The organism is Streptomyces sp. NPDC060031, assembly GCF_042736805.1.
Classification (GTDB): Bacteria; Actinomycetota; Actinomycetes; order Streptomycetales; family Streptomycetaceae; genus Streptomyces.
Genome location: NZ_JBHWVM010000057.1, coordinates 1 through 49,151, shown reverse-complemented (window position 1 = coordinate 49,151; position 49,151 = coordinate 1). Strand labels below are relative to the sequence as shown.

Below are 49,151 nucleotides of genomic sequence, written 5' to 3'. Positions count from 1 at the left end.
TCCATCGAAAGCATGGACAGCCTCTATCCGGACACCAACGCCAACCTGCCTGGCACCATCCAGTGATCAGCTACACCACCACAAGGGACATGACCCAGGCGGCGTCGTTCGGGCTGGGACACGAGTGCGGTGGTGCTGAAATCGTGGCGGTGGGCAGGGCGCCTCGCCGCGCGTGTGCTGGATGTGCTGGCTGACCCGGCCGAAGAGCGTCGAGAGTGGTACGTTATCAGGTACCACTTGAGGGAAGGGGTCGGGTCATGTCCATCACCGCGAGCGAAGCCCGCAAGGAACTCTTTCCGCTGATCAAGAAGGTCAACGAGAACCACGAGGCCATCGAGATCGTCTCCAAGCACGGCAATGCCGTGCTGGTCTCGGCCGAGGACTACGCGGCGCTGCGCGAGGGCTCGTATCTGCTGCGCTCTCCGGCGAACGCCCGGCGGCTGCTCAAGGCGTACGAGAACGCTCTGTCCCGTATCAATGTGTCGGAGCGCGAGCTGATCGATCCCGACGCGGCGGACGCGGGTGTGGGTGCCGCGTGAGGCTCCTCTTCGAGGATCAGGGCTGGGAGGACTACACGTCCTGGCTCAAGAACGACCGCAAGATGCTCGCCAGGATCAACAAGCTCATCGAGGACGTCAGGCGTGACCCCTTCTCGGGGATCGGCAAGCCCGAACCTTTGAAGTACCACTTGCCCGGGGCGTGGTCGCGGCGGATCGACGACGAGCACCGCCTCGTCTACCTGGTGACGGATGAAGAGACCGTCATCCTCGCGGCCCGGTATCACTACTGACCACCCGTGTGGTGAGGGCGGTGCTGGGACGTTGCCCCGGAAGATCCCGGCGGGCGCGCAGGCGCCGGTGGGTTCGTCGAGCTCGTGGACGTGGACGACGGGTGACCCGTCCCCGTCCTCGATGCACCAGTGGTGCGGGATGCCGGCCTCCGCGAACCAGCCTTCCGCGCGCGGCACCGTGGGGCAGGTGCGGATGCGGATGCCGATGCTGATGCCGATGCTGCCGGTGTTGGAGTGCAGGCAGAGGGGCGCTCGATGGGTGTGTGGGCGGGGGTGGGGCGTCGATACGATCGGGCGATGAACCAGGACCCGGTCGAGTCGACCGCCGGGCGTGTCCGCGCCTTTCACCGCGCCTTCGGACTCGACTGCCCCTCCGTGCCCACGCCGCCCTCGCCCGAACTCGCCCGGCACCGCCAGGACTTGCTCCACGAGGAGGTGGCCGAGCTCGCCGAGGCGACGGCCGAAGGCGAACTCGCGCACATCGCGCACGAGTTGGCCGACGTGGTGTACATCGCCTACGGCACGGCGGCGGCGTACGGCATCGACCTCGACGCGGTGATCGCCGAGGTCCACCGCGCGAACATGAGCAAGCTCGGTCCGGGCGGCCGCCCCGCCTTCCGCGCCGACGGCAAGGTGCTCAAGGGCGACGCGTACGTCCCGCCGGACGTCGCCTCGGTGCTGCGGGGCTCCTAGCCTCAGAAGCCGCGGACCGAGGCGACCGTGAAGGCGGTGGGGGTCCCGGTGCCGGGGGGCATCGGGCCGCCCGTCTTGTCGAACTGGGAGCGGACCACCAGGGTGCGGCCCGGGGTGTGGACCAGGGTGGTCGGGATCTGGAGCGACGGGTCCGTGACCGTACGGGTGAGCCGGGCGCGGGTGCCGTCCGCGGAGAGCCGCCAGCTCGCCAGGGTGTTGACCGTGTTCAGGGCCACGCGCAGGGTGCCGTCGGGGGCCAGGTCGAGGCCGTCGGCGTGGACGAGCCTGCCGCCGGGGCCGTCGCCGGGGCCGCCCGCGCGGCCGGCGTCGAGGGCGACGCGGGAGATCGCGCCCGTGCCGAGGTCGATGCGGAACAGGTCGCCCGCCGTCATGTCCACCGTCAGCAGGTACCGCCCGGCCCGGTCCGTGGTGATGCCGTTGAGGCTGAAGCCGCCCGCCGGGGCCGGGGTGAGGTGCCCGCTCAGGTCGTACGCGGGACGCAGCGGCCCGGAGCCGGCCGCGAGCTCGTCCGGGGTCACGCGGTAGACCACGGCGCGGACGCTGTCGGTCAGGTACGCCGTGCCGTCCGGGGTGACGGCCAGGTCGTTGACGAAGAACGGCTTCGCCGGATCGGCCACCTCGAAGTGGGCCAGCCGCGCGCCGGTCGCCTGGTCGTAGACCGAGACGCCCGCGGTGGAGTCGATCACCCACAGCCGGCCGCGCGCGTCGACCCGCAGGCCGTTCGCCGTGTGGCGGCCGTCGGTGCCCGCGGGCAGGAAGACCTCGGCGGTGGTCCGGCCGGGGCGGGCCCGGTAGATCGTGCCGTCCGTGTACGAGCCGACGTACACGGTGTGGGTGCGGGGGTCGGCGGCTATGCCCTCCGGGAAGACCTTCGCGCCGGGGAGGGTGAAGGCCGTGGAGACGCGGCCGTCCGAGGCCCGGGCGGCGGGCGCCGCGCCGAGGGCGACGGTCGCGGCCAGGGTCAGGAGGGTGGCGGGCAGTGCGGCGGACATGAGCTTCACGTCAGACGTCCTCTTTCGTGTAGGTGAGAGCGAATGTATGTTAGAGCTCTAACTCATGCAAGGGGCCCGTAGGATGTCGCAATGACCTCCATGCCCGTCGAGGAGCGCATCGGCTCCCACATCAAGCGCGCTGAACAGGCGCTCCTCGCGGCCAAGAACGCGGCCTTGAAGTCGGCCGCAGTAACGGTTCCGCAGTACGCCGCCCTGCTCTGGATCTCCGAGAAGCCCGGCATCTCCGCGGCCGGCCTCGCCCGCCTGTGCGGGGTGACGCCGCCGACGATGAACACCGTGCTGAAGAACCTCCAGGAGCGCGGGTTCATCGAGCGGACCCCGCACGAGTGGCACGGCAACGTGCTGGAGACCCGGCTCACGGACGAGGGGCGCGCGGTGATGGTGCTGGCTGACGCGGCCGCCGTGGCGGTGGAGCGGGCGCTCGCGCAGGAGTTCACGGGGGAGGAGCGGGAGCTGCTCATCCGGCTGCTGGGCCGGTGCGCGCAGCGGCTCGACGACCAGAGGTGACGACCAGGGGTGAGGTCCGGCCGCGCCGGCCCCCATCCATCTGTCCGGCCGGCGAGACCCCGTCCGCCTCTTCGCCGGGGTTTGGAACTGTCCGGGGGATTCGTACATCCCGACCATCGGGAGCCCAGCCGCGCTGCCCCCGGGGGCAGTCAAGACCGTTCGGAGCGAAGTTCGTGCACCAGTACCCGCAGCAGGAGCGCCAGGACCAGCCGCAGGAGCGCCAAGACCCGCAGCAGGAGCGCCAGGACCAGCCGCACCCCGCGCACCCGCCGTGCGGCGAGCAGCCCGCGGCCCCGCCCAGGCGCTCCCGGCGCGGGGTGTGGGCCAGCGCCGTGGTGGCGCTCGCGCTCCTCATATCCGGCGGCTTCGCCGCCTGGAAGCTGGACTGGTTCTCCGGCAACGGCGAAGCCGTGAGCTTCGGCAAGACCCCGCCGCCCGCGGCGGCCCCGTCGGCCCCCGACACCGAGAAGAAGTCCCCCGGCGCCGCGCAGCCCCCCGCCAAGCCGAGCGGCGACCCCGACGTGCTCATGCCGTCCGGACCGAAGTCCGACTTCAAGCAGACCACCAAGCTCGACGACGGCACGATCATCGCCAAGACCCGCCTCGCGGGCGCAAAGTCCGGCTTCGAGGGTGACGTCTGGGTCTGGGCGCCCAAGGAGTACGACGACCCGAAGTACGCCAAGAGCGCCTTCCCGGTGCTCATCGCGCTCCCCGGCGGCAACGGATTCCCGGCCAACTACTGGTCCGACCGCAGCCTCGGCCTCCAGAAGGCCATCAGCGAGGGGGTCCAGGCCGGCACGAGCCTGCCCTTCGTCGTGATCATGCCGGTGCTCAACCCCGACAACAAGTACTACTACGACGGCTCGGACATACCCGGTCAGCAGAAGATGGGCACCTGGATCGCCGAGGACGTCCCGGACTTCACCCGGGCGAATTTCCGTACGTACAAGTCCCGCGACGGCTGGGCCTTCATGGGCTCCTCCTCCGGTGCCTTCGTCGGCATGAAGACGCTCCTCCAGCACCCGGACAAGTTCAAGGCCGTGATCGCCAGCGGCGGCGAGATCGTCCCGGACTCCCCGCTCTGGAAGGGCCACCAGGCGGAGATGGACGAGAACAACCCGGAGAAGCTGGCCAAGAAGCTGATCGACGGCAATGGCCCGGAGGTCTTCATCAACTTCCAGGTCGGCACCAAGGAGTCCGGCAAGGAGCGGATGCTGAAGTTCCAGCAGCAGTACGGCACGGGCCCCGTCAAGACGACCATCCACGACATCCAGAACGGCGAGCACAACGGCTGGCACTACGTGCGCGGCATGAAGGAGAGCTCGCTGGAGTGGATCAGCAAGGTGCTCAAGGGCCCGAAGCCCGAAGCCGGCTGATCGGCGAGCGGCCCGGCCGCCGGGCATTCGCGTGGTTCGTGCCACGTCCCGCCCGTCCCAGGCAACCCATCCGGTCGTTCACTCCTCTGTTAAGGATGTAAGGGGGACCAATCGGTCCGGCCCGCGCTCCTCTGACGAGCGCCGGAGAAGGAACGGGACACATTCCGTGCAGCATGACCAGCAGGGCGACGGCAGGGCCCCGACCAAGGCCCGCCGTCGACCCAAGCACCTGCGCCTGATTCTGATCAGCGGTGGACTCGCGTTCACCCTGGCCGCCGGGGGAGCGGCCGCGTACAAGTACAAACTCTTCACCGACATAGGGGATCCGGTTTCCTTCGGGAAGGTCCCGCACGAGACCGCCGCCGCGGCCTCCGACACCACTCGTTCGGGGGTACTCATGCCCACCGGGCCGGCGGCCGCGTTCACCCGCACCTACCGGCTGCCGGACGGCACGCAGATCGGCCGGACCACGCTCACCGGCAAGAAGTCGGGCTTCACGGGTGACGTGTGGGTGTGGGTGCCGAAGCAGTACGACGACCCGAAGTACGCCAAGAGCGCCTTCCCGGTCCTGATCTCGCTGCCCGGCGGCCGCGGCTATCCCACGAACTACTGGGGGACCGGCCCGGGCCTGGGCCTGGAGAAGGCCGTGAGCGACGGGGCGAAGGCCGGCACCAGCCTGCCCTTCATCCTGGTCATGCCGGTGCACAACGCCGACACCAAGCACCACTTCGACGCCTCCGACATCCCGGGCGAGCCGAAGATGGGCACCTGGATGGTCGAAGACATCCCGGATTTCACGAAGGCCAATTTCCGGACCTTCACCTCCCGCGACGGCTGGGCCTTCATGGGCTCCTCCGCAGGCGGATTCGGTGCCTTCAAGCACGTCCTGAAGTACCCCGACCGGTTCAAGGCCGCCATCGCGAGCGGGGTCGACATCGTCCCCGATTCCCCTTTGTGGAAGGGGAACACGCAGGCCATGGACGAGAACAACCCGGAGAAGCTCGCCGAGAAGCTGATCAAGGAGGGCGGTCCGGACGTCTACATCAACTTCCAGATCGGCACCAAGGAGAGCGGCCGCGAGAAGGCCGAGAAGTTCATGAACGAGTACGGCAAGGGCCCCGTGCACACCTTGCTGCAGGTGATCCAGGATGGTGAGCACAACGGAAAGTCCTACGTGCGAGGCATGAGGGAGGGCTCGCTGGAGTGGATCAGCAAGGTGATGTCGGCGCCGACCCCCGACCCCGACGTGCGATGAGCCCCGCGGTGAAGGGGGTCGCCTCCGCGGCCGTCGCCGGGGTCGCCGCGGTGCTCGCCGTGGTGTTCCTCGAGGCCTCGGCCTCGGGCGACAAGCAGGCGCTCCCCTTCCCCACCGTCGGCGTGCTCATGGCCAACGGTGAGCACTGGTGCACCGCGAGCGTCGTCGACAGCCCCAAGGGCAACGTCGTCGCGACCGCGGCGCACTGCGTGGCCCCCGCGGGCGAGGACGGCCGGCCGGGCGAGGTCGCCCACGACGGCCTGGCCATCGGCGAGCTCGCCTTCGCCCCCGCCTTCTCGGGCGAGGGCTCCGGGCACCAGCCGCTGGGGGTGTGGAAGGTGCGTTCGATCCAGGTGGACGAGCGCTGGACGAAGTGGGGCGAGGACACCGCCGACTTCGCCTTCCTCACCGTCGAGCCGGACGGGGACGGGCGCAGCGTGCAGGACGCGGTAGGCCGGGGCGAGGCCCCCCAGCCCGACTGGACCTCCGGGTACGAGCGCGACGTGACGGTGGTGGGCTACCCCGAGTCGCAGCACAACCCGCAGAACAAGCCCGTGGCCTGCACCACCCAGTCCCGGCACGACGAGAACGACCCCGACATGCTCTACATCAGCTGCGCGGGATTCTGGACCGGCACCAGCGGCAGCCCCTGGATCGCCGACCGCGGCGGCGCGGACCAGCCGGGCCGGCTGATCGGGGTGCTGAGCGGCGGGGACACGGACGTGGACTCGACGGCGGCGCTCTTCGACGAGAAGGCGAAGGCGCTGTACGAGCGGGCCGCGAAGGGCTGAGCCTGCGGCCCCCCGGGGCCTCGGCCCGGCTCAGCTCCTGCGCTCGGTGCTCACGATCACGCACACCGCCGCCACGACGATCGCCCCGCCGAGCAGGATCGGCCAGGTCAGGGCCTCGTCGAGGATGAGCCAGCCCAGTGCTACGGCCACGACCGGATTGACGTACGCGTAAGTGGAGACCAGCGAGAGCGGCGCCGACCGCAGCAGCCACACGTACGAGGTGAAACCGACGAGCGAGCCGAAGACGACCAGGTAGCCCAGCGCCAGCCAGGACGCGGTGGAGAAGGAGCCCGGGTCGAGGCCGTGCTGCTCGCCGCGGCACAGGCCCACGACGATGCCGCCGACCCCGCCCGCGAGCATCTGGTACGCGCTGCCGGTGAAGGGGTTGCCCGGCAGGGTCAGCCGCGCCGCGGAGAACGAGCCGAGCGACCACAGGGCCGAGCCGGCCACCACCAGCAGTACCCCGCCGAGCCGGATCTCGCCGCTGATCCCGGGGACGGTCAGCACGGCCAGCCCGGCGAGGCCGAGCAGCACCCCGCCGAGCGTCCGCAGCGGCGGCCGGTCCCCGGTGCCCGCCCGCAGCAGCACCAGCCACATCGGCACGGCCGCCACCAGCAGCGCGGCCAGGCCCGAGGGCACCGAAGTCTCGGCGAGCACGATCAGGCCGTTGCCGCCGAGGATCAGCAGCAGCCCGACCGCGACAGCCGAGCCGACCTGCCGGCGGGTGGCCCGGAGCGCCGCCGGGCCGTCGCGCCAGGCGACGAGCCCCGCCAGCAGGACGCCCGCGGTGATGAAGCGGGCACCCGCCGACAGGAACGGCGGCATGGTCTGGACGACGATCCGGATGCCGAGGTAGGTCGAGCCCCAGACGACGTAGACGAGGGCGAGGGCGATCCAGACGCGAGCGGAAGCGGAAGCGGGCGCGGATGAGCGGGGCATGGTCCGAGCCTAGGTCGTTGACGTCTACACCTTTGCTGTCCGCGGCTGCGTCTCAGCCCTTGAGCAGGCCGTTGAGCTCGCCGTACGGGAGGGAGCCCGCGAGGGAGCCGTACGTACCGCCGGAGATCAGCTCCTCGGCGGCGCGCCGGACCACGGCGTACGCGGCTTCGGCGACCCAGGAGCCGAGGCTGACGCGGGCCACGCCGAGGGCGCCGAGCTCGGCGACGGTGGGGGCGCCGGGGCCGACGAGGACGTTGAGCGGGGCGTCGATGCCCTTGGCGAGCTCGGTGACGGTGGCCGGGTCGGTGACGCCGGGGACGAAGATGCCGGTGGCGCCGGCCTCCAGGTAGGCGGCGGCGCGGGCCAGGGTCTCGTCGAGGCGCGTCTCCTTCGCCCCGAGGCCGAAGAGGTAGGTGTCGATGCGGGCGTTGATGTAGAGCGGGATCCCGGCGGCCTCGGCGGCGGCGCGGGCCGCGGCCAGGCGCTCCGCGTGGTCGGCGGGGGCGCGGGTGCCGTCCTCGATGTTGATGCCGACCGCGCCGGCGGCGAGCACCCCGGCGACGGTCTCGCCGACCCCGGCGGGGTCGGCGCCGAAGCCGCCCTCGATGTCGGCGGTGACGGGCACGGAGACGGCGCCGGCCACCCGGCCGACGAGGTCGAGGGCGCGGTCCCGCGCGAGGGCGTCGCCGTCGGGGGAGCCGAGCGACCAGGCGACTCCGGCGCTGGTGGTGGCGACGGCGGGCGCCCCGGCGGCCTCGACGAGCCGGGCGCTGGCCACGTCCCAGGCATTGGCGAGGGCCAGCGGCGCGGCCGGGGTGTGCAGTGCGGTGAACTGGCGGGCGCGTTCAAGATGACTGGTCATGGGGCCAGTCCACCAGACGGCCGCGCCACCCGGCTGCCGATTTCCCGCCGCCCTTGCGCCGCGCGGCTGTCCAGGTGCGGCGGGCCCCCGGCCGGCCCGGGCCCCGACGGCCCTCGGCGGAGCCAGGCAGGCCTCGACCCGCCCGGCAGGGCACGGCTCCGCGGGCCTCGACCAGCCTCGCCCTCCGGCCCTTTCCGGCCTCGGCCGTGGGGTGCCCTGCGGGGCGGGCGGCGAGCGGCGCTCCGGCCCCTTCCGGCCCCGGCCGTTACGGGGCCAGGCCCGTTTTGGCGCCTGCGCCGCACAGGGGGAGGACCGCCGTGCGGCCCTTGAGGGGGTCTTCAGGGGCGGTGGGGCCCACCGCCGCCCAGCAGGCGGCGGCCGTCGGCTCGACGAACAGGCCCCGGCGGGCCAGGTCGTGCTGGGCCGCGCGGAGCCGGTCGTCCGGGACGGTCAGGAAGGTGCCGCCCGACGCGCGGACCGCGGCCAGGATCTGCCGGGCGCGCGGCGGGGCCGGGATCGCGATGCCCTCCGCCAGGGTCGGCAGCTGGGGCACCGGCTCGGCGTCCTCGGCGCCCGCCGCGAAGGCCGAGGCCAGCGGGGCCACCGCCGCGGCCTGCACCGCGATCAGCGCGGGGGGCTTCACCCCGCGCCGGGCCAGCTCCTCCACCGCCAGCGCGGCCCCGAGCAGCAGGGTGCCGTTGCCCGCCGGGACGACCAGTACCTCGGGGAGGTGGCCGCCGAGCGCCTCCCAGATCTCGTACACGTACGTCTTCGTGCCGTGCAGGAAGTACGGGTTGAACACGTGGCTCGCGTAGAACACCCCGGGCAGGTCCGCCGCGGTACGGGCGGCCCGCGCCGCCGCCTCCCGGCCGCCCGGGACGACCCGGACCGCCGCGCCGTGCGCCCGCATCTGCTCGGTCTTCTTCTCCGACGTGCCCTCGGGCACGAAAACTTCACAATCGAGCCCGGCGCGCGCGCAGTACGCCGCCACCGAGGTCCCCGCGTTGCCGCTGCTGTCCGCCACGACCCGCTCCGGGCCCACCCGCCGGGCCAGCTCCGCGAGCATCACCGCGCCCCGGTCCTTGAACGACAGCGTCGGCATCAGGAAGTCGAGCTTGGCGTGAACGCGCTCCGCCAGCGGCACCAGCGGAGTGTTGCCCTCCGCCAGCGATACGGCGAACGCCCCCGGCAGCGGCAGCGCGGCCGCGTACCGCCACAGCGAGTTGGGTCCCGCCGCCGGTTCCAGGGCGGTGGCCGGATCGGGTGTGAAGTCGAGGTCCCACGGGCCGCCGCAGACCGGGCAGCACCACGGCGCGGTCCGGGCGTCCGCGCCGGTGCCGTCATGGGGGCAGACGTAACCGGGGAGTGCGTGCGTCATGTGCGGAGCGCCTTTGCTCGTTCATGGCCGTTATATGGCATGGATGTTACGCATCCGTTGTCCTCTTGTGGGGAGCCGACGGGGTGGGTCAACCTTGCGGAGGCGACGGTCCGTTGGGCCGAATGACTTGTCATGAGCATGGCCAGAACTGTACCCGTGTGCCGTGTGCCGTGTGCCGTGCGTCGCCGTTCACCCGCCCCGCAGCGCCCCACCGATCCGAAGGACCCCCACATGTCCGTGATGCGTCACACCCGCCGGAAGCTCGCCGGCATGAGCGCGACCGCCGTCGTGGCCCTCGCGCTCGGCGCCGCCGCCGCGTTACCCGCCTCCGCGGCCGCCGCCCCGCAGGGCGTCATCGAGAACGCGGGCGCCGCCGGCGCCGTCTCAGGCAGCTACATCGTGACCCTGAACGACTCCGCCGCCCGCTCCACCGCGGACAGCGGCAAGGCCGTCGCCCAGCGGTACGGCGCGAAGATCGACCGGACCTACAGCGCCGCCCTCAACGGCTACTCCGTCGAGGTCTCCGAGGCGCAGGCCAAGAAGCTCGCCGCCGACCCCGCCGTCAAGTCGGTCGTGCAGAACCGCGTCTTCACCGTCGACGCCACCCAGCCCAACCCGCCGTCGTGGGGCCTGGACCGCATCGACCAGCGCGCGCTCCCGCTGAACCAGAGCTACGCCTACCCGGACCAGGCCGGCGAGGGCGTCACCGCGTACATCATCGACACCGGCGTCCGCATCACGCACCAGGACCTCGCCGGGCGCGCCTCCTACGGCTACGACGCCATCGACAACGACAACACCGCCCAGGACGGCCACGGCCACGGCACGCACGTCGCCGGCACCGTCGCGGGCTCCTCGTACGGCGTGGCCAAGAAGGCGAAGATCGTCGGCGTCCGCGTGCTCGACAACAACGGCTCCGGTACGACCGCCCAGGTCGTCGCGGGCATCGACTGGGTGACCCAGCACGCCGTCAAGCCGGCCGTGGCCAACATGTCGCTCGGCGGCGGCGCGGACTCCGCGCTCGACACCGCCGTACGCAACTCCATCGCCAGCGGCATCACGTACGGCGTCGCGGCGGGCAACGAGTCCACCGACGCCTCCACCAAGTCCCCGGCCCGCGTGGCCGAGGCCATCACCGTCGGCGCCACCACCAACACCGACGCCAAGGCGAGCTACTCCAACTACGGCTCCATCCTGGACATCTTCGCGCCGGGCTCCTCCATCACCTCCTCGTGGGGCACCGGGGACACCGCCACCAACACCATCTCCGGCACGTCGATGGCCACGCCGCACGTCGTGGGCGCGGCCGCGCTCTACCTCTCGCAGAACCCGGCGAGCACCCCGGCGCAGGTCCGGGACGGCCTGGTCGCCGCGGCCACCCCGAACGTGGTGACCGGCCCCGGCACCGGCTCCCCCAACCGCCTGCTGAACGTGGGTTCCTCGACCACGCCGCCGAACCCGGGCACCCGCTTCGAGAACGCCGCGGACTACGCCGTCAACGACAACTCCACCGTCGAGTCGCCGATCACCGTCAGCGGGATCTCCGGCAACGCACCGGCCGCGCTGAGCGTCCCGGTCGACATCAAGCACACCTACATCGGTGACCTCAAGGTCGACCTGGTCGCCCCCGACGGCACGGTCTACAACCTGCACAACCGCTCCGGCGGCAGCGCGGACAACATCGTCAAGACCTACACGGTCAACGCGTCCGCCGAGGTGGCCAACGGGGTGTGGAAGCTGCGCGTCAGCGACAACGCGAACATCGACACCGGCAAGATCGACTCCTGGGCACTGCAGTTCTGACCGCCTCGGGTGAAGGCGCGATGAGCTGATCCACGAGCTGATCCACGAGCTGATCCACGAACTGATCCACGAACTGCGGGGGCGACCGACTGGGCGGTCGCCCCCGCTGCGTACTATTTCGCGCATTCGTTCGCGCCGTTCGTCGCCGCCACGTCCTCGATGGAGCACCTCACCCCGTGAGCACCCCGCCGCCTCCCTTCTGGCCCGTCCCGCCCCAGCAGCCGCAGGCGTACCGGCAGCCCCCGCTCAACGGATTCGCGCTCGCCTCGCTGCTCGTCGGGGTGCTCTGCCTGCCGCCGCTGGGTGTGGTGTTCGCCGTCGTGGCACTCGTACAGATCGCGAAGAGGCGGGAGCGGGGCCGGCCGCTCGCGATCGTCGGCTTGGTGGTGTCGCTCGTGATGAGCGCGGGCCTGGTCCTCGTGACGGACCGGTTCGCGGAGTCGTTCTTCGAACGGGTCAGCGCGCTGGAGCAGTTCGAGAACGTCGAGGGCGACCTGACCGACATCGAGGAGCTGCGGGCGGGCGAGTGCTTCAACGTCCCCGGCGGGGACCTCCTCGACGAGGACCCCTTCGTGTACCGGATCGCCTGTACGGAGGCGCACCACGCGGAGGTCACCTCCTCGAGGCTGCTGACGCAGGCGGGCTATCCGGGCGCGGAGCAGCTGCGGAAGTCCGCCGCGGACGAGTGCTGGAAGGCGCAGGACGCGTACGCGATGGATTCGTGGGCCCTGCCGGACTACGCGGAGATGTTCTACTTCTCGCCCTCGCGCGAGTCGTGGCGCGACGGCGACCGGCAGCTGCTGTGCGTGATCGGCACGACCGGGGAGGAACAGCGCGGGAGCCTGCGCAAGGACGCCGGGACGCTGAAGCCGGAGCAAGTGGCGTACCTGCGCGCGGCGAACGGCGTCGACCTCGCGCTGGGCCACTCGCCCGAGGCCGACCTCGAGGACGGCGGCACCCAGGAGTACCGCGCCTGGGCGCGGGAGGTCGACCAGGCGCTGGCGGTCCAGGCGCGGATGCTGGAGGAGGCGAAGCAGCGCCCCGAGGTGGGCGCGCAGGCGGGTGCCCGGCTCCGGGAGGTCGAGGCGGCGCGCAAGGAGTGGCAGCAGGCCGCCCGGGAGGTGACGTCCGCGGGCTTCGACCGGGCGTGGGGGCGCGCGCTGGCCGCGATGTCGGTGGAGACGGAGAAGGCGCTGCGCGGTGCGTACGGGCTGTCGACGACGGTTCCGGAGTGGATGGAGGAGTCCCCCGAGGCCCCGGGCGGCTCGGGCGGCGGCTCGGGTGGCAGGTCGGGCGAGGGGCCGTCGACCGGCGCGGCGTGAACCGCCCGCTGTAACGCGCGGTAACGGGTTTGAGGACCTGGCTTCATCACTTCGGGTGAAACTCTGGCCCTTGCTTGCGGTGCACAACCGTGGGTTGCCAGGGTGTAGCTGTCTGTCAACCTGATGGGAGTGGCCAGTGACTTTCGGTGAGCAGCCGGCCTATCTGCGCGTCGCCGGGGATCTGCGACGGAAGATCGTCGATGGGTCCCTGCCCCCGCATGCCCGGCTCCCCTCGCAGGCCCGGATCCGCGAGGAGTACGGGGTCTCCGACACCGTGGCGCTGGAGGCGCGCAAGGTCCTCATGGCGGAGGGGCTGGTCGAGGGCCGGTCCGGCTCCGGCACCTATGTGCGCGAGCAGCCCGTGCCCCGGCGGGTCGCCCGCTCCGGGTACCGCACGGGCGGCGCCTCGACCCCCTTCCGTCAGGAGCAGGCGGACGCGGGAGCGCGCGGCACGTGGGAGTCGAGCAGCGAGCAGGCACCGGCGCCCGCGGAGATCGCGGAGCGGCTCGGCATCGAGCCGGGCGAGCGGGTGATGCGGACGCGGTACGTCTTCCGCGACGCGGGGGAGGCGATGATGCTGTCGACCTCCTGGGAGCCGCTCGCCGTGACCGGCCGGACCCCGGTGATGCTGCCCGAGGAAGGCCCGCTCGGCGGTTCGGGGGTCGTGGACCGGATGGCCGCGATCGACGTGGTCGTGGACAACGTCGTCGAGGAGGTCGGCGCGCGGCCGGGCCTGGCGGAGGAGATCAGCCTGCTGGGCGGTGTCCCGGGCCATGTGGTCCTGGTGATCGGCCGCACGTACTTCGCCTCGGGCCGCGCGGTGGAAACCGCCGACGTGGTCGTCCCGGCCGACCGCTACCGCCTCGCGTACCACCTCCCGGTCCGCTGACCCCCGCGGCCCCGCCGATGTCGACGGTGCGCCGGGTCTGAACCGGCGCGCACGGCCCACTCGTACGCATGGCCGGATGCGTACGCCTGGGAGGTATCTCTTCGTGAAAAACCGTATCCGCTCAGTAAAGGTCGGGCGTAAGCTCCGGCATATGCGCAATGCGGTTTCCCGGGCAGGTACGTCGGCGGAGGGTGAAACGCGATGAACGACAGCGGTGCCCTGCTCCCGTGGCTGGTCATACGGCAGGACGACAACGGCAACCGCTACCGGGTGGGCCGGTATCCCACCCGGGCCGAGGCCCAGAAGGTCGTCGAGAAGCTCGACGACCGAGGACACAAGCAGCTCTACTGGGTCGAGCGGGTCGGTCAGACCGCCACTACGAACTGAGCGTCGCAGCGCTCGCAGCGCTGCCATAGGCTCCGTCCATGACTGTACGAGTGGTCGTGGGCGGAGCCCTTTGTCATGAGGGGCGCCTGCTGGCCGCCCGCCGCAGCGCACCCCCGGAGCTGGCCGGCCGCTGGGAGCTGCCCGGCGGCAAGGCCGAGCCCGGCGAGACCGCACCCGAGGCGCTGGTGCGCGAACTGCGCGAGGAGCTCGGGGTGGAGGCGGAGGCACTGGAGCGGATCCCGGGCGAGTGGCCGCTCAAGCCCGGTCTCGTCCTGCACGTGTGGACCGCCCGGCTGCTGTCCGGGGAGCCGGCGCCGCTGGAGGACCACGACGAGCTGCGCTGGCTCGGGCCGCACGAGCTGGACTCCGTGGACTGGCTCGACCAGGACCGCCCGGCGGTCGCGGAGGCCGGGCGCCGGCTGGGCGGCTGAGGCCCGGGGATCCGCCCCGGACCTGCCGGGGATCCGCCCCGGAACCTGCCCGGACCCTGCCCGGGGCCGCACGATCCGGCGCACGGGGGCGCGTGACGCTCGCGTTGTAGGCCGGATGCGCCACAGTGCGCCGGTGCGTGAGAGAGCGAGTGGTACGACGTCGCGAATATCGGGTATGTCGCTATTGCTCCCTATCTCGCCCCCTCTCGCCTCCGGCGAGCCGGACAGGGGTCGCTGCTGGCCCGGGAAGTGATCGGCGTGATCGACACAGACGGTGAATGCGCCGAATGGGCCTTCCCCGCCGAACCGGGCGCGGTCCGCACCGCCCGTCACGCCGTGCGCGGCAAACTCCGCTCCTGGGGCCTCGACTCCGTCGGTGACGTCACCGTCCTGCTGGTCAGCGAGCTGGTCACCAATTCCCTGCGCTACGCCTCCGGCCCCATCGGGGTCCGCCTGGTACGGCGCGATCCGGCCTCCGGGGGCCCGCCCGGGGGTCCGGCACTTCTCGTGGAGGTTTCGGATCCGCTTCCGGATCCGCCCCGCGAACGCGTCGCGAGGCCCGACGACGAAGGCGGCCGGGGGCTGCACCTCGTCGCCGTCTCGGCACAGCGCTGGGGGACCCGGCACGGGAAGTCGGGCAAGACGGTGTGGTTCGAGTTGGCTCTTCCTGGTGAGTAACAAGGGGAAGGGGTGCCGCCGATCACACGGCATGGCCGGAAACTAACGGGACCTTTTCGTGATCGTGAGCGCCGTGCCGTCCGGGGCCGTGGTGCTGAATACTTCGGTCATGGCCGGTCCGGTTGCGGTGAGCTGGAGGGGACGGTCGCGTTGAGCGAGATACCTGCGCAGGCACATCAGGCCCGTGTGCCCGGGGAGACATGGCACGACTCCCTGTGGCACAGCAGCCCGCCTGGCTCGATATATGACTACATAAAGGTCGCTTCGTTTTCGATCGGCCCCGACGGGCTCATCGACCAGTGGAGTCTGCGCGCGGAGGAGCTGTTCGGACTGACCCCCGCGCAGGCCGTCGGCCGCGACCCGGTCGACGCCTTCATGCCGCCCGAACTGCACGCCGACGGACACCGCCGGGTCGCCGAGATCCTCGACGGCAAGGAATGGACGGGCCTGATCCCCTTCCGGTTGCCCGGAGGCGAGGGCGCCCACGGCGTGGCCGAGATCTATGTGATGCCCACCCAGACCGAGACCGCCGAGCGGGCCGCCCTGTGCGTCGTCGTCGACGTACGCGCCCTACGGCGGATCGAATCCGATCTCGCTGCATCGCAGGCCATATTCGGTCAATCTCCCTTCGGCTTCCTGCTCTTCGGTACGGACCTCACCGTGCAGCGCGCCAACCGCCGCTTCGCGACCGTCTTCGGCGGCGCCGTGGAGGAGCACCGCGGCCGCACCGTCCACGACTACCTCCCGGCAGACGAGGCCGACCGGATGGCCGACGCCCTGCGCCGGGTCCTGGAGACCGGCGAGTCCGTCACCGATCTCCGGATCACCGGAGCCGCCCCCGGCAGCCGGGAGCGCCGCCACTGGTCCATCAACCTCTACCGCGTGCACGGCGGCACCGGCCGGCCCATCGGCGTGGCCGGACTCGGCACCGACGTCACCCGCCGCCACCTCGCCGCCCGCGAGGCCGCCGGGGTCCGGCGCAATCTCGCCCTGCTCAACGAGGCCGGCCACCGGATCGGGAACTCCCTCGACCTGGAGACCACCGCGCGCGAACTGCTCGACGTCACCGTCCCCGGCTTCTGCGACCTGGCCGCCGTCGACCTCTACCAGGGGCTGCTGCTCGGCGACGACGACCGGCCCGCGCGGCCGCAGGGGCCCGGCGTACCCTCCCTGCCACCCGGCCTGGACGCCGGGCGGGCGCCGTCCGCGGCGCTGCGGCGGGTCGCCTTCGCCTCGGCGGTGTCGGACGCCCCGCTGTCGGGTCCGGGCGCGCTGGTCTCCGTAGGGGAGGTCCACCGGTATCCGGCGGCCTCGCCGGGCGCGCTGGCGCTGCGGACGGCGCGGCCGCGGCTGATCGAGGGCGGCGGGCCCGAGGACCTCGTGCAGTCCACGCTCGTCGTACCGATGGTGGCCCATGACACCGTCGTCGGACTCGCCCAGTTCTCCCGCACCAAGGGCAGCGAGCCCTTCGGCGAACGCGACCGGGCGGTGGCGGTGGAGCTCGCCGCACGGGCCGCCGTCTGCATCGACAACGCGCGGCTCTACCGCCGCGAGCACGAGCGGGCTCTGATACTCCAGCGCAGCCTGCTGCCTCCCGGCGACCCCGAGGCGGCCGGTCTCGACATCGCCTGCCGCTACCTGCCCGGCAACGCGGCGACCGAGGTGGGCGGCGACTGGTTCGACGTCATCGAGCTGCCCGGCCACCGCACGGCTCTGGTCGTCGGCGACGTGATGGGCCGGGGACTGCGGGCGGCCGTGGCCATGGGCGAACTGCGCACCGCCGTACGGACCCTGGCGCTGCTGGACCTCGAACCGGCGGAGGTGCTGACCGCCCTGGACGAGATCGCCCGCGGGCTGGGCGCGCCCGGCGGCTCCCAGCAGGCCTCGCGGGCCGCACTGCACTCGCGCGACGCCGACCGGTCGGAGGTGTACCTCGCCACCTGCGTGTACGCCGTCTACGACCCGGTGACCCGGCGCTGCACCATCGCCAACGCGGGCCACATGCCGCCCGTACTGGTGGAACCGCCCGACGAGGGCGGTGAGCCGAGGCCCGCCCTGCTGCTGGAAATACCGACGGGGATGCCGCTCGGGGTGGGCGGGGAGCCCTTCGAAGAGGTCGAGGTCGACCTCCCCGAGGGCGCGCTGCTCGCGCTGTACACCGATGGGCTCGTCGAATCGCGCGACCACCCGTTGGAGGAGGGGCTGCGCGGGCTGCGGGAGGCGCTGGCCGATCCGGTGCGGCCGCTGGAGGACGTGTGCGACCACGTCCTGAACACCCTCGACACCCGCCACGGCGAGGACGACATCGCGCTGCTGATGGCCCGCGTCCAGGGCCTGCCGGTGGACGCGGTGGGGGACTGGCAGCTGCCGCGCGAGGCCCGTTCGGTGGGCCGGGCCCGGGAGCTGGCCCGGGCGAAGCTGCCCGCGTGGGGCCTGGAGGGCCTGCTGGACACCACGGAGCTGCTGGTGAGCGAGCTCGTCACCAACGCCCTGCGGTACGGGGAGGGGGAGATCCGGCTCCGCCTGCTGCTGGACCGGACCCTGGTCTGCGAGGTGTGGGACGCCAACCTCGTCCAGCCGCGGCGTCGTCGCGCCCGCGACACCGACGAGGGCGGGCGCGGGCTGCAGCTCGTCGGCCTGCTCTCGGCGGGCTGGGGCACGCGGCGCACCCACCGGGGCAAGACCGTCTGGTTCGAGCTCCCGCTGCCGGGTGCGGCGGCGGAGGCCGTGGCCGAGCTGTCGGCGGAGCAGCTGTTGAGCATGTACGGCTGACCCCCGCCCCCCGCCCCCCGCCCTCCTGCCTCCTCTGCCTCCTGCCCCTTCTGCCCTCTGCCCCGCCGGCGCCGGCCGGCTAGGCAGTGGCCTTGAGCGCGGCGAGCCTCGCCTCGATCTCCGAGGTCTTGCCGAGGTCGTCCAGGGACTCGAACTGCGCGTCCAGGGAGGACGCCGCCAGTTCCTGCTTGCCCATCGCCATGGCCTCCTCCCTGCGCACCTTCTCCTCGAAGCGGTTCAGGTCGCTGGTCGGGTCCATGACGTCGATGTTCTTCACCGCGTCCATCATCGTGTTCTGCGCCCGGGCCGTCTTGGCGCGGGCCACCAGCTCGTCGCGTTTGGCCTGGAGCTCCGTCAGCTTGTTCTTCATCGAGTCCAGCCCCGACTTGAGCTTGTCGACCACCTCGGTCTGCGCGGCGATCGTCGGCTCCGCCGTCGCCGCCTCCTTCTCCGACTGCATCTGGCGGCCCAGCGCGATCTTCGCCAGGTTGTCGAACTTGTCCGCGTCCGCCGTGGCACCGGACGCGCGCAGCTCGTCGGCCTTCCTGCTCGCCGCGAGGGCCTTGCCGCCCCACTCCCCGCCCGCCTCCACGTCCTCCTCGTGGTCCGCCTCCAGCATCCGCAGGTTGCCGATGGTGGTGGCCACGGCCTGCTCCGCCTCCGAGATGTTGTTCGTGTAGTCCCGGATCAGCTGGTCCAGCATCTTCTGCGGGTCCTCCGCCTGGTCCAGCAGCGCGTTGATGTTGGCCTTGGCGAGCTGGGTGACGCGGCCGAGGATGGTCTGCTTGCTCATGGTCGATCTCCCTGGGGTGAAGTGGGGTGAGGGGGTCAGAAGCGGCCGCCGCCGCCCATGCGGCCGCGGGTGCCCCCGCCGCCGAAGCTGCCGGGGCCGCGACCCCCGCCGCTCCCGCCCCCGCCGAAGCCCCCGCCGAAGCCGCCGCCCCCGCCCCGGAGGATCTCGCCGAGGATGATCCCGCCGAGTACGGCGCCGCCCCGGCCGCCGCCGGAGCGCCTGCCGCCGTACGGGTCCTGGTACGCCCGTACGTCATGCTCCGCGAGCTGCTGCGCCTGCCGGGCCAGCGAGTCCGCCTGCTGCGCCTCCGAGAGCGCGCCCGGCGGGTCCGTCGCCGCCAGGGCCGTCGACCGCTCCAGGTGGCGCTGCGCCTCCGCCAGCCGGGTGCGGGCCTGGCTGCCGACCGCGCCCCGGGTGGTGGTGATGTAGTCCGTGGCCGCGCCGATCGCGCTGCGGGCCGAGAGCACGGCCTGGTCGAGGAAGGCCGTCGCACGCTGCCGGCCCGTCTCGCGCTCGCGCGCCCCGGAGAGGGCCTCGTCCAGCGCCGCGTCGGCCTCCTCGACCCGGCGCAGGGCGTCGATCGGGTCGTACCGGCCGGCCGCCTGCTCCTGGCGTACGTCGGCCAGGACCGACTCGGCCCGGCTGATCCGGCCGCGCAGATCCGCCGTCGAGGAGCCCGCCGCGGTGCCGGTCAGCAGCCCGCGGGCGTCCGCGAGGTCCGTGTCCGTCTCGTGCAGTGCGCCGGTCAGCTTCCCGGCCGCCTCCGCGAGCTCCTGCGCCCGCCGCTCCACCGCGTCGACCAGGGTCGCGGCCTGGTCCACCGCGCCCTCGGCGGCCCGGACGTGCACGGCCGCCCTGCCCATCTCCCCGCCGCTGATGGCGGTCCGGGCCTCGCCGAGGTTGGCCGTCACGAACAGCAGCCGGTCCTTGGCCTGTTCGGGGTTGGAGGCCACGGGCGCCGACGCCGAGTCCGCGTACCGCCCGGTCAGCTCGGTCAGTGTCGCCTCCGCCGTCGTCGTACGGCCCGTCAGCGCCCGGAAGTGCTTCTCCACCGTGGCCAGGGCCTGCGGTGCGTTCTTCTCCAGGTCCCGCAGCCGGTCGAAGGCGGCCGACTCGGCATCGAGCCGCCGGTTCGCCTCGGTGCAGCGGGCCACGATCTCGTCCAGCATCCGCCGCCGCGTGGCGTCGTCCTCCGGGTACGCGTCGTCCAGCTGCTGGCGCAGCCGGAACGCGGCCGTCAGCTCGTCCTTCGCGTACGCCACCGCCGTCGTGAAGGTACCGATCGCCTCGTCGCCGAACTGGGCGGAGGCGAAGCCGAGTTCCTCGGTGCTGGTGCGGATCGCGTCGTCGCTCTCCACCAGCAGCGCCTTGGCCTTGGCGTCCAGTTCGGGCAGCGGCAGCGGGGCCGGCGCCCCGCGCGGCTCGCCCCAGCCGGTGGTGCCCGTCGCACGGCCCCCGGCGCCGCCCTTGCGCTTGCGGCGGGTGTACGCGTACGCCCCGAGCGCGCCGGCCGCGCCGACCGCGACCACCGGGAGGACGAAGTCCCCGGCGCCGCTCTCCCCGCTCGCCCCGCCTCCGGGGTCGGCCGGGCCGGGGGTGATGGCGGGCACGGGGATCGGGTCACCGCCGAGCACGGCGCCGTACCCGCCCGCCGCGCCGATGGCCGCGCCCGCCCAGTCGTTCTGCTTCAGGGCCGGCTCGATGGCGCTCTGCGCGACGTCCGCGAGCTGGGCGCTGGTGAAACCGGAGTCGACATCGGCCGAATAGGCGTACTGCCGGGCCCCGGTCCCGACGGCCAGCAGGACGTCGTTCTGGCCGAGGCCGTTCTTCTGCGCGGTCGCGTCGGCCCAGCTCTGCGCGGAGCGCCCGGAGAAATCGCGTACGTACGCCACGAACAGCTGGATCTTGTGGTCGGCGTACAGCTTGTCCAGCGCGGCGGTCACGGACGCCTTGCGGTCGCCCAGCGCCCCCACGCGGTCGGTGATCTGGCCCTGCCGGGACAGCGTCACGGGATCGTCGGCCCGGGCGGGCGGCGCCCCGGCCGGACCCCAGCCGCCGAACGCCAGCAGCGCGGCGGCCAGGACGAGCCCGGCCCGTGCGGATATCCCGGCGGTCGTGAGTCTCTTCGGCCTGCTCCTCGACGGAATCACATGGGGGAGCGTATGGGCGGTTTCCGGCCCCCGCACCCGGAGATCACCCCTGCCAGGGGGCCTACGGCACCGTGACGGCCGTGAGTTCCGGGCCGGGGAAGATCACGTGCTCCCCGATCAGGACCGCGTCCCCCTCCCCGAAGGCCGCGTCGTACGACCGCCAGCGGCGTTTGCCCGTCGCCGGGTCCAGGACCGCGACGTACGGCGGTGCGGCGCCCAGGAAGCTGCGCCGGCCCGGGCGTGTGGCCCGCACGTACAGTCCGCCCGGCCGGACCCCGAGCAGTTCGACGGCGCAGGCCGTCGCGTCGCGCCGGATCAGCGGCTGCCGCCAGCGTTCCGCGCCCGTCGCCGCGTCCAGCGCGTACACCACGTCCCAGCCCGCCGCCGGGCGGTACGCGGCCACGTACACCGTGTCGTGCCACGCCAGCACCCGCGCCGCCGGACTGCCGAGCTCGACGTGCCACAGCTCCCGGCCGGTCGACTGGTGCAAGGCCCGTACGGTGTCCCCGTCCAGTACGTACACCGGCGCCCCGGGTTGCCACGCGTCCTCGGGCGCGAACCCCTTGCCCCGCCACCACGACCACAGCGGCTCCCCGTCCGACAGGCGCAGCCCCCGCCGCAGCGGGCCGTCCACGACGATCACGCACTCGCCGCCGACCGTCAGACTCCGGCCCGGGACGTGCGGCGCCTCGTGGGTCCACAGGGTCTCGCCCGTCGCCGCGCTCAGGGCGGTCAGCCGCTCCGTGCCGCCGTGCAGCACCATGTCCCCGGCCGCCCGCAGCAGCCGCGCCTCCGGCAGGTCCCGCCACCAGCGCACCCGCCCGTCCTGCGGTTCCCGCGCCACCAGCCGCAGCGCGGGCTCGCCGTCGCGCCGCACCGCGACGCAGACCGTCCCGGCATCGGCCGTACAGCTCACCTCCGCCGGCCGGCCGGGCAGCGGGGCGGACGTGCCCTCGTCGGCGATCGCCGTCCAGCGGGTCGCCCCCACGTCGGCCCGTACGCAGCCCACTTCGGCCCCCGACCGCCACACCACTCCGTCCCCGGCCGCGTACAGGGCGTCCGGCCGGGCATCGGTGTGCCACGCGTGCGCACCGGGTTCGCCCGTGACCCACGGCGGCCGCCGGACCCGGGACCCGGCGCTGACCGCGACCGCCGTACCGAGCGGCGGGGGGCTGCCCGGATCGGCCGCCGCCTCGGGCAGCCAGGGCGAGCTGCCCGTCGCCGCGCATTCCAGGGCGATCCGCGCCAGGGCCCCGGCCCGCTCGGCGGCCTCCGGCAGACTCCGGGCCCGCTCCGCGCGTTCGAGCGCCCGCGCCGGATCCAGCGGCGGCCGGGAGCCCTGCTCCACACCGGCACGGGCCGCCGCGACCGAGGCCAGCGCGTGGTCGGCCTTCTCGTCGCCGGCCGCCTCCAGCCGGCCGCGGAGCAGGCCCGAGGCGCGGGTGAGCAGCCGCTCCGACTCGACGAGCCGGCCGCGCCCGGCGTGCCGGGCGGCCTCCTCCCGCAGCCACGAGGCCCGCTCCTCCAGCACCCCGGGGAGTTCCTGCTCGGCCTGTGCGAGCGCCTGCGCCGCGCCGGCCATGTCCCCGGCGGCGGTACGGTCCCGCGTGACCTGGCACAGGGCCAGCAGCCGGGCCCCCGCGGAGCCGATCCGCTCGCTGAGCCGCAGGGCGGCGGGCAGGTCCCGCGCCGCCAGGGCCAGCACCATGTCGTACGTCGCGGTCGCGCGCCGGCCCGCGTCCTCGATGCCGGACAGCTGCCGCTCGGCCTTCCAGGGGTCGGCCACGGCAACGGCCATGTCGATGCGGGCCCGCAGCCGGCTCCCCACGGGGCCGTCCGCGAAGTGGTACCCGGCGATCTGCGCGGCGTGCTCCGGCGCGACCCCGGCCAGCTCCTCCGCGACCGCGAGCAGCGGGCCGCGCCGGTCGGGGCCGAACACCGTGAACAGGGCCTGCTGCGCGTCGGTCAGCAGCCGCCGCGCCCGTGCGGGGCAGTGCCCGGCGGTGTCCCGGGCCAGGGCGGTCAGCAGCCGGGCCGCCCGGGCCCCGTCGCCCTGCGCGGCCGTCCACGCGCAGACCTCGGCGTCCGCGAGGAGCCGGCCGGCGAGTCCCGCGTCGTAGCGCGCGGCCGCGTCCGCGGCGACGGCCAACACCTCGACCCGCGCCTCCGCGTCCGCGGGCAACGCCCGCAACGTCTCCTCCACCTCGCGCAGCAAACCCCCCACGACCCCCCGCGCCACGGCGGTCACACCGCCGGCCACAGTGCCGTCGCCGTCGCCGGCCTCGTCCCGGTGCCCGTCTCCGCTCCCGGCCGCAGCCCCGACCCCGGCCGGGACCTCGGCCCCGCTCGCGGTCGCGCTCGCGCTCCCGCCCGTGGCCGGCGGTGCGGTCACGCTCCCGCCCGTGACCGCCCGGCCCACCGGTTCCCCGGAACGGTCCCCGGCCCCGGCCCCGGCCCCGTCGCCCGGTGCGGTCAGCCCGCGCAGGGTCTTCGCCACCGCCAGGGCCGACTCCGGCCGGTCCGCCGGGTCCTTCGCGAGCAGCGCCCGCACCAGCCGCTCCAGCTCCGGCGCCACCGGCGCACCCACCTCGCGCAGCGGGAGCGGAACCTCCTCGATGTGCCGGAGCATCAGTACGTACGGCCCCTCGGCCTGCCCGTACGGCGGATCCCCGCTCAGCAGCGCGTACAGCACGCACCCCAGCGCGTACAGATCGCACCGGGCGTCCACCCGCTCGCCCCGCCACTGCTCGGGGGCCATGTACGGGGGGCTGCCGAAGATCCGCCCGGTCACCGTCCAGCCCGCCGTCGCGTCCGAGGAGTGAGCGATGCCGAAGTCGCAGATCTTCAGCCGCCCCCCGGGCAGCAGGAAGAGATTGGCGGGTTTCAGATCCCGGTGGATGACGGCCTGCTCATGCGCGGCGGCCAGCGCCTCGGCGGTCTGCGCCGCCAGCCCGACCGCGACGTCCGCCGGCAGCCCGCCCCCCGCCCGCGCCAGCACCGATGCCAGGTCCTCGCCCGCCAGCAGTTCCATCACGATGAAGAGCCGGCCGTCCTGCTGCCCCACGTCGTGCACCACCGTGATGCCCGGATGCTGGAGCCGCGCCCCGATGGTGGCCTCCCGCCGGAAGCGGGCGACCAACTCCTCGTTCGTCGCCGCCTCCAGCAGCACCTTGACCGCCACCGCCCGGTCCAGCGCGGTGTCGTGGGCCCGCCACACCTCGCCCATGCCGCCCTGCCCGAGCCGCTGGTCCAGCCGGTACCGGCCGGCCAGCTGATCCCCCACCCGCACCGCGAAGCCCCCTGACATCACGTCAACGACGTATCCAGGGGGCATTGTCCACCGCGAAGTGAACTACAGGGGGTCGCTGCGCCGCCGGATTTTGTCGCCCAGCCAGACCAGGGGGTCGTACTTGCGGTCCACGGCCCGCTCCTTCAGCGGGATCAGCGCATTGTCGGTGATCTTGATGCCCTCCGGGCAGACCTCGGTGCAGCACTTGGTGATGTTGCAGTAGCCCAGCCCGTGCTCCTCCTGGGCCGTGCGCTTGCGGTCCAGGCCGCTCTGCGCCGCCGCGTCCAGGGGGTGCATGTCCAGCTCCGCCACCCGCATCAGGAAGCGGGGCCCGGCGAAGGCCGTCTTGTTCTCCTCGTGGTCACGCACCACGTGGCAGGTGTCCTGACACAGGAAGCACTCGATGCACTTCCTGAACTCCTGCGAGCGGTCCACGTCGACCTGCTGCATCCGGTACTCGCCCGGGGCCACCCCCGCCGGCGGCACGAAGGCCGGGATCTCGCGCGCCTTGTGGTAGTTGAAGGACACGTCGGTGACCAGGTCCCGGACGATCGGGAAGGCGCGCAGCGGAGTGACGGTGATGGTCTCGGACCGCTCGAAGGTGGACATGCGCGTCATGCACAGCAGCCGAGGCCGTCCGTTGATCTCGGCGCTGCACGAACCGCACTTGCCCGCCTTGCAGTTCCAGCGCACCGCGAGGTCCGAGACCTGGGTGGCCTGGAGCCGGTGGACGATGTCCAGGACCACTTCCCCGTCGTGCACCTCCACGGTGAAGTCCCGCAGCTCGCCGCCCTCCGCGTCGCCCCGCCAGATCCTGAACGCGGCATCGTAGGTAGTCACTCGTAGAGCTCCTCTTCGGCGAGGTACTTGACCAGCTCTTCCTTCTCGAAGAGCGCGAGCAGGTCGGGTCGGATGGGGTCGGTGCGGACGCGGGTCAGCTCGATCCGGTCGGCTGCCGGGTCCGCGGGGGCGGGGTCGACGGGCCGGCACAGCAGGTTCACCGGGCGCCAGGACCGCTCCATGGCCGGGCAGTCCTCCCGGGTGTGGCCGCCGCGGCTCTCGGTGCGCTCCAGGGCCGCGCGGGCCACGCACTCGCTGACCAGCAGCATGTTCCGCAGGTCCAGGGCCAGGTGCCAGCCCGGATTGAACTGCCGGTGCCCCTCGACCCCGGCCCGGGACGCCCGTACGCGCAGGGTCGCGAGCTTCTCCAGCGCCTCGGCCATCTCGCCCTCGCGGCGGATGATCCCCACGAGGTCGTTCATGGTCGTCTGGAGTTCCTGGTGGAGGCTGTACGGGTTCTCCGCGCCCTCGGCGGCGTGGAACGGCGCCAGCGCCTCCGCGGCCGCCTCGTCCACCCGGGCCTGGTCCACGACGGGGAGCCGGCCCGCCTCCGCGGCGGCGTACCGCGCCGCGTGCAGCCCGGCCCGGCGGCCGAAGACCAGCAGGTCGGAGAGGGAGTTGCCGCCGAGACGGTTCGAGCCGTGCATGCCGCCCGCCACCTCGCCGGCGGCGAACAGCCCCGGGACCCCGACCGTGGCGGCGGTGTCCGAGTCGACCGCGATCCCGCCCATCACGTAGTGGCAGGTCGGGCCGACCTCCATCGGCTCGGCGGTGATGTCCACGTCCGCCAGCTCCTTGAACTGGTGGTACATCGACGGCAGCCGGCGGCGGATCCGCTCCGCGGGCATCCGGGTGGACACGTCCAGGAAGACCCCGCCGTGCGGGGAGCCGCGGCCCGCCTTGACCTCGGAGTTGATGGCCCGGGCCACCTCGTCGCGGGGCAGCAGCTCGGGCGGGCGCCGGTTGTGGTCCGGGTCCTCGTACCAGCGGTCGCCCTCCTCCTGCGACTCGGCGTACTTCTCCTTGAAGACGTCCGGGACGTAGTCGAACATGAACCGCTTGCCCTCGGAGTTGCGCAGCACCCCGCCGTCGCCGCGGACCGACTCGGTGACGAGGATGCCCTTCACCGACGGGGGCCAGACCATGCCCGTCGGGTGGAACTGCACGAACTCCATGTTCAGCAGGGGCGCGCCCGCGAGCAGCGCCAGCGCGTGGCCGTCGCCCGTGTACTCCCAGGAGTTCGAGGTGGTCTTGAAGGACTTCCCGATCCCGCCCGTGGCCAGCACCACCGCGGGGGCCTCCAGGACGAAGAACCGCCCGGATTCGCGCTCGTAGCAGAAGGCCCCCGAGACCTTCCCCCCGTCCTTCAGGACCCGGGTGACCGTGCACTCCTGGAAGACCTTGAGCCGCGCCTCGTAGTCCCCGTACTCCTTGAAGTCCTCCTGCTGGAGCTGGACGATCTTCTGCTGGAGGGTGCGGATCAGCTCCAGGCCGGTCCGGTCGCCGACGTGCGCGAGGCGCGGGTACTCGTGTCCGCCGAAGTTGCGCTGGGAGATCTTCCCGTCGGGAGTGCGGTCGAAGAGCGCCCCCCAGGTCTCCAGCTCCCAGACCCGGTCCGGGGCCTCCTTGGCGTGCAGTTCCGCCATCCGCCACTGGTTGAGGAACTTGCCCCCGCGCATCGTGTCGCGGAAGTGCACCTGCCAGTTGTCGCCCTCGTTGGCGTTGCCCATGGAGGCGGCGATCCCGCCCTCCGCCATCACCGTGTGGGCCTTGCCGAAGAGGGACTTGCAGATCACGGCCGTACGGACGCCCCGCTCCCGGGCCTCGATCGCGGCCCGCAGGCCGGCGCCGCCCGCGCCGACGACGACCACGTCCCACTGCTGCCGTTCCACTTGAGCCATCTCAGAAGATCCTCGGGTCGGTGAAGGCGCCGCTGGCCAGCAGGTACACGTACAGGTCGCACAGGGCGACGCTGATCAGCGAGGCCCACGCCAGCAGCATGTGGCGGGAGTTGAGGCGGCTGACCCAGCCCCACAGGCGGTAGCGCACGGGGTGCTTGGAGAAGTGCTTCAGGCGGCCGCCCATGATGTGCCGGCAGGAGTGGCAGGACAGCGTGTACGCCCAGATCAGCACGATGTTGGTGACGAACAGCAGGGTGCCGAGGCCCATGTGGCCCCACTCGTAACGGTCGTTGCGGAAGGTCAGCACGGTGTCGTACGTGAGGATGCCCGCGACCGGCAGCGCGGCGTAGAAGAAGTACCGGTGCACGTTCTGGAAGATCAGCGGGAAGCGGGTCTCACCTGTGTACGTGGCGTGCGGCTCGGCGACGGCGCAGGCGGGCGGCGAGGCCCAGAAGCCCCGGTAGTAGGCCTTGCGGTAGTAGTAGCAGGTCAGCCGGAAGCCGAGCGGGAAGACCAGGATCAGCAGGGCGGGGGACAGGCCCCACCAGGAGCCGAACAGGTCGAGGTTGGGGCCGCCGCGCATCGTCTCGCAGTTCTCCGCGAGACACGGGGAGTAGAACGGCGAGACGTACGGGGCCGCGTAGTAGTCGGCGTTGGCGAAGGCCCGCCAGGTCGAGTAGACGATGAAGGCGAGCAGTCCGGCAGCGGTGCCGGCGGGGGCCAGCCACCACCGGTCGGTCCGCAGGTGCCGGGCCGCGATGGCGGCCCGGGAGGCGTCGTGGACGCCGTCGGGCCGCTGCCGGGGCCGGTTGGAGGGTGGCAAGTCCGTGCCTGTGGCCAAGAGGGACTCCGGGTGGAGTGATGAGGGGTGGCCCAGGAGACCCGGCCGCCGTGGACGGCGGCCGGGCCAGATGGGGGAGCGGGTCTGCGGCTCGGGCGGGGTCGCCGGCGTCAGGGGGCGTGGCGGTCGCGCGCGCCCAGGCCCTCGTCGTCGGTGTCCGTCCACAGCGCGTTGTCGTACGGGGTGTCCGGGATGGTCACCATCCGGGACGGATCCGGCGCGGCCGGCGTCGGCTTCTGCCGCTTCGACTGCTGTTCCAGCTGTTCGACCTTGCGGGTCAGCTCGTCCAGGTTGCGCCGTACGGCACTCAGGTCGTCTTGCAGGGACATGATTTGCCCTCACTTCCGCGGGTGCGGTGGCAACGCTCATGTGCGCCTGCGAGTGTCGCGCCTCCCGTCCCCGGTTGTGAAGGGACGTGCAGGAATTGCGGGCGCGCAGGCGTGAATCGTGCGCCCCTCCCTGCACCCCATTCTCATCCCTCTCCCGGGGGAACGCAGGTTGCCGTGCAAGCGGGATTGGTCCGCACGGGTGGGGTTCGCGGCGTGGCGTGGGGCCGGTGCGAGGGGCGCGGCGGCCCGTCGATTTCAGTGGGTTTCGACATCCAGTGTGATCAGCTCCATATACCGCCGAACGTGATCAAGCTCCCCCACGCCCTGCCCCGGAGGTACCACCCATGTCCCAGAGAAGGCGCAGGTCCTTGGCGCTCCTCACCTCGGGAGTCCTCGCACTGCCGCTGCTCGCGGGCTGTGGTGCAGGTGAAGACGAGGGCGGCCCGGCCGCCGCGGGCCAGGACATCGCGACCACGACCCGCGACAAGGTGGCCGACGGCGGCGTGCTGCGCTGGGCCGTGGACACCCTCCCGGACACCCTGAACACCTTCCAGGCGGACGCGGACGCGACCACCAACCGCATCGCCGGGGCGGTGCTGCCCCAGCTGTTCGTCCTGGACGCCAAGGGCCGGCCGGTGGCCAATCCCGACTACCTGGAGAAGGCGGAGGTCGTCGCGCGGGAGCCCAAGCAGGTCGTCGTCTACAAGCTGAACCAGCAGGCGGTGTGGAGCGACGGCCGGGAGATCGGCGCGGCCGACTTCGTGGCGCAGTGGCGGGCCCTGAACGGCAAGGACTCGGCGTACTGGACGGCGCGCAACGCCGGCTACGAGCGGATCGAGAAGATCGAGCGCGGCAAGACCGACCTGGAGGTCAAGGTCACCTTCGTCAAGCCGTACGCCGACTGGCGCTCCCTCTTCAGCCCGCTCTACCCCAAGCAGGTCACCGGCACCCCGGACGCCTTCAACGAGGGGGCGCGCGGCACCCTCAAGGTCACCGCCGGGCCCTTCGGCCTCGGGGCCATCGACAAGAAGACCGGCACCGCCGCCCTGACCCGCAACCCGCGCTGGTGGGGCCGGCCGGCCAAGCTGGACTCCCTGGTCCTGACCGCCGTGCCCCGGTCCGAGCGGCCCGCGGCGCTGGCGGCCGGGAAGGTGGACCTCGCGGAGATCGACCGCTCGGCCGCCGACCGGATCACGCTGGCCCACCGCGACGCCGCAGGGTCCGCGGGCGGCGCGCACGGCCCGGCCGCCTCCCTGTCGGCGGCGCAGGCCACGCTGTCGTGGGCGCGCGCCTTCGGCGCCGACGAGGGCGTGGCCAAGACGGAGCAGGAGACCCGCCAGAAGAACGCCGACGCGGTGAAGAAGTACGCCGCCGAGCAGCAGGGCCTGCGCGCCTTCACCGTCCGCAAGTCCCTGGAGCCGGCCTACACGCAGCTCGCCCTGAACGGCGCCTCCGGGCCCCTCTCGGACGAGCGGGTGCGCCGGGCGGTGGCCCGGGCGCTGGACCGCCGGACGCTGGCCGAGATCGTACTGAAGCCCCTCGGCCTCCCGGCGACCCCCGTCGGCAGCCACGTGGCGCTGGCCGGGCAGCGGGCGTACGCCGACAACAGCGACGCACTCGGCGGCCAGGACACCCAGGCGGCCCAGGCGCTGCTCGCGGACGCGGGCTGGCGCCGGGGCGGCAAGATCACCCAGCCGGCCGGTGCGAAGGCGGGCTCGGAGAGCGAGAAGACGGCGGCGGACGACTCGAAGACCCCGACGGGGCCGGGCACCGGCAACGACGGCCTCTACATCGTCGGCCAGGACGACGAGCGCAACGGCGACGACAAGCCCCCGGCGGCGGCCAGGCCGGCGGCGGCCAAGCCCGCCTCCGGACCGGTCGCCCGACTGTTCGCCGGACCCCGGGGGTCCAAGCCCGCGGCGCGGCGCTTCCACATCGGCGACCAGGAGGGCCCGGAGAGCCTCATGGGCTCGGACCTCCCCGAGGGGCTCTACGCACCCGACGGGGAGATCGTCGACTCCGACCGCTTCGCCCAGGGCGCCCAGCCTTCCCCGGTGCTGGCCCCCGCCCCGCTGGCGGCGCAGCAGCGGGCCCTGATCCTCACCCAGGCCGAGACGGCGTCCGCGGCGGCGGCCGCCGACGACGTAGCCGACGACGTCCCCGCCGTCGACGACGGCAAGCGCAGCCCGGCCCGGGACGCCGAGGCGGCGGCCGGGCCCGCCCCGGCCAGCCCGGCCCCGGCCAAGCAGGCCGTCCGTACCTCCGGCTCGATGCTGGCCAAGGACGGCAAGCCGCTCACCCTGCGCTTCGTCCTGCCGTCGGGCCCCGGCTCGGAGTCCCTGCGCACGGTCGCCGAGCGGATCGCCCAGATGCTCCAGAAGGTCGGCGTGAACACCGAGCTGACCAAGGTGGCCGACGAGAGCTTCTTCAAGGACCACATCGCCTCGGGCCAGTACGACCTGGCCCTCTACTCCTGGCCGGCGACCGCCTACCCCGCCACCGACGCCCGCCCCATCTTCGCCAAGCCGGAGCCGGCCGCCGACGGCTCGCTCCTCGTCGAACAGAACTACACCCGCGTCGGCACCGACCACATCGACCAGCTCTTCGACGAGGCGGTGTCCGAGCTGGACGAGGACGAGTCCCGCGAGCTGATGCGCAAGGCGGACGCCCGCATCTGGGCCGCCGCCGGATCCATCCCGCTCTTCCAGCGCCCCGAGCTGGTCGCCGTCAAGCCCGCGCTGGCCAACGCGGGCGCCTTCGGCCTCGGCGCCCCCCGGTACCAGGACATCGGCTGGAAGAAGCCGCCGACCGCGAAGGACGCCGGGAAGGCCGAGAAGAAGAAGTAGTGACAAACGGGTGCCAGACAGGTTGACCTGCGCCCCGCAAGCTCAGATGTGACTCAAGTCCCTTGCCCGCCGGATCGTCGGCGGGCAAGGTCGTGGATGCCCGTTGACCCGCATGAACACTGGCATCACCCAGAGCCGGGACCCCCCACCCCGCACCCGGCTCTCCTCATTCGTCCGGCCTCTTGACAGACCCCCCGGCAGGCGGTTCCCGCCACGCGACGTACGATGGGGTAAGGCCGTGGCAGGTTTTCGCCCGGTCGAGGCGCGCGTGCCAGGCCGTACGCGTCGCCATCCACGATCCCGGGAGAAGCGCCGAAGTGCCCACGCGCCACGACATCCGTAACGTCGCCATCGTCGCCCACGTCGACCATGGCAAGACGACCATCGTCGATGCCATGCTCAAGCAGGCCGGTGCCTTCGCCGCCCACCAGCACCTCGACGACCGCATGATGGACTCGAACGACCTGGAGCGTGAGAAGGGCATCACGATCCTCGCCAAGAACACGGCGGTGAAGTATCACCCCAAGGACGGCGGGGCCCCGATCACGATCAACATCATCGACACCCCCGGCCACGCCGACTTCGGTGGTGAGGTCGAGCGCGGTCTGTCGATGGTGGACGCCGTCGTTCTGCTGGTGGACGCCTCCGAGGGTCCGCTGCCCCAGACCCGCTTCGTCCTGCGCAAGGCCCTGCAGGCGAAGATGCCGGTCATCCTCTGCATCAACAAGACCGACCGCCCGGACTCCCGGATCGACGAGGTCGTCAACGAGACGTACGACCTGTTCCTGGACCTGGACGCGGACGAGGACCAGATCGAGTTCCCGATCGTCTACGCCTGCGGCCGTGACGGCGTTGCCTCGCTGACCAAGCCGGAGGACGGCACCGTCCCGGCCGACAGCGACAGCCTGGAGCCGTTCTTCTCCACCATCCTGGAGCACGTCCCGGCCCCGGTGTACGACGAGGAGGCGCCCCTCCAGGCCCACGTCACCAACCTGGACGCCGACAACTTCCTCGGCCGCATCGCGCTCGTCCGCGTCGAGCAGGGCGAGCTGCGCAAGGGCCAGACCGTCGCGTGGATCAAGCGTGACGGCTCGATTTCCAACGTCCGCATCACCGAGCTGATGATGACCGAGGCGCTCACCCGCAAGCCGGCCGAGGTGGCGGGCCCGGGTGACATCTGCGCGGTCGCCGGATTCCCCGAGATCATGATCGGCGAGACCCTGGCCGACCCGGAGAACCCGATCGCCCTGCCGCTGATCTCGGTGGACGAGCCGGCGATCTCCATGACCATCGGTACGAACACCTCCCCGATGGTCGGCCGCGGCGGCAGCGGCAAGGGCGCGGACGCCAAGTCCGCGGTCAAGGACCGCAAGGTCACCGCCCGTCAGGTCAAGGACCGTCTGGACCGCGAGCTGGTCGGTAACGTCTCGCTCCGCGTCCTCGACACCGAGCGTCCCGACGCCTGGGAGGTCCAGGGCCGTGGTGAGCTCGCGCTCGCCATCCTGGTCGAGCAGATGCGCCGCGAGGGCTTCGAGCTGACCATCGGCAAGCCGCAGGTGGTCACGCAGGAGATCGACGGCAAGGTGCACGAGCCGGTCGAGCGCATGACGATCGACGTCCCCGAGGAGCACATGGGCGCGGTCACGCAGCTCATGGGCGTCCGCAAGGGCCGCATGGACAACATGTCGAACCACGGCTCCGGCTGGGTCCGCATGGAGTTCGTCGTCCCGTCCCGCGGTCTCATCGGCTTCCGTACGGAGTTCCTCACGGGCACGCGCGGCACCGGCATCGCCCACTCCATCCACGAGGGTCACGAGCCGTGGTTCGGCCCGCTGGTCACCCGTAACAACGGTTCGCTGGTCGCGGACCGCGCGGGCTCGGTCACGCCGTTCGCGATGATCAACCTGCAGGAGCGCGGCGTCCTGTTCACCGACCCCGGCACCGAGGTGTACGAGGGCATGATCGTCGGCGAGAACTCGCGCTCCGACGACATGGACGTGAACATCACCAAGGAGAAGAAGCTCACCAACATGCGTGCGGCTTCCGCGGACAACACCGAGAACGTGGTGCCGCCCCGCAAGCTCTCCCTTGAGCAGTCCCTGGAGTTCTGCCGCGACGACGAGTGCGTCGAGGTGACCCCGGAGGCGGTCCGCATCCGCAAGGTCGTCCTGGACCAGAAGGACCGCTCGCGCACCGCGTCGCGCGCCAAGTCCGGCAAGTAGCAAACCGCCACACTCCGCAACAGCCCCTCCCGTCACGGACTCCGTGACGGGAGGGGCTGTTCGCTTTTGTCAAGCGGATTTATGCGTTCAGGTGTCCGCATACCGACCGTGACACTCCGGAAGGTGAGCTAACCGTCCGTTTCGCACGTGTCTGTCTCCTATCCGTTTGTCCGGATTTCGGGTTTTCGACACAAGACGATGTTGTGAAAACGAGACCACTTAAGTGTGGTTTACGGTCATGGCTTCCCTGAGGATGGCTCCATTGAGCTCGGGTCAATGGGTCACACGCTGTGGGGAGCGTCGACTCACGAGCACACTCAAGGCACCTGTCCAACTCGCCGTCAGGGGTGTCGGCGAAACGATGGGTGTCCTTCACATCAGACAGTGGACTCATGAGGAGGAAACCCATGCGCGGTGCCAAGAGCGCCAAGTGGGTAACGGGCGCGATTGTCGTCGCCCTGGCTGCGACCGCCTGCGGTGGCGGCGACAAGGGCGACGCTGCCGGCAAGGGTGAGGTTGACCCGAACGGTATCTACTCGGTCGAGGTGGGCGAGCCGGAGAAGCTCCTCCAGCCGGCCGACACGATGGAGTCCAACGGCTCCATCGTCATGTCCGGTCTGTTCTCGCAGCTCGTCGACTACGACGCCGACGGCAAGCTGACGATGGTCAACGCCGAGTCGGTGCAGAGCACGGACTCCAAGCTGTGGACCGTCAAGCTGAAGCCGGGCTGGAACTTCCACGACGGCACCAAGGTGACCGCCGAGTCCTACGTCAAGGCGTGGAACTGGGCCGCGAACATCGACAACAAGCAGGGCAACGCGTCCTGGTTCGCGGACATCAAGGGCTTCGCGGCCGTCCACCCCGAGGCCGAGGGCGCCAAGCCCACCGGCACGGCGATGGAGGGTCTGAAGGTCGTCGACGAGAACACCTTCACCATCGAGCTCGCCAACGCCGTCCCGTACTTCGCGTACAAGCTCGGCTACGAGGTCTTCTCCCCGCTGCCGGAGTCCTTCTACAAGGACCCCGCGGCCGCCGGTGAGAAGCCGGTCGGCAACGGCCCGTACAAGTTCAAGTCGTGGGAGCACAAGAAGCAGATCGAGCTCACGCGCTTCGACGAGTACAAGGGCGAGAACAAGGCGAAGAACGGTGGTGTGATTCTCAAGAACTACTCCACCCTCGAAACCGCCTACGAGGACCTGAAGTCGGGCAACGTCGACGTCCTGCGTCAGATCGGCCCGAAGGACCTCCCGGTCTACCGCGCCGACCTCGGCGACCGCGCCGTGGACCAGGCGTACTCCGCGGTCCAGACCCTGGCCATCGCGTTCTACGCCGACCAGTGGAAGACCCCGAAGGCTGTCGACCCGAAGGTCCTCCAGGGCCTGTCGATGGCGATCGACCGCGACACCATCACCAAGACGGTGCTCCAGGGCACCCGCGAGCCCGCCACGGGCTGGGTCGCCAAGGGCGTCCTCGGCTACACGCCGAACGCGACCGGTGACACCACCAAGTTCAACCCGACCAAGGCCAAGGAGCTCATCACCGCCGGTGGTGGCGTTCCGAACAACGAGATCTCCATCCAGTTCAACTCGGACGGCGGTCACAAGGAATGGGTCGAGGCTGTCTGCAACAGCATCACCCAGGCCACGGGCGTCAAGTGCACCGGTGACGCCAAGCCCGACTTCCAGGCCGACCTCCAGGCCCGCAAGTCCAAGCAGGTCAAGTCGATCTACCGCTCCGGCTGGGTCCTCGACTACCCGGTGAACGCCAACTTCATCAGCGACCTGTTCCGCACGGGCGCCGGTGGCAACCAGGGTGGCTTCTCCAACCCGGAGCTGGACGCGAAGATCGCCGCGGCCGACACCGCCGCGAGCCTGGACGAGTCCGTGAAGGCCTACCAGGCCATCGAGAAGGACCTCGTCAACTACATGCCGTCGATCCCGCTCTGGTACTACAAGGTCAACGCGGGCTTCTCGGAGAAGGTCCAGAACGTGAAGTACGCCCAGGACGGCGACCCGATCCTCGAGGGTGTCGAGGTCAAGAAGTAAGTCCTCACGCGTAATTCCGCTCGAAACGGATGTGGGCCGGCGGGGAGCCGGTCCACATCCGGGCCTACATGCAGCGCCCGGGGGGCCCTTTCGCGACGCAGTGACGTTTCGTCACGCGCGTGCGTGGCGAAAGGGCCCGTCCGGCTGCGCCTGCCGCATCTTCTACGGAGGCATGATGGGGCGCTATGTCGCACGACGACTGCTCCAGATGATCCCGGTCTTCTTCGGGACGACCCTGCTCATCTTCTTGATGGTGTACAGCCTGCCCGGCGACCCCGTGGCCGGACTCTTCGGGGACAAGGGCACCGACCCCGCCACATTGGCGAAGCTCAGGCACGAGCACGGCCTCGACCTGCCGATCATGCAGCAGTACTGGAACTACATCTCGGGCATCCTGTTCCACTTCGACTTCGGGCACCAGATCCGCAGCGGACGTGAGATCACCGATGTCCTCGCCAGCGCCTTCCCGGTCACGCTCCGGCTGGCCTTCTTCGCGTTCGCCATCGAGATCGTTCTGGGCCTGACCCTCGGGATCCTCGCCGGCCTCAAGGCCGGCAAGCTGGTGGACAACCTGATCCTGATCCTGACCCTGCTGATCATTTCGATGCCGGTCTTCGTCCTCGGCTTCATCGTCAAGTCGGTGTTCGCCTTCCAGCTCGGCTGGATCGACCCGAACGTCAGCAACGACGAGACGTGGGGCGAACTGATCGCGCCGGCCATCGTCCTGGGATCGCTGTCCCTGGCCTACGTGGCCCGCCTGACCCGCACCTCGATGGCCGAGAACCTGCGCGCCGACTACGTGCGCACCGCGATCGCCAAGGGCCTGCCGAAGCGCCGGGTCATCGGTGTGCACCTCATGCGCAACTCGATGATCCCCGTCGTGACCTTCCTGGGAACCGACATCGGCGCCCTCATGGGCGGCGCCGTCGTCACCGAGGGCATCTTCAACGTCAAGGGCGTCGGCGGTCTGATCTACGACTCGATCGTCCGCCGCGAAGGCCTGACCGTGGTCGGTGTCGTCACCGTCCTGGTCGTGGTCTACCTGATAGCCAGCCTGCTCGTCGACCTCCTCTACGCGGTCATGGACCCGAGGATCCGGTATGCCTGACATGACCAAGACCGAGCCCGCGACCTCCGAGGCCACCGCGGCGCCCGCCGCGCCCGTGGCCCCGGAGAAGGCCGAGAAGGCGCGCAGCCTCTGGGGCGACGCCTGGGCCGACCTGCGTCGCAACCCGTACTTCCTCGTGTCCTCGGCGTTGATCCTCGTCCTCCTGACGATCGCGACCTTCCCGGGCTGGTTCACCAGCGTCGACCCCACCAAGGGCGACCTGGTCCACCACTTCCTCGCGAAGCCCGAGCTGTCCAAAGTCGGTTCGCCCGAGTGGCTCGGTTACGACGGCCAGGGCCGCAGCGTCTACGCGCGCCTCATCTACGGCACCCGGGCCTCGATCATCGTCGCCGTCGCCGTGACCGCCATCGTCACCGTCGTCGGTTCCATCACGGGCATGATCGCCGGCTACTTCGGCGGCCTGACCGACGCGATCATGTCGCGCATCACCGACATCTTCTTCGGCATCCCGTTCCTGCTCGGCTCGATGGTCGTCCTCCAGGCCTTCACCAAGCGCACGGTGTGGACGGTCGTCTTCGCCCTGGCCTTCCTCGGCTGGACGCAGATCAACCGCGTCATGCGCGGCGCGGTCATCACCGTGAAGCAGGCCGACTACGTGCACGCGGCGAAGGCGCTGGGCGCCGGCACCACCCGGATCCTGATCCGGCACATCCTGCCGAACGCCATGGCTCCGGTGATCGTGGTCTCCACGATCGCGCTGGGCGGTTACGTCGCCGCGGAGGCGACCCTGTCCTACCTGGGTCTGGGTCTCGCGTCCCCGACCATCTCGTGGGGCGTGGACATCTCCGCCGGTGCCGCGCAGATCCGAGTGGCGCAGCACATCCTGCTGTACCCCTCGATCATCCTCAGCATCACCGTCCTCGCCTTCATCATGCTCGGCGAAGCGGTCCGCAACGCCCTCGACCCCAAGCTGCGCTGAGGAGGGCGTAAGTGATCACCATGGACAACACCAGCAGTGTTCCCTCCCCGCGTGACGGGGACCAGCAGGCGCCCCTTCTCGAAGTGCGTGACCTGCACGTCGAGTTCCACACCCGCGACGGCGTGGCCAAGGCCGTCAACGGCGTGAACTACAGCGTGGCCGCCGGCGAGACCCTCGCGGTCCTCGGCGAGTCGGGCTCCGGCAAGTCCGTGACGGCGCAGGCCATCATGGGCATCCTCGACATGCCCCCCGGCAAGATCCCGCAGGGCGAGATCCTCTTCCGCGGCCAGGACATGCTCAAGATGAGCTTCGAGGAGCGGCGCAAGCTCCGCGGCCGGAAGATCGCCATGATCTTCCAGGACGCGCTGTCTTCGCTGAACCCGGTGCTCACCGTCGGCTACCAGCTGGGCGAGATGTTCCGCGTCCACCAGGGGCTGTCGAAGAAGGAAGCCCGCGTCAAGGCCATCGAGCTGATGGACAAGGTCAAGATCCCGGCGGCGAAGGAGCGTGTGGACGACTACCCGCACCACTTCTCCGGCGGTATGCGCCAGCGCATCATGATCGCCATGGCGATCGCGCTGGAGCCGGACCTGATCATCGCGGACGAGCCGACGACGGCGCTGGACGTCACCGTCCAGGCCCAGGTCATGGACCTCCTCGCCGAGCTCCAGCGCGAGCTGAACATGGGTCTGATCCTGATCACCCACGACCTCGGCGTCGTCGCCGACGTCGCGGACAAGATCGCGGTCATGTACGCCGGCCGGATCGTCGAGACCGCCCCGGTCCACGAGATCTACAAGGCGCCCGCCCACCCGTACACCCGCGGCCTGCTCGACTCGATCCCGCGCCTGGACCAGAAGGGCCAGGAGCTCTTCGCGATCAAGGGCCTGCCGCCCAACCTGCTGAGGCTTCCCAGCGGGTGTTCGTTCAACCCGCGCTGCACCGCCGCGCAGGACGTCTGCCGCTCGGAGGTCCCGCTGCTTCAGGTGGTCAGCGCGCAGGACGGCACCGAGCTGCCGGGCCGCCGCAGCGCGTGCCACTTCTGGAAGGAGCAGATCCATGGCTGAGCCCACCGGGAACGCCCCCGAGCGCGAGCCGATCCTCCAGGTCCGCAACCTGGTCAAGCACTTCCCGCTGACCCAGGGCATCCTGTTCAAGAAGCAGGTCGGCGCGGTCAAGGCGGTCGACGGGATCTCCTTCGACCTGTACCAGGGCGAGACCCTCGGCATCGTCGGCGAGTCCGGCTGTGGCAAGTCCACCGTCGCCAAGCTGCTGATGAACCTGGAGCGCGCCACCGCCGGCGAGGTCTTCTACAAGGGCCAGGACATCACCAAGCTGTCCGGCCGGGCCCTCAAGGCCGTCCGCCGCAACATCCAGATGGTGTTCCAGGACCCGTACACCTCGCTGAACCCGCGCATGACGGTCGGCGACATCATCGGCGAGACCTACGACATCCACCCCGAGGTGGCCCCCAAGGGCGACCGCCGGCGCAAGGTCCAGGAACTCCTGGACGTCGTGGGCCTCAACCCGGAGTACATCAACCGGTACCCGCACCAGTTCTCCGGCGGCCAGCGCCAGCGCATCGGCATCGCCCGAGGCCTCGCGCTCAACCCGGAGATCATCATCTGCGACGAGCCGGTCTCCGCGCTCGACGTGTCGGTGCAGGCGCAGGTCATCAACCTGATGGAGAAGCTCCAGGACGAGTTCAACCTGTCCTACATCTTCATCGCGCACGACCTGTCGATCGTGCGGCACATCTCCGACCGCGTCGGCGTCATGTACCTGGGCAAGATGGCCGAGATCGGCACCGACGCCCAGATCTACGAGCACCCGACCCACCCGTACACCCAGGCACTGCTCTCCGCCGTGCCGGTGCCGGACCCGGAGGCCCGCGCCCACCGCGAGCGGATCATCCTGACCGGTGACGTCCCCTCCCCGGCCAACCCGCCGTCGGGCTGCCGCTTCCGCACCCGCTGCTGGAAGGCCGAGGAGAAGTGCTCCACCGAGGAGCCGCTGCTGGCGATCCCGCAGCGCTTCAAGGGCGTGGACAGCCCGGCCGCGCACGAGTCGGCGTGCCACTTCGCGGAGGAGAAGGCCGTCCTGGCCGTCTGACCCCCGCAGAGGCGTACCACCCAGGGCGCCCGGCACCGGATCTCTCCGGTGCCGGGCGCCTCGGCGTTCGCCCGTACGCCCGTGACGGGAAAGCCGGTTGCACCCGCCCGCCGCGCGGACGGAGAGTGGGCCGATGACCACCACGCTGACCGTACGGCCCGCCGGGCCCGGCGACGCCGCGGACATCTGCGCCCTGCTCAACGCCGTGGACGTGATCGAGATCGGCCGCCCGGAGACCGACCTGGGCACCGTCGAGGCCGACCTCCTGCACCCCGACGTCGACCTCGCCACCGACTCCTGGCTCGCCTTCGCCGACGGACGGCTCGTCGCCTACGGCCTGGTCTGGGCCGACTCGGGCCCGGGCCGCGTCGATTGCGACCACTACGTACTGCCCGGCCACGACGAGGCCGCCGCCCGGCTGCTGGAGCTGATGGAGGTCCGGGCCCACGAGATGAACGGCGGGGAGCGGGAGGGCCGGCTGCGGCTCCAGCTCAACGTGGAGCCCACCCTCGACCTCGGCCTCCTCGCCGCCCGCGGCTACCGCAGCGTACGCCGCTACCAGGTGATGACCCGGGCGCTCGACGAGGGCGCCGCCGCAGCCCCGGCCCCGCCCGCCGGGCTGACCCTGCGCCACTGCGGGGCCGACGCGGCCGACCGCCGCCGGGCCCACGCCCTGATCGAGGAGACCTTCACGGCGCACCACGGCCACGTGGCGCGCCCGTACGAGCCCTGGCTGGACCACATCGACGGCCGGCGCCTGGACTGGTCGCTGGTCTGGATCGCCACCCTGCCCGGCCACGGTGACGTCGGGGTCCTGCTGACCCGCGACGACCGCACCAGCATGGCCTGGATCAACAACCTCGGCGTACGGAAGGACCTGCGCGGCCGCGGCATCGGCGCGTACCTGCTGCGCCACGGCTTCGCCGCCTACGCGGCGCGCGGCCGCGACACCCTGGGCCTCGGCGTGGACACCCACAACGAAACCGGCGCGCTGGCGCTGTACGAGGCGCACGGCATGGCGCTGCACTACGCGGTCGACACCTGGGAGCTCCCTTTGCACTCGCAGGGGTGATAGGCGCTCGGCGAGCGGGTGCAATCGGTCCAACCAGGATTGCACGCCACCCCTCATGGGGTGACATTGGCCCCAAGTGAATCTTGGGACCCAGTAGGAGGCACTCCATGCGCGGAGCCACCCACGCCAAGTGGGCCGCTTGTGCGGCGGCCGTCGCCCTCGCGGCGACGGCCTGCGGCGGCGGAAGCGACAGCGGCGGGGGCGGGGCCGAGGGAATCGTCAGCTCCTCCTGGGGTGACCCGCAGAACCCGCTGGAGCCGGCCAACACCAATGAGGTGCAGGGCGGCAAGGTCCTCGACATGCTCTTCCGGGGTCTGAAGCGGTACGACCCGAAGACCGGCGAGGCCAAGAACATGCTCGCCGAGAAGATCGAGACGACCGACAGCCAGAACTTCACGATCACGCTGAAGGACGGCTGGAAGTTCAGCAACGACGAGCCGGTCACCGCGCAGTCCTTCGTGGACGCCTGGAACTACGGGGCGGACGTCCGCAACAAGCAGAACAACTCGCCGTTCTTCTCCGACATCGTCGGCTACGCGGACCTGCACCCGGCGTCGGGCGAGCCCAAGGCCAAGACGATGTCCGGCCTGGTCGTCAAGGACCCCAAGACCTTCACGGTCGCCCTGAAGGAGAAGTTCTCCACCTGGCCCGTAACGCTGGGCTACCAGGCCTTCTCCCCGCTGCCCAAGAGCTTCTTCACCGACCACGCCGGATGGCTGAACAAGCCCGTGGGCAACGGCCCGTACACGGTGGACTCGTACACCAAGGGCACCGGCATGAAGCTGCGCAAGTGGGACGGGTACCCCGGCGAGGACAAGGCGCAGAACGGCGGCGTGGACCTCAAGGTCTACACCGACAACAACACCGCCTACACCGACCTGATCTCCGGCAACCTCGACCTCGTCGACGACATCCCGGCGCAGCAGCTGAAGAACGTCAAGAACGACCTCGGCGACCGCTACATCAACCAGCCGGCCCTCATCATCCAGACCCTCACCTTCCCGCTGTACGACCCGCAGTGGAGCAAGGAGGGCACGGAGAAGGTCCGCCGCGGCATCTCCATGGCGATCAACCGCGACGAGATCACCAAGCAGATCTTCCGCGAGACCCGCACTCCCGCCAAGGACTGGACCTCGCCGGCCCTCGGAGAGAAGGGCGGCTTCAACGCCACGCTCTGCGGCGACGCCTGCAAGTTCGACCCGGCGGCGGCCAAGAAGCTCATCCAGGAGGGCGGCGGCCTCCCCGGCGGCAAGGTCACGCTGACCTCCAACGTGGACACCGGATCGCACCGCGACTGGATGGACGCGGTCTGCAACAGCATCAACAACACGCTGGGCGAGGGTCCGGTCTGCACGGTCAACCCCATCGGCACCTTCGCCGACTTCCGCAACCAGCAGAGCAGCTACAAGCTGACCGGCCCCTTCCGCTCCGGCTGGCAGGCCGACTACCCGCTGATCCAGAACTTCCTGGAGCCGCTGTACTACACCAACGCCTCGTCCAACTACGGCAAGTTCAACAACGCGGACTTCGACAAGCTCATCGACGAGGCCAACCGGCAGAGCGACACGGCGAAGGCCACGGCCACGTTCCAGGACGCCGAGAAGATCCTCGCCGAGCAGATGCCGTCCATCCCGCTCTGGTACCAGAACGGCAGCGCCGGACACTCCGAGCGGATCTCGGACGTGGCGCTCAACCAGTTCAGCGTCCCCGTCTACGACCAGATCAAGGTCAGCTGACCCACGTTTCGGATCGATCCTGGAGCAGTCCATGGGACGTTATGTGATCCGGCGGCTGCTCCAGATGATCCCGGTGTTCATCGGCAGCACGTTCCTGATCTTCTTCATGGTGTACGCGCTCGGAGACCCGGTCGCGGCCCTCTTCGGCGACAAGGCGCCCGACCCGGCCACCGCCGCGCGCATCCGCAAGGACCTCTACCTCGACCAGCCCCTGTGGAAGCAGTACCTCCACTACATGGGCCAGATCTTCCAGGGCGACTTCGGCACGGCCTTCAACGGCCAGTCGGTCACCGAGCTGATGGCCAGCGCCTTCCCCGTCACCCTGCGGCTGACCATCGTCGCGATCTTCTTCGAGATCGTCATCGGCATCACCCTCGGCGTGATCAGCGGACTGCGCCGCGGCAAGTCCGTCGACACCTCGGTGCTGGTGCTCACCCTCGTCGTCATCTCCGTGCCGACGTTCGTGACGGGCTATCTGCTCCAGTACCTCTTCGGCGTCAAATGGGGCTGGGTCCGGCCCACCGTCTCCCCGGACGCCCCCTTCAGCGAACTGATCCTGCCCGGCATCGTGCTCGCGCTGGTGTCCCTCGCCTACGTCACCCGGCTCTCCCGCACCTCCATCGCGGAGAACGTCAAGGCCGACTACGTGCGCACCGCCGTCGCCAAGGGCCTGCCGCGCCGCCGGGTCGTCACCCGCCACCTGCTGCGCAACTCGCTCATCCCCGTCGTCACCTTCATCGGCACGGACATCGGCGCCCTGATGGGCGGCGCCATCGTCACCGAGCGGATCTTCAACATCCACGGGGTCGGATACCAGCTCTACCAGGGCATCCTGCGCAACAACTCCCCGACGGTGGTCGGCTTCGTGACCATCCTCGTCATCGTCTTCCTGCTGGCGAACCTGCTCGTCGACCTGCTCTACGCGGTCCTGGACCCGAGGATCCGTTATGCCTGAGCACACCGGGCCCGCCTACGACCCGCTGCAACCCGGAGAGGGGGAAGCCATCGCCCCCACCGGCCAGGGCGGCCCCATGGATCTGGCGCTGGACGAGGCCGAGAGCCTCGAGAAGACCCTCGGCGACGCGACCACCGGGCCGGGGCCGCAGGAGAAGCCCCGCTCCCTGTGGTCCGACGCCTGGCACCAGCTGCGCCGCAACCCCGTCTTCATCATCTCCTCGCTGATGATCCTCTTCCTCGTGATCATCTCCATCTGGCCGCAGCTCATCGCGAGCGGCGATCCGCTGCAGTGCGACCTGTCCAAGTCGCAGCAGGGCTCTTCCCCGGGCCACCCCTTCGGCTACGACACCCAGGGCTGCGACGTATACACCCGTACCGTCTACGGGGCCCGCGCCTCCATCACCGTGGGCGTCTGCGCCACCCTCGGCGCCGCCCTGCTCGGCTCGCTGCTCGGCGGGCTCGCCGGGTTCTTCGGCGGCTGGGGCGACGCACTGCTCTCCCGGGTCGCGGACATCTTCTTCGGCATCCCCGTCGTCCTCGGCGGCCTGGTCTTCCTGTCCGTGGTCACCAGCACCACCGTCTGGCCGGTCGTCGGCTTCATCGTGCTCCTCGGCTGGCCGCAGATCGCCCGCATCGGCCGCGGCTCCGTCATCACCGTCAAACAGAACGACTACGTCCAGGCGGCCCGGGCCCTCGGAGCCGGCAACGGCCGGATGATGCTCCGCCACGTGGCGCCCAACGCCATCGCCCCCGTCATCGTCGTCGCCACCATCGCGCTCGGCACCTACATCGCGCTGGAGGCCACGCTGTCCTTCCTCGGCGTGGGCCTGCGCCCGCCCACCGTCTCCTGGGGCATCGACATCTCCAACGCGGCCTCGCAGATCCGCAACGCCCCGCACATGCTGCTCTGGCCGGCGGGCGCGCTGAGCCTGACCGTGCTCGCCTTCATCATGCTCGGCGACGCGGTGCGCGACGCCCTCGACCCCAAGCTGCGCTGAGGAGTCCCGCACATGCTGCTCGAAGTCCGCGACCTGCACGTGGAATTCAAGACGCGCGACGGAGTCGCCAAGGCCGTCAACGGCGTCAACTACTCGGTGGCCGAGGGCGAGACGCTCGCCGTGCTCGGCGAGTCCGGCTCCGGCAAATCGGTGACCGCCCAGGCCGTGATGGGCATCCTCGACATGCCGCCGGGCCGGATCGCGGGCGGCGAGATCCTCTTCAAGGGCAAGGACCTCCTCAAGATGAAGGAGGACGAGCGCCGCAAGGTCCGCGGCGCCGAGATGGCGATGATCTTCCAGGACGCCCTGTCCTCCCTGAACCCGGTCCTCAGCGTGGGCGCGCAGCTCGGCGAGATGTACGAGGTGCACCGCGGGATGTCCCGCAAGGACGCCAAGGGCAAGGCCGTCGAGCTGATGGACCGGGTGAAGATCCCGGCCGCGAAGGAGCGGGTGGGGGACTACCCGCACCAGTTCTCCGGCGGCATGCGCCAGCGCATCATGATCGCCATGGCGCTGGCCCTGGAGCCCTCGCTGATCATCGCGGACGAGCCGACGACGGCCCTGGACGTCACCGTCCAGGCCCAGGTGATGGACCTGCTGGCCGAGCTCCAGCGCGAGCTGAACATGGGCCTGATCCTGATCACCCACGACCTGGGCGTGGTCGCGGACGTGGCCGACAAGATCGCGGTGATGTACGCCGGCCGGATCGTCGAGGCGGCGCCCGTCCACGAGATCTACAAGGCGCCCGCGCACCCGTACACGCGCGGCCTGCTGGACTCCATCCCGCGCCTGGACCAGAAGGGCCAGGAGCTGTACGCCATCAAGGGCCTGCCGCCGAACCTGCTGGCCATCCCGCCCGGCTGCGCCTTCAACCCCCGCTGCCCGATGGCGCGGGCGGTGTGCCGCACCGACGTCCCGCCGCTGTACCGGGTGACCGAGTCCCCGGTGGAGCGCACCAGCGCCTGCCACTTCTGGAAGGAGTGCCTCCATGGCTGAGTCCCTTCTGGAAGTGAAGGACCTCGTCAAGCACTACCCGCTGACCCGGGGCGTCCTCGTCAGGAAGCAGGTCGGCGCGGTCAGGGCCGTCGACGGGGTCTCCTTCGACCTGAGGGCCGGCGAGACCCTCGGCATCGTCGGGGAGTCCGGCTGCGGCAAGTCCACGGTCGCGAAGATGCTGGTCAACCTGGAGCGCCCGACCGCGGGCGCGATCAGCTACAAGGGCGAGGACATCACCAAGCTGTCCGGCAGGGCCCTCAAGGCCGTCCGCCGCAACATCCAGATGGTGTTCCAGGACCCGTACACCTCGCTGAACCCGCGCATGACGGTCGGCGACATCATCGGCGAGCCGTACGAGATCCACCCCGAGGTGGCCCCCAAGGGCGACCGGCGCCGCAAGGTCCAGGACCTGCTGGACGTGGTCGGACTCAACCCGGAGTACATCAACCGCTACCCGCACCAGTTCTCCGGCGGCCAGCGCCAGCGCATCGGCATCGCCCGCGGGCTCGCCCTGCAACCGGAGGTCATCGTCGCGGACGAGCCCGTCTCGGCCCTCGACGTGTCCGTCCAGGCGCAGGTCATCAACCTGATGGAGCGGCTGCAGAACGAGTTCGACCTCTCCTACGTCTTCATCGCCCACGACCTCTCGATCGTCCGTCACATCTCGGACCGGGTCGGGGTGATGTACCTGGGGCGGATCGTCGAGATCGGCACCGACACCCAGATCTACGACCACCCCACCCACCCGTACACCCAGGCGCTGCTGTCCGCGGTGCCGGTCCCGGACCCGGAGGCCCGTGAGGGCCGCGAGCGGATCATCCTGACCGGCGACGTCCCCTCCCCGGCCAACCCGCCGTCCGGCTGCCGCTTCCGCACCCGCTGCTGGAAGGCCCGGGAGCGCTGCGTCGTGGAGGTACCGCTGCTGGCGGTCCCGGAGGTCTTCCCTTCGGGGCCGGCGGCCCACCCCTCGGCCTGCCACTTCGCGGCCGAGAGGCAGGTGGTCCCGCCCGCGGCCCCGCCCCCGCCGCCGACTCCGCCCCCGCCGACCCCGCTGACTAAGGAGTGACCCGCCCGGGCTCCAGCAGCAGGCCCAGCTGGCCGAGGTGGGCGAGGGAGTCCGCCAGCTGCCCGGCCAGGCGCTCCTCCACGGTCTGCGCCGTGCCCAGCGTGGGGCTCGGGGCGATCCGGGCGTGGTCCTCGGCGGGAGCCGCCGCCAGGTACGCCTCCACCCGCGCGTGTACGGCGTCCAGGTAGCCCGTCAGCAGCGCGGCGCCCGGCGCCCCGGCCCCGCGGAAGGCGGCCGCCTGCGCGGCGGTGTGCCCGTAGCCGGTGTCCGCCGGGTCCGCGGGGCGGCCGAAGCGCTCCGCCCAGCCCTGGGACACGTACAGCTGGGGGAGTCCGGCGATCTCCGAGAGGTTGCGGTCCTGGCCGCGTGCGATGTGCCACACCAGCCAGGCCGGACTGTTCGCTTCCGGGTCCCCGGCGGGCCCGGTGGGGACCCGGCCGGCCATGTCGGCCATACGGGTGGTTTCCTCCCGTACCCGCCGGAACAATGACAACGCCAGGCTCTGCCAGCCGCTCATTTCTCGCCACCCCCGTGAAGCCGGTCCGGACACCGCAGCCGCCACCGTAACGCGGTTTACACGCAGGCAACTTGCCCGTTTCTGCCCCGAGATCCGGGGCGGGCAGCCTGAGAACCGTGCGGCCGTGCGGGTGCCGACAGCCGGCCGGGGAGGCGTACAGCCTCCCCGGCCGGCGTTTTCGTGCCCCCGGCCGTGCGCGGCATGCGCCCCTCGTGCTGCCGGAATTCGATCGATGCGCTGGTACGGATAGTTATGATCCGTAGCGCACGGTGGGTATGAGTCTGCCGAGCATTGAGTACGCCTACCGATATCCGCTCGACGTGGAGGTGAAACGCCGTGGCACTCTCGATCTCGGCCGTGGTGCTGCTGGCGGTCATCGTCTTCCTACTGGTCCGCAGGTCGGGCCTGAAGGCGGGACACGCGGTGGTCTGTGTACTTCTCGGCTTCTACCTGGCGAGTTCGACCGTCGCCCCGACGCTCGATCAGCTCACCACGAACGTGGCCAGCATGATCAGTGGCCTCAAGCTGTAGGACTCGCCTCGTAGGCTTGGCCCATGAACGGTCTTCCCGCCCGGCGCCTCCTCCTCGTGCACGCGCACCCGGATGACGAGTCGATCAACAACGGCGTCACCATGGCCAAGTACGCGGCCGAAGGTGCCCATGTCGCCCTGGTGACCTGCACCCTCGGAGAGGAGGGCGAGGTCATCCCGCCCGGCCTCGCCCACCTTGCGGCCGGCCGGGACGACACCCTCGGCGCGCACCGCGTCGGCGAGCTCGCCGCGGCGATGGCCGAACTGGGCGTCACCGACCACCGGTTCCTCGGCGGCCCCGGCCGCTTCCGGGACTCCGGGATGATGGGCACCGAGCAGAACCGCCGTCCGGGCGCCTTCTGGTCCGCCGAAGTCGACGAGGCCGCGGCGTACCTGGTGGAGGTCATCCGCGAGCTGCGCCCCCAGGTCCTCGTCACCTACGACCCCGACGGCGGCTACGGGCACCCCGACCACATCCAGGCCCACCGCGTCGCCATGCGGGCGGCGGAGCTGGCCGCGGAGCCGACGTACCGCCGCGACCTCGGCGCCCCGCACGAGATCGCGAAGATCTACTGGAACCGGGTCCCGCGCTCGGTCGTCGAAGAGGGCTTCGAGCGCCTGCGCGGGGCCGGGGCGCAGGTGCCCTTCCCGGGGCTGGCGAAGCCGGACGACGTGCCCGGGGTGGTGGCCGACGAGCGGATCACCGCCGAGATCGCGGCAGATGAGGCCGTCGTGGCGGCCAAGGCGGCCGCGATGCGGGCCCACGCCACCCAGATCGCCGTGGACGGCCCCTTCTTCGCGCTCTCCAACGACCTCGCGCAGCCGCTGTTCGCCCGCGAGTACTACGAACTGGTCGCGGGCGAGCCGGGAGCCCCGGCGGGCGAGCGCGAGCGGGACCTCTTCGCGGGGGTGCCGGCATGAGCGGGACGCTGACGCCGGGACGGATCGCCGTCCTGCTGGGCCTGTTGGTCGCGGGGGTGCTCATCGGCGTGGCCGGCTGGCTCGTGGTGGACCTGTGGTTCCCGGGCGGGCTGGTGCTGGCGCTGCTGGCCCTCTTCGGGCTGTTCCTGGGCGGCCGGATCGCGGTCGGGACCGGGATCGGCGTGGGCATGGGGGTGATCGGCTGGTTCCTCGCCTACGTGATGCTCAGCGTGCCCAGGCCGGAAGGCGACTTCCTGCTCAGTTCTGTCGGGATCGGCATGTATGCCTACCTTTTGGGCGGTGCCGCGCTGGCTGTGATGTGCGCCACGATGCGCGGGGCTGCGGATCGGCCGGTTTCGGCCGTGCGGCCCGGCAGGTGAAGTGCCGCTGAACTCCGCCGAAGTGCGGGTTGACGGGTCGTCGAGGGCCGCTCGGGAGGCGCTTGAAGGGGGTCAAGGGGAACCCTTCATTCCCCGGAGTCAGTTGCGGGCGGGCGGCGGCCAGTATGGTGGACCGGCCGCCGAGCTGCCCGCGCACGGTATGACGGGCGGCGGAGCCAACCGGGAGAACCTGCCTTGAGTCGTGAAACCGACAGTTCGTCCTCCGGGCCCAAGGGGCGCGGTGGAGCCGCCTACCCCTCGGGTACGCCGCCGTATGGAACCGGCCAGTATCCGTCCACGGACGCTGCGGCGACCGCCTCGGAGGAGAACTCTGTGACTGCCAAGCCGTCCACGCCCGATTCCGACGGGCCGAAGACCGAGACCACCCTGACGACCCGGATCCGGATCAACATCCCGGGTTCGCGGCCGATTCCGCCCGTGGTCGTACGCACACCCGTCGCCACGCCCGCCGAGCCGAAACCCGAGCCGGCCCCCGAACCCGTCGCCGAGCCCGAGCCGACCCCGGCGCCGGCCGCGCAGGACGAGACGGCCAGCAACTGGTTCGCCCCGCGCAAGGCGGCCGCACCGCCGCCCCCGCCGCAGGGCGTCGCGGGGCCGGGGGCCGGTGTCCCCGCGGGCCCGAGTCAGTTGTATA

42 protein-coding genes and 2 pseudogenes are annotated in these 49,151 nt (G+C 71.3%); 31 read left to right on the top strand and 13 right to left on the bottom strand.

The genetic code is table 11. The annotated features are described in order from the left end of the window. The first annotated feature begins 257 nt into the window (after positions 1-257). Positions 258-539, top strand: a complete 282-nt coding sequence (locus ACFWB8_RS23930; RefSeq protein ID WP_385230567.1) for a type II toxin-antitoxin system Phd/YefM family antitoxin — start codon at positions 258-260, stop codon at positions 537-539. Beyond that, positions 536-790: a Txe/YoeB family addiction module toxin gene (locus ACFWB8_RS23925; RefSeq protein WP_385230564.1), complete on the top strand. Its 255-nt coding sequence runs from the start codon at positions 536-538 to the stop codon at positions 788-790. The genes ACFWB8_RS23930 and ACFWB8_RS23925 overlap by 4 nt, the downstream gene beginning before the upstream one ends. Before the next feature lie 18 nt (positions 791-808). On the opposite strand, the pseudogene ACFWB8_RS23920 reads toward ACFWB8_RS23925, so the two are convergent. Continuing rightward, positions 809-946, bottom strand: a pseudogene (locus ACFWB8_RS23920) (Uma2 family endonuclease); the annotation flags it as partial. Positions 947-1,087: 141 nt separating this feature from the next. On the opposite strand from ACFWB8_RS23920, the gene ACFWB8_RS23915 reads away from it, so the two are divergent. Continuing rightward, the gene (locus tag ACFWB8_RS23915) at positions 1,088-1,483 is read left to right on the top strand and encodes a MazG nucleotide pyrophosphohydrolase domain-containing protein (protein ID WP_385230561.1); all 396 of its coding nucleotides are present in this window, start codon (positions 1,088-1,090) and stop codon (positions 1,481-1,483) included. Positions 1,484-1,485: 2 nt separating this feature from the next. Here the strand turns inward: ACFWB8_RS23915 and ACFWB8_RS23910 are convergent, their stop codons facing one another. Next, positions 1,486-2,496 (bottom strand): SMP-30/gluconolactonase/LRE family protein, encoded by a 1,011-nt coding sequence (locus ACFWB8_RS23910; RefSeq protein WP_385230582.1) that lies wholly within the window; start codon positions 2,494-2,496, stop codon positions 1,486-1,488. Positions 2,497-2,586: 90 nt separating this feature from the next. Here ACFWB8_RS23910 and ACFWB8_RS23905 point away from each other — a divergent pair, with 90 nt between their 5' ends. The 4 genes from ACFWB8_RS23905 (at position 2,587) to ACFWB8_RS23890 (ending at position 6,446) form a co-directional block, all read left to right on the top strand. Continuing rightward, positions 2,587-3,024, top strand: coding sequence for a MarR family winged helix-turn-helix transcriptional regulator (locus ACFWB8_RS23905; RefSeq protein ID WP_385230558.1), 438 nt, complete (start codon positions 2,587-2,589; stop codon positions 3,022-3,024). 173 nt (positions 3,025-3,197) lie between these two features. Beyond that, positions 3,198-4,400, top strand: a complete 1,203-nt coding sequence (locus ACFWB8_RS23900) for an alpha/beta hydrolase (protein WP_385230555.1) — start codon at positions 3,198-3,200, stop codon at positions 4,398-4,400. A gap of 166 nt (positions 4,401-4,566) precedes the next feature. After that, on the top strand, positions 4,567-5,655 hold the full coding sequence (locus tag ACFWB8_RS23895) for an alpha/beta hydrolase (protein ID WP_385230552.1): 1,089 nt from the start codon (positions 4,567-4,569) through the stop codon (positions 5,653-5,655). After that, on the top strand, positions 5,652-6,446 hold the full coding sequence (locus ACFWB8_RS23890) for a trypsin-like serine peptidase (RefSeq protein ID WP_385230549.1): 795 nt from the start codon (positions 5,652-5,654) through the stop codon (positions 6,444-6,446). Before ACFWB8_RS23895 ends, ACFWB8_RS23890 begins: the two co-directional genes overlap by 4 nt. A 30-nt stretch (positions 6,447-6,476) precedes the next feature. Here the strand turns inward: ACFWB8_RS23890 and ACFWB8_RS23885 are convergent, their stop codons facing one another. The 3 genes from ACFWB8_RS23885 to ACFWB8_RS23875 form a co-directional block, all read right to left on the bottom strand. Further along, entirely contained in the window at positions 6,477-7,385 is a 909-nt protein-coding gene (locus ACFWB8_RS23885; RefSeq protein ID WP_385230546.1) for an EamA family transporter, read from the bottom strand. 52 nt (positions 7,386-7,437) lie between these two features. Further along, positions 7,438-8,247, bottom strand: a complete 810-nt coding sequence (locus ACFWB8_RS23880) for an isocitrate lyase/phosphoenolpyruvate mutase family protein (RefSeq protein WP_385230543.1) — start codon at positions 8,245-8,247, stop codon at positions 7,438-7,440. 265 nt (positions 8,248-8,512) lie between these two features. After that, a complete protein-coding gene (locus tag ACFWB8_RS23875) occupies positions 8,513-9,625 on the bottom strand; it encodes a pyridoxal-phosphate dependent enzyme (RefSeq protein ID WP_385230541.1) in 1,113 nt (370 codons plus the stop codon). A 231-nt stretch (positions 9,626-9,856) separates the two neighbouring features. Between ACFWB8_RS23875 and ACFWB8_RS23870 the strand changes: the two genes are divergently transcribed. The 7 genes from ACFWB8_RS23870 to ACFWB8_RS23840 all read left to right on the top strand — a co-directional run bounded on the left by ACFWB8_RS23870 (position 9,857) and on the right by ACFWB8_RS23840 (position 17,907). Beyond that, entirely contained in the window at positions 9,857-11,428 is a 1,572-nt protein-coding gene (locus ACFWB8_RS23870) for a S8 family serine peptidase (RefSeq protein WP_385230538.1), read from the top strand. Positions 11,429-11,604: 176 nt separating this feature from the next. Further along, on the top strand, positions 11,605-12,750 hold the full coding sequence (locus ACFWB8_RS23865; protein ID WP_385230535.1) for a DUF4190 domain-containing protein: 1,146 nt from the start codon (positions 11,605-11,607) through the stop codon (positions 12,748-12,750). 136 nt (positions 12,751-12,886) lie between these two features. Next, positions 12,887-13,639: a GntR family transcriptional regulator gene (locus ACFWB8_RS23860; protein WP_385230532.1), complete on the top strand. Its 753-nt coding sequence runs from the start codon at positions 12,887-12,889 to the stop codon at positions 13,637-13,639. Between the two features lie 201 nt (positions 13,640-13,840). Beyond that, positions 13,841-14,026 carry an SPOR domain-containing protein gene (locus ACFWB8_RS23855; RefSeq protein WP_385230529.1) on the top strand — a complete coding sequence of 62 codons (186 nt, stop codon included), beginning with the start codon at positions 13,841-13,843 and terminating at the stop codon, positions 14,024-14,026. A 38-nt stretch (positions 14,027-14,064) separates the two neighbouring features. Beyond that, positions 14,065-14,457 (top strand): (deoxy)nucleoside triphosphate pyrophosphohydrolase, encoded by a 393-nt coding sequence (locus tag ACFWB8_RS23850; RefSeq protein WP_385230526.1) that lies wholly within the window; start codon positions 14,065-14,067, stop codon positions 14,455-14,457. A 249-nt stretch (positions 14,458-14,706) separates the two neighbouring features. Beyond that, a complete protein-coding gene (locus tag ACFWB8_RS23845; RefSeq protein WP_385230523.1) occupies positions 14,707-15,135 on the top strand; it encodes an ATP-binding protein in 429 nt (142 codons plus the stop codon). A gap of 186 nt (positions 15,136-15,321) precedes the next feature. Further along, positions 15,322-17,907: a SpoIIE family protein phosphatase gene (locus ACFWB8_RS23840; RefSeq protein ID WP_385230520.1), complete on the top strand. Its 2,586-nt coding sequence runs from the start codon at positions 15,322-15,324 to the stop codon at positions 17,905-17,907. A 79-nt stretch (positions 17,908-17,986) separates the two neighbouring features. On the opposite strand, the gene ACFWB8_RS23835 is transcribed toward ACFWB8_RS23840, so the two are convergent. From ACFWB8_RS23835 to ACFWB8_RS23805, 7 genes are all read right to left on the bottom strand, one after another. Next, the gene (locus ACFWB8_RS23835) at positions 17,987-18,700 is read right to left on the bottom strand and encodes a PspA/IM30 family protein (RefSeq protein WP_385230517.1); all 714 of its coding nucleotides are present in this window, start codon (positions 18,698-18,700) and stop codon (positions 17,987-17,989) included. Between the two features lie 35 nt (positions 18,701-18,735). Then, positions 18,736-20,805: a TPM domain-containing protein gene (locus tag ACFWB8_RS23830; protein WP_385230579.1), complete on the bottom strand. Its 2,070-nt coding sequence runs from the start codon at positions 20,803-20,805 to the stop codon at positions 18,736-18,738. A gap of 106 nt (positions 20,806-20,911) precedes the next feature. Further along, complete coding sequence (locus ACFWB8_RS23825) at positions 20,912-24,157, bottom strand: protein kinase (RefSeq protein ID WP_385230576.1); 3,246 nt, start codon at positions 24,155-24,157, stop codon at positions 20,912-20,914. Between the two features lie 45 nt (positions 24,158-24,202). Continuing rightward, entirely contained in the window at positions 24,203-24,979 is a 777-nt protein-coding gene (locus tag ACFWB8_RS23820; protein ID WP_385230514.1) for a succinate dehydrogenase/fumarate reductase iron-sulfur subunit, read from the bottom strand. Next, a complete protein-coding gene (locus ACFWB8_RS23815) occupies positions 24,976-26,880 on the bottom strand; it encodes a fumarate reductase/succinate dehydrogenase flavoprotein subunit (protein ID WP_385230511.1) in 1,905 nt (634 codons plus the stop codon). The genes ACFWB8_RS23820 and ACFWB8_RS23815 overlap by 4 nt, the downstream gene beginning before the upstream one ends. Position 26,881: 1 nt before the next feature. After that, positions 26,882-27,721, bottom strand: coding sequence for a hypothetical protein (locus ACFWB8_RS23810; RefSeq protein ID WP_385230508.1), 840 nt, complete (start codon positions 27,719-27,721; stop codon positions 26,882-26,884). 110 nt (positions 27,722-27,831) lie between these two features. After that, complete coding sequence (locus tag ACFWB8_RS23805; RefSeq protein ID WP_385230505.1) at positions 27,832-28,050, bottom strand: hypothetical protein; 219 nt, start codon at positions 28,048-28,050, stop codon at positions 27,832-27,834. Positions 28,051-28,394: 344 nt separating this feature from the next. On the opposite strand from ACFWB8_RS23805, the gene ACFWB8_RS23800 reads away from it, so the two are divergent. The 13 genes from ACFWB8_RS23800 (at position 28,395) to ACFWB8_RS23740 (ending at position 46,148) form a co-directional block, all read left to right on the top strand. Further along, positions 28,395-30,896 carry an ABC transporter family substrate-binding protein gene (locus ACFWB8_RS23800; RefSeq protein WP_385230502.1) on the top strand — a complete coding sequence of 834 codons (2,502 nt, stop codon included), beginning with the start codon at positions 28,395-28,397 and terminating at the stop codon, positions 30,894-30,896. A gap of 317 nt (positions 30,897-31,213) precedes the next feature. Next, positions 31,214-33,118, top strand: a complete 1,905-nt coding sequence (gene typA / locus ACFWB8_RS23795) for a translational GTPase TypA (protein ID WP_385230499.1) — start codon at positions 31,214-31,216, stop codon at positions 33,116-33,118. A 407-nt stretch (positions 33,119-33,525) separates the two neighbouring features. Next, a complete protein-coding gene (locus ACFWB8_RS23790) occupies positions 33,526-35,163 on the top strand; it encodes an ABC transporter substrate-binding protein (RefSeq protein WP_385230496.1) in 1,638 nt (545 codons plus the stop codon). Between the two features lie 175 nt (positions 35,164-35,338). Beyond that, positions 35,339-36,271 (top strand): ABC transporter permease, encoded by a 933-nt coding sequence (locus ACFWB8_RS23785; protein WP_385230573.1) that lies wholly within the window; start codon positions 35,339-35,341, stop codon positions 36,269-36,271. After that, positions 36,264-37,211 carry an ABC transporter permease gene (locus ACFWB8_RS23780; RefSeq protein WP_385230493.1) on the top strand — a complete coding sequence of 316 codons (948 nt, stop codon included), beginning with the start codon at positions 36,264-36,266 and terminating at the stop codon, positions 37,209-37,211. The genes ACFWB8_RS23785 and ACFWB8_RS23780 overlap by 8 nt, the downstream gene beginning before the upstream one ends. Positions 37,212-37,231: 20 nt before the next feature. Continuing rightward, positions 37,232-38,278: an ABC transporter ATP-binding protein gene (locus tag ACFWB8_RS23775; protein ID WP_385230570.1), complete on the top strand. Its 1,047-nt coding sequence runs from the start codon at positions 37,232-37,234 to the stop codon at positions 38,276-38,278. Then, positions 38,271-39,323: an ABC transporter ATP-binding protein gene (locus ACFWB8_RS23770; RefSeq protein ID WP_385230489.1), complete on the top strand. Its 1,053-nt coding sequence runs from the start codon at positions 38,271-38,273 to the stop codon at positions 39,321-39,323. Before ACFWB8_RS23775 ends, ACFWB8_RS23770 begins: the two co-directional genes overlap by 8 nt. A gap of 133 nt (positions 39,324-39,456) precedes the next feature. Then, positions 39,457-40,395, top strand: a complete 939-nt coding sequence (locus ACFWB8_RS23765) for a GNAT family N-acetyltransferase (protein WP_385230486.1) — start codon at positions 39,457-39,459, stop codon at positions 40,393-40,395. Between the two features lie 107 nt (positions 40,396-40,502). Continuing rightward, positions 40,503-42,131, top strand: coding sequence for an ABC transporter substrate-binding protein (locus tag ACFWB8_RS23760; RefSeq protein ID WP_385230483.1), 1,629 nt, complete (start codon positions 40,503-40,505; stop codon positions 42,129-42,131). A gap of 31 nt (positions 42,132-42,162) precedes the next feature. After that, positions 42,163-43,086 carry an ABC transporter permease gene (locus tag ACFWB8_RS23755; protein ID WP_385230480.1) on the top strand — a complete coding sequence of 308 codons (924 nt, stop codon included), beginning with the start codon at positions 42,163-42,165 and terminating at the stop codon, positions 43,084-43,086. After that, a complete protein-coding gene (locus ACFWB8_RS23750; RefSeq protein WP_385230477.1) occupies positions 43,079-44,086 on the top strand; it encodes an ABC transporter permease in 1,008 nt (335 codons plus the stop codon). Before ACFWB8_RS23755 ends, ACFWB8_RS23750 begins: the two co-directional genes overlap by 8 nt. Positions 44,087-44,098: 12 nt before the next feature. Further along, entirely contained in the window at positions 44,099-45,082 is a 984-nt protein-coding gene (locus ACFWB8_RS23745) for an ABC transporter ATP-binding protein (RefSeq protein ID WP_385230474.1), read from the top strand. Then, entirely contained in the window at positions 45,075-46,148 is a 1,074-nt protein-coding gene (locus ACFWB8_RS23740) for an ABC transporter ATP-binding protein (protein ID WP_385230471.1), read from the top strand. The genes ACFWB8_RS23745 and ACFWB8_RS23740 overlap by 8 nt, the downstream gene beginning before the upstream one ends. On the opposite strand, the gene ACFWB8_RS23735 is transcribed toward ACFWB8_RS23740, so the two are convergent. Then, entirely contained in the window at positions 46,138-46,665 is a 528-nt protein-coding gene (locus tag ACFWB8_RS23735; RefSeq protein WP_385230468.1) for a DinB family protein, read from the bottom strand. The genes ACFWB8_RS23740 and ACFWB8_RS23735 overlap by 11 nt on opposite strands. Positions 46,666-47,001: 336 nt before the next feature. Between ACFWB8_RS23735 and ACFWB8_RS23730 the strand changes: the two genes are divergently transcribed. The 4 genes and pseudogenes from ACFWB8_RS23730 to ACFWB8_RS23715 form a co-directional block, all read left to right on the top strand. Then, on the top strand, positions 47,002-47,196 hold the full coding sequence (locus ACFWB8_RS23730; protein ID WP_385230466.1) for a hypothetical protein: 195 nt from the start codon (positions 47,002-47,004) through the stop codon (positions 47,194-47,196). 23 nt (positions 47,197-47,219) lie between these two features. After that, entirely contained in the window at positions 47,220-48,116 is an 897-nt protein-coding gene (gene mshB / locus ACFWB8_RS23725) for an N-acetyl-1-D-myo-inositol-2-amino-2-deoxy-alpha-D-glucopyranoside deacetylase (protein WP_385230463.1), read from the top strand. Further along, the gene (locus ACFWB8_RS23720) at positions 48,113-48,496 is read left to right on the top strand and encodes a DUF6113 family protein (RefSeq protein ID WP_385230460.1); all 384 of its coding nucleotides are present in this window, start codon (positions 48,113-48,115) and stop codon (positions 48,494-48,496) included. Before mshB ends, ACFWB8_RS23720 begins: the two co-directional genes overlap by 4 nt. Before the next feature lie 195 nt (positions 48,497-48,691). After that, positions 48,692-49,151: pseudogene (locus tag ACFWB8_RS23715) on the top strand (hypothetical protein); the annotation flags it as partial.

What these genes read in the sequence shown, in the direction of transcription:
- ACFWB8_RS23815 (WP_385230511.1), bottom strand. Translation starts at nt 26,880, where the DNA reads ATGGCTCAAGTGGAACGGCAGCAGTGGGACGTGGTCGTCGTCGGCGCG.
- ACFWB8_RS23785 (WP_385230573.1), top strand. Translation starts at nt 35,339, where the DNA reads ATGGGGCGCTATGTCGCACGACGACTGCTCCAGATGATCCCGGTCTTC.
- ACFWB8_RS23875 (WP_385230541.1), bottom strand. Translation starts at nt 9,625, where the DNA reads ATGACGCACGCACTCCCCGGTTACGTCTGCCCCCATGACGGCACCGGC.
- ACFWB8_RS23880 (WP_385230543.1), bottom strand. Translation starts at nt 8,247, where the DNA reads ATGACCAGTCATCTTGAACGCGCCCGCCAGTTCACCGCACTGCACACC.
- ACFWB8_RS23870 (WP_385230538.1), top strand. Translation starts at nt 9,857, where the DNA reads ATGTCCGTGATGCGTCACACCCGCCGGAAGCTCGCCGGCATGAGCGCG.
- ACFWB8_RS23930 (WP_385230567.1), top strand. Translation starts at nt 258, where the DNA reads ATGTCCATCACCGCGAGCGAAGCCCGCAAGGAACTCTTTCCGCTGATC.
- ACFWB8_RS23790 (WP_385230496.1), top strand. Translation starts at nt 33,526, where the DNA reads ATGCGCGGTGCCAAGAGCGCCAAGTGGGTAACGGGCGCGATTGTCGTC.
- ACFWB8_RS23760 (WP_385230483.1), top strand. Translation starts at nt 40,503, where the DNA reads ATGCGCGGAGCCACCCACGCCAAGTGGGCCGCTTGTGCGGCGGCCGTC.
- ACFWB8_RS23905 (WP_385230558.1), top strand. Translation starts at nt 2,587, where the DNA reads ATGACCTCCATGCCCGTCGAGGAGCGCATCGGCTCCCACATCAAGCGC.
- ACFWB8_RS23780 (WP_385230493.1), top strand. Translation starts at nt 36,264, where the DNA reads ATGCCTGACATGACCAAGACCGAGCCCGCGACCTCCGAGGCCACCGCG.
- ACFWB8_RS23855 (WP_385230529.1), top strand. Translation starts at nt 13,841, where the DNA reads ATGAACGACAGCGGTGCCCTGCTCCCGTGGCTGGTCATACGGCAGGAC.
- ACFWB8_RS23835 (WP_385230517.1), bottom strand. Translation starts at nt 18,700, where the DNA reads ATGAGCAAGCAGACCATCCTCGGCCGCGTCACCCAGCTCGCCAAGGCC.
- ACFWB8_RS23825 (WP_385230576.1), bottom strand. Translation starts at nt 24,157, where the DNA reads ATGTCAGGGGGCTTCGCGGTGCGGGTGGGGGATCAGCTGGCCGGCCGG.
- ACFWB8_RS23890 (WP_385230549.1), top strand. Translation starts at nt 5,652, where the DNA reads ATGAGCCCCGCGGTGAAGGGGGTCGCCTCCGCGGCCGTCGCCGGGGTC.
- ACFWB8_RS23750 (WP_385230477.1), top strand. Translation starts at nt 43,079, where the DNA reads ATGCCTGAGCACACCGGGCCCGCCTACGACCCGCTGCAACCCGGAGAG.
- ACFWB8_RS23800 (WP_385230502.1), top strand. Translation starts at nt 28,395, where the DNA reads ATGTCCCAGAGAAGGCGCAGGTCCTTGGCGCTCCTCACCTCGGGAGTC.
- ACFWB8_RS23915 (WP_385230561.1), top strand. Translation starts at nt 1,088, where the DNA reads ATGAACCAGGACCCGGTCGAGTCGACCGCCGGGCGTGTCCGCGCCTTT.
- ACFWB8_RS23740 (WP_385230471.1), top strand. Translation starts at nt 45,075, where the DNA reads ATGGCTGAGTCCCTTCTGGAAGTGAAGGACCTCGTCAAGCACTACCCG.
- ACFWB8_RS23735 (WP_385230468.1), bottom strand. Translation starts at nt 46,665, where the DNA reads ATGAGCGGCTGGCAGAGCCTGGCGTTGTCATTGTTCCGGCGGGTACGG.
- ACFWB8_RS23910 (WP_385230582.1), bottom strand. Translation starts at nt 2,496, where the DNA reads ATGTCCGCCGCACTGCCCGCCACCCTCCTGACCCTGGCCGCGACCGTC.
- ACFWB8_RS23850 (WP_385230526.1), top strand. Translation starts at nt 14,065, where the DNA reads ATGACTGTACGAGTGGTCGTGGGCGGAGCCCTTTGTCATGAGGGGCGC.
- ACFWB8_RS23805 (WP_385230505.1), bottom strand. Translation starts at nt 28,050, where the DNA reads ATGTCCCTGCAAGACGACCTGAGTGCCGTACGGCGCAACCTGGACGAG.
- ACFWB8_RS23770 (WP_385230489.1), top strand. Translation starts at nt 38,271, where the DNA reads ATGGCTGAGCCCACCGGGAACGCCCCCGAGCGCGAGCCGATCCTCCAG.
- ACFWB8_RS23885 (WP_385230546.1), bottom strand. Translation starts at nt 7,385, where the DNA reads ATGCCCCGCTCATCCGCGCCCGCTTCCGCTTCCGCTCGCGTCTGGATC.
- ACFWB8_RS23720 (WP_385230460.1), top strand. Translation starts at nt 48,113, where the DNA reads ATGAGCGGGACGCTGACGCCGGGACGGATCGCCGTCCTGCTGGGCCTG.
- ACFWB8_RS23775 (WP_385230570.1), top strand. Translation starts at nt 37,232, where the DNA reads ATGGACAACACCAGCAGTGTTCCCTCCCCGCGTGACGGGGACCAGCAG.
- mshB (WP_385230463.1), top strand. Translation starts at nt 47,220, where the DNA reads ATGAACGGTCTTCCCGCCCGGCGCCTCCTCCTCGTGCACGCGCACCCG.
- ACFWB8_RS23745 (WP_385230474.1), top strand. Translation starts at nt 44,099, where the DNA reads ATGCTGCTCGAAGTCCGCGACCTGCACGTGGAATTCAAGACGCGCGAC.
- ACFWB8_RS23755 (WP_385230480.1), top strand. Translation starts at nt 42,163, where the DNA reads ATGGGACGTTATGTGATCCGGCGGCTGCTCCAGATGATCCCGGTGTTC.
- ACFWB8_RS23765 (WP_385230486.1), top strand. Translation starts at nt 39,457, where the DNA reads ATGACCACCACGCTGACCGTACGGCCCGCCGGGCCCGGCGACGCCGCG.